General features: G+C 64.1%; 45 protein-coding genes (1 of these 45 cut by a window edge). 13 read left to right on the plus strand and 32 right to left on the minus strand.

Going from position 1 to position 57,158, the window contains the following annotated elements:
- A protein-coding gene (locus tag AC3WVQ_RS21500; RefSeq protein WP_034790211.1) for an NrsF family protein crosses the window boundary here: on the plus strand, positions 1–482 show its 3' portion. It extends 157 nt beyond the left edge of the window; only the last 482 of its 639 coding nucleotides appear in the window; its start codon lies off the left edge, out of view; the stop codon is at positions 480–482.
- A 238-nt stretch (positions 483–720) separates the two neighbouring features.
- On the opposite strand, the gene AC3WVQ_RS21505 is transcribed toward AC3WVQ_RS21500, so the two are convergent.
- The gene (locus AC3WVQ_RS21505; RefSeq protein ID WP_414436881.1) at positions 721–1,503 is read right to left on the minus strand and encodes a DeoR/GlpR family DNA-binding transcription regulator; all 783 of its coding nucleotides are present in this window, start codon (positions 1,501–1,503) and stop codon (positions 721–723) included.
- A gap of 248 nt (positions 1,504–1,751) precedes the next feature.
- Between AC3WVQ_RS21505 and AC3WVQ_RS21510 the strand changes: the two genes are divergently transcribed.
- The gene (locus AC3WVQ_RS21510; RefSeq protein WP_435383564.1) at positions 1,752–5,051 is read left to right on the plus strand and encodes an autotransporter domain-containing protein; all 3,300 of its coding nucleotides are present in this window, start codon (positions 1,752–1,754) and stop codon (positions 5,049–5,051) included.
- 88 nt (positions 5,052–5,139) lie between these two features.
- Here AC3WVQ_RS21510 and AC3WVQ_RS21515 read toward each other — a convergent pair whose 3' ends face one another.
- The 7 genes from AC3WVQ_RS21515 to AC3WVQ_RS21545 form a co-directional block, all read right to left on the minus strand.
- On the minus strand, positions 5,140–5,802 hold the full coding sequence (locus AC3WVQ_RS21515) for a histidine phosphatase family protein (RefSeq protein WP_034790208.1): 663 nt from the start codon (positions 5,800–5,802) through the stop codon (positions 5,140–5,142).
- 88 nt (positions 5,803–5,890) lie between these two features.
- Positions 5,891–6,991: an ABC transporter ATP-binding protein gene (locus AC3WVQ_RS21520; RefSeq protein WP_435383562.1), complete on the minus strand. Its 1,101-nt coding sequence runs from the start codon at positions 6,989–6,991 to the stop codon at positions 5,891–5,893.
- A gap of 14 nt (positions 6,992–7,005) precedes the next feature.
- Complete coding sequence (locus AC3WVQ_RS21525; protein WP_435383561.1) at positions 7,006–8,715, minus strand: ABC transporter permease; 1,710 nt, start codon at positions 8,713–8,715, stop codon at positions 7,006–7,008.
- A gap of 124 nt (positions 8,716–8,839) precedes the next feature.
- Entirely contained in the window at positions 8,840–10,159 is a 1,320-nt protein-coding gene (locus tag AC3WVQ_RS21530; protein ID WP_435383560.1) for an ABC transporter substrate-binding protein, read from the minus strand.
- A 159-nt stretch (positions 10,160–10,318) separates the two neighbouring features.
- Positions 10,319–11,659 carry a sigma-54-dependent transcriptional regulator gene (locus AC3WVQ_RS21535; RefSeq protein ID WP_435383559.1) on the minus strand — a complete coding sequence of 447 codons (1,341 nt, stop codon included), beginning with the start codon at positions 11,657–11,659 and terminating at the stop codon, positions 10,319–10,321.
- Positions 11,656–13,557, minus strand: coding sequence for an ATP-binding protein (locus AC3WVQ_RS21540; RefSeq protein ID WP_060529141.1), 1,902 nt, complete (start codon positions 13,555–13,557; stop codon positions 11,656–11,658). The genes AC3WVQ_RS21535 and AC3WVQ_RS21540 overlap by 4 nt, the downstream gene beginning before the upstream one ends.
- Before the next feature lie 2 nt (positions 13,558–13,559).
- On the minus strand, positions 13,560–14,915 hold the full coding sequence (locus AC3WVQ_RS21545) for an ABC transporter substrate-binding protein (RefSeq protein WP_192371944.1): 1,356 nt from the start codon (positions 14,913–14,915) through the stop codon (positions 13,560–13,562).
- Between the two features lie 512 nt (positions 14,916–15,427).
- Here AC3WVQ_RS21545 and AC3WVQ_RS21550 point away from each other — a divergent pair.
- Positions 15,428–17,242, plus strand: coding sequence for an ABC transporter ATP-binding protein (locus AC3WVQ_RS21550; RefSeq protein WP_034790171.1), 1,815 nt, complete (start codon positions 15,428–15,430; stop codon positions 17,240–17,242).
- A 54-nt stretch (positions 17,243–17,296) separates the two neighbouring features.
- On the opposite strand, the gene AC3WVQ_RS21555 is transcribed toward AC3WVQ_RS21550, so the two are convergent.
- The 4 genes from AC3WVQ_RS21555 to AC3WVQ_RS21570 all read right to left on the minus strand — a co-directional run bounded on the left by AC3WVQ_RS21555 (position 17,297) and on the right by AC3WVQ_RS21570 (position 21,916).
- A complete protein-coding gene (locus AC3WVQ_RS21555) occupies positions 17,297–18,511 on the minus strand; it encodes a TIGR03862 family flavoprotein (RefSeq protein WP_034790169.1) in 1,215 nt (404 codons plus the stop codon).
- Positions 18,512–18,591: 80 nt separating this feature from the next.
- Positions 18,592–19,665, minus strand: a complete 1,074-nt coding sequence (locus AC3WVQ_RS21560; protein ID WP_034790167.1) for an amino acid ABC transporter permease — start codon at positions 19,663–19,665, stop codon at positions 18,592–18,594.
- Positions 19,662–20,798 (minus strand): amino acid ABC transporter permease, encoded by a 1,137-nt coding sequence (locus tag AC3WVQ_RS21565; RefSeq protein WP_457578583.1) that lies wholly within the window; start codon positions 20,796–20,798, stop codon positions 19,662–19,664. Before AC3WVQ_RS21565 ends, AC3WVQ_RS21560 begins: the two co-directional genes overlap by 4 nt.
- A gap of 74 nt (positions 20,799–20,872) precedes the next feature.
- Positions 20,873–21,916: an amino acid ABC transporter substrate-binding protein gene (locus AC3WVQ_RS21570; RefSeq protein ID WP_034790164.1), complete on the minus strand. Its 1,044-nt coding sequence runs from the start codon at positions 21,914–21,916 to the stop codon at positions 20,873–20,875.
- A gap of 374 nt (positions 21,917–22,290) precedes the next feature.
- Here AC3WVQ_RS21570 and AC3WVQ_RS21575 point away from each other — a divergent pair, with 374 nt between their 5' ends.
- The gene (locus tag AC3WVQ_RS21575) at positions 22,291–23,373 is read left to right on the plus strand and encodes a DUF930 domain-containing protein (protein WP_492382961.1); all 1,083 of its coding nucleotides are present in this window, start codon (positions 22,291–22,293) and stop codon (positions 23,371–23,373) included.
- A 193-nt stretch (positions 23,374–23,566) separates the two neighbouring features.
- Here AC3WVQ_RS21575 and AC3WVQ_RS21580 read toward each other — a convergent pair whose 3' ends face one another.
- A complete protein-coding gene (locus AC3WVQ_RS21580) occupies positions 23,567–24,769 on the minus strand; it encodes an MFS transporter (protein WP_252160818.1) in 1,203 nt (400 codons plus the stop codon).
- A gap of 108 nt (positions 24,770–24,877) precedes the next feature.
- On the opposite strand from AC3WVQ_RS21580, the gene AC3WVQ_RS21585 reads away from it, so the two are divergent.
- Positions 24,878–25,816: an AraC family transcriptional regulator gene (locus tag AC3WVQ_RS21585; RefSeq protein ID WP_112975361.1), complete on the plus strand. Its 939-nt coding sequence runs from the start codon at positions 24,878–24,880 to the stop codon at positions 25,814–25,816.
- 123 nt (positions 25,817–25,939) lie between these two features.
- On the opposite strand, the gene AC3WVQ_RS21590 is transcribed toward AC3WVQ_RS21585, so the two are convergent.
- The 5 genes from AC3WVQ_RS21590 to AC3WVQ_RS21610 form a co-directional block, all read right to left on the minus strand.
- The gene (locus AC3WVQ_RS21590) at positions 25,940–28,738 is read right to left on the minus strand and encodes an autotransporter domain-containing protein (RefSeq protein WP_492382962.1); all 2,799 of its coding nucleotides are present in this window, start codon (positions 28,736–28,738) and stop codon (positions 25,940–25,942) included.
- 336 nt (positions 28,739–29,074) lie between these two features.
- The gene (gene adiC / locus AC3WVQ_RS21595; protein ID WP_435383557.1) at positions 29,075–30,640 is read right to left on the minus strand and encodes an arginine/agmatine antiporter; all 1,566 of its coding nucleotides are present in this window, start codon (positions 30,638–30,640) and stop codon (positions 29,075–29,077) included.
- Positions 30,641–30,662: 22 nt separating this feature from the next.
- Entirely contained in the window at positions 30,663–32,957 is a 2,295-nt protein-coding gene (locus tag AC3WVQ_RS21600; RefSeq protein ID WP_246713228.1) for an Orn/Lys/Arg family decarboxylase, read from the minus strand.
- A 62-nt stretch (positions 32,958–33,019) separates the two neighbouring features.
- Positions 33,020–33,313: a hypothetical protein gene (locus AC3WVQ_RS21605; protein ID WP_435383556.1), complete on the minus strand. Its 294-nt coding sequence runs from the start codon at positions 33,311–33,313 to the stop codon at positions 33,020–33,022.
- Positions 33,313–34,398: an amino acid permease gene (locus tag AC3WVQ_RS21610; RefSeq protein ID WP_435383555.1), complete on the minus strand. Its 1,086-nt coding sequence runs from the start codon at positions 34,396–34,398 to the stop codon at positions 33,313–33,315. The genes AC3WVQ_RS21605 and AC3WVQ_RS21610 overlap by 1 nt, the downstream gene beginning before the upstream one ends.
- Before the next feature lie 288 nt (positions 34,399–34,686).
- On the opposite strand from AC3WVQ_RS21610, the gene AC3WVQ_RS21615 reads away from it, so the two are divergent.
- The 3 genes from AC3WVQ_RS21615 (at position 34,687) to AC3WVQ_RS21625 (ending at position 37,058) form a co-directional block, all read left to right on the plus strand.
- On the plus strand, positions 34,687–35,745 hold the full coding sequence (locus tag AC3WVQ_RS21615) for a P1 family peptidase (protein ID WP_060585760.1): 1,059 nt from the start codon (positions 34,687–34,689) through the stop codon (positions 35,743–35,745).
- Positions 35,746–35,816: 71 nt separating this feature from the next.
- Complete coding sequence (locus AC3WVQ_RS21620; protein ID WP_435383554.1) at positions 35,817–36,677, plus strand: D-amino-acid transaminase; 861 nt, start codon at positions 35,817–35,819, stop codon at positions 36,675–36,677.
- A 36-nt stretch (positions 36,678–36,713) separates the two neighbouring features.
- Positions 36,714–37,058, plus strand: a complete 345-nt coding sequence (locus AC3WVQ_RS21625) for an immunity protein Imm33 domain-containing protein (protein ID WP_435383553.1) — start codon at positions 36,714–36,716, stop codon at positions 37,056–37,058.
- On the opposite strand, the gene AC3WVQ_RS21630 is transcribed toward AC3WVQ_RS21625, so the two are convergent.
- Together AC3WVQ_RS21630 and AC3WVQ_RS21635 are read right to left on the minus strand one after the other, a co-directional pair.
- Complete coding sequence (locus AC3WVQ_RS21630) at positions 37,055–37,954, minus strand: LysR substrate-binding domain-containing protein (RefSeq protein WP_201453950.1); 900 nt, start codon at positions 37,952–37,954, stop codon at positions 37,055–37,057. The two genes, AC3WVQ_RS21625 and AC3WVQ_RS21630, sit on opposite strands and share 4 nt — an antisense overlap.
- 84 nt (positions 37,955–38,038) lie before the next feature.
- Positions 38,039–39,553: a serine hydrolase domain-containing protein gene (locus AC3WVQ_RS21635; RefSeq protein ID WP_435383676.1), complete on the minus strand. Its 1,515-nt coding sequence runs from the start codon at positions 39,551–39,553 to the stop codon at positions 38,039–38,041.
- Between the two features lie 251 nt (positions 39,554–39,804).
- On the opposite strand from AC3WVQ_RS21635, the gene AC3WVQ_RS21640 reads away from it, so the two are divergent.
- Positions 39,805–40,845, plus strand: a complete 1,041-nt coding sequence (locus AC3WVQ_RS21640; protein WP_435383552.1) for a dipeptidase — start codon at positions 39,805–39,807, stop codon at positions 40,843–40,845.
- 25 nt (positions 40,846–40,870) lie between these two features.
- Here the strand turns inward: AC3WVQ_RS21640 and AC3WVQ_RS21645 are convergent, their stop codons facing one another.
- Positions 40,871–41,740, minus strand: coding sequence for a LysR family transcriptional regulator (locus AC3WVQ_RS21645; protein WP_192439433.1), 870 nt, complete (start codon positions 41,738–41,740; stop codon positions 40,871–40,873).
- A gap of 166 nt (positions 41,741–41,906) precedes the next feature.
- On the opposite strand from AC3WVQ_RS21645, the gene AC3WVQ_RS21650 reads away from it, so the two are divergent.
- Entirely contained in the window at positions 41,907–42,878 is a 972-nt protein-coding gene (locus AC3WVQ_RS21650) for a quinone oxidoreductase family protein (RefSeq protein ID WP_435383551.1), read from the plus strand.
- A gap of 58 nt (positions 42,879–42,936) precedes the next feature.
- Here the strand turns inward: AC3WVQ_RS21650 and AC3WVQ_RS21655 are convergent, their stop codons facing one another.
- From AC3WVQ_RS21655 to AC3WVQ_RS21665, 3 genes are all read right to left on the minus strand, one after another.
- A complete protein-coding gene (locus AC3WVQ_RS21655) occupies positions 42,937–43,617 on the minus strand; it encodes a helix-turn-helix domain-containing protein (protein WP_063891316.1) in 681 nt (226 codons plus the stop codon).
- Positions 43,618–43,744: 127 nt separating this feature from the next.
- Complete coding sequence (locus AC3WVQ_RS21660; RefSeq protein ID WP_034790124.1) at positions 43,745–43,990, minus strand: DUF2798 domain-containing protein; 246 nt, start codon at positions 43,988–43,990, stop codon at positions 43,745–43,747.
- 46 nt (positions 43,991–44,036) lie between these two features.
- The gene (locus AC3WVQ_RS21665; RefSeq protein ID WP_268087858.1) at positions 44,037–44,906 is read right to left on the minus strand and encodes an NmrA family NAD(P)-binding protein; all 870 of its coding nucleotides are present in this window, start codon (positions 44,904–44,906) and stop codon (positions 44,037–44,039) included.
- A 112-nt stretch (positions 44,907–45,018) separates the two neighbouring features.
- Between AC3WVQ_RS21665 and AC3WVQ_RS21670 the strand changes: the two genes are divergently transcribed.
- Complete coding sequence (locus tag AC3WVQ_RS21670; protein ID WP_492382963.1) at positions 45,019–45,912, plus strand: LysR family transcriptional regulator; 894 nt, start codon at positions 45,019–45,021, stop codon at positions 45,910–45,912.
- A 34-nt stretch (positions 45,913–45,946) separates the two neighbouring features.
- On the opposite strand, the gene AC3WVQ_RS21675 is transcribed toward AC3WVQ_RS21670, so the two are convergent.
- Positions 45,947–46,810: a DMT family transporter gene (locus AC3WVQ_RS21675; protein WP_034790119.1), complete on the minus strand. Its 864-nt coding sequence runs from the start codon at positions 46,808–46,810 to the stop codon at positions 45,947–45,949.
- Between the two features lie 101 nt (positions 46,811–46,911).
- On the opposite strand from AC3WVQ_RS21675, the gene AC3WVQ_RS21680 reads away from it, so the two are divergent.
- Together AC3WVQ_RS21680 and AC3WVQ_RS21685 are read left to right on the plus strand one after the other, a co-directional pair.
- Entirely contained in the window at positions 46,912–48,327 is a 1,416-nt protein-coding gene (locus tag AC3WVQ_RS21680) for an aminotransferase-like domain-containing protein (RefSeq protein ID WP_034790116.1), read from the plus strand.
- A 338-nt stretch (positions 48,328–48,665) separates the two neighbouring features.
- Positions 48,666–49,706 (plus strand): glutamine synthetase beta-grasp domain-containing protein, encoded by a 1,041-nt coding sequence (locus tag AC3WVQ_RS21685; protein ID WP_034790086.1) that lies wholly within the window; start codon positions 48,666–48,668, stop codon positions 49,704–49,706.
- Between the two features lie 121 nt (positions 49,707–49,827).
- Here AC3WVQ_RS21685 and AC3WVQ_RS21690 read toward each other — a convergent pair whose 3' ends face one another.
- From AC3WVQ_RS21690 to AC3WVQ_RS21720, 7 genes are all read right to left on the minus strand, one after another.
- Positions 49,828–50,727 (minus strand): ABC transporter ATP-binding protein, encoded by a 900-nt coding sequence (locus AC3WVQ_RS21690; protein WP_060585826.1) that lies wholly within the window; start codon positions 50,725–50,727, stop codon positions 49,828–49,830.
- 5 nt (positions 50,728–50,732) lie between these two features.
- A complete protein-coding gene (locus AC3WVQ_RS21695) occupies positions 50,733–51,536 on the minus strand; it encodes an ABC transporter ATP-binding protein (RefSeq protein ID WP_034790084.1) in 804 nt (267 codons plus the stop codon).
- The gene (locus AC3WVQ_RS21700) at positions 51,533–52,423 is read right to left on the minus strand and encodes an ABC transporter permease (RefSeq protein WP_034790082.1); all 891 of its coding nucleotides are present in this window, start codon (positions 52,421–52,423) and stop codon (positions 51,533–51,535) included. Before AC3WVQ_RS21700 ends, AC3WVQ_RS21695 begins: the two co-directional genes overlap by 4 nt.
- A 1-nt stretch (position 52,424) precedes the next feature.
- Positions 52,425–53,402: an ABC transporter permease gene (locus AC3WVQ_RS21705; RefSeq protein ID WP_268087849.1), complete on the minus strand. Its 978-nt coding sequence runs from the start codon at positions 53,400–53,402 to the stop codon at positions 52,425–52,427.
- 193 nt (positions 53,403–53,595) lie between these two features.
- Entirely contained in the window at positions 53,596–55,245 is a 1,650-nt protein-coding gene (locus tag AC3WVQ_RS21710; protein WP_440657404.1) for an ABC transporter substrate-binding protein, read from the minus strand.
- A gap of 40 nt (positions 55,246–55,285) precedes the next feature.
- The gene (locus AC3WVQ_RS21715; protein WP_457578589.1) at positions 55,286–56,308 is read right to left on the minus strand and encodes a glycoside hydrolase family 3 N-terminal domain-containing protein; all 1,023 of its coding nucleotides are present in this window, start codon (positions 56,306–56,308) and stop codon (positions 55,286–55,288) included.
- A gap of 21 nt (positions 56,309–56,329) precedes the next feature.
- Positions 56,330–56,809, minus strand: coding sequence for a GNAT family N-acetyltransferase (locus tag AC3WVQ_RS21720; RefSeq protein ID WP_034790046.1), 480 nt, complete (start codon positions 56,807–56,809; stop codon positions 56,330–56,332).
- Positions 56,810–57,158: the final 349 nt, after the last annotated feature.

Below are 57,158 nucleotides of genomic sequence, written 5' to 3' on the forward strand. Positions count from 1 at the left end.
CCGCCGAGACGGTGCGGTTCCTGTTCAAATTCGTGGTGACTATCGCGCTCGCCACGGCCGCTTTTGCGGCCATGCGCGTTGCCGCATGGCCCGACGCGGATCCGCGCAAGCTGGTGCCCTACCTTGCCGTCGCGCCGGCGCTCGTTGTCGGCGGTGTGTTGCTCGAGCTTCTTGCAGTGCCATCCGGTAGCTGGGTGACGAAACTCGTTGGAACCAACTATTTGGTCTGCATGACCTTCATTCCGCTGATCGGCCTTGCGCCCTTGGCGCTGTTCCTTCTCGCACTGCGCCATGGCGCCCCGTCGCGTCCCGGGCTTGCAGGCGCCCTGGCAGGGCTCGCGGCCGGCGGCATCGCCGCGACCTTCTACGCGGCCCACTGCCCGGACGATTCACCGCTTTTCGTCGCGACCTGGTACACGATCGCGGTCCTCATGCTGACGGTGCTTGGGGCGTTGGGCGGCCGTTGGGCGCTTCGCTGGTAGGGCCGGCCATATGAGCCTTCGCCGGCGTTTAAAACAAAAAAGGCCGGCAATGCCGACCTTTTCCCGCTCGCTGCGTCACACTGCCAGTACATCCGTGGTCAGCGTTTGCGCGCGAACTACGCCCGGAGCCTTCGGTTGATCATGTCCGTCGGGCTCCACGGGCAATTCGTTGATACCTATGTGTGGTGCCGTGCCAGAGGTTTCAAGCCCGAGGCAAGTGTTCGCCTCGGCCCCTGCACTAGCAATGAATGCTCACGCCGTGTTCGCGTAGCAGGGAAACGAGACGCTCATCCGGCAATTCATTGGTTACGAGCGCATCGATATCGGCAAGCGAAGCCAGACGCACCAGCGCACGCCGGCCAAACTTGCTGCTGTCGACGGCGAGGATCACCTGCTCGGCCTGGCGCATCGCGGCCGAGACGGCGGCGACTTCGGCATGGTCGTCGTCGCCGATATCGCCGTCCTGATCGATGCCGCTGACCGAGATGATGGCGACGTCGAATTTGAACTTGCGGATATAGTCGGCGGTCTCCTCGCGAAACACGCCGGCATCCACTTGCCGCACGAAGCCGCCGGGCACCGCGACGGCAAAGCTGCTGCTTTCGCTGAGCGTGGTTGCGACGCGCAGACTGTAGGTGACGACACGAAGATCGCGGCGCTTGAGCAGGCCGCGCGCCACCGCTTCGCAGGTCGTGCCGGTGTCGAGGAAGACGGCAGCGCCGTCGGCAACAAGCTCGGCGGTCAGTTGCCCGATGCGTTCCTTCACCTCCGCGTTGTCGATGCGCCGCTGGCGGTAGGTGTTGGGATCAATCGGGGTCGCAATGGTCGCGCCGCCGTGCAGGCGCCGTACCTTGCCCTCCTGTTCGAGCGCCATGATATCGCGCCGTGCCGTCTGGGTGGTGACGCCGAACAGGCCGGTGATCTCCTCGATCGAGATATAGTGGTTCTTCTCGAGGTGGCTGAGAAGCTGCGCCTGCCGGCGCGTCTTCTTGTCCCCATCCGCAATATCCCGATCGTCCATCACCCTCATCCTGATTGCCCCTCAGCACGCTTTGCTACCATAGGGCCGACGCCGATCTCCAAGGAAATCAGCGCAGCACCTATGGGCCGCGCGAAATTTTATGGCGCCCCATGAAATGTTGTAAAACTGACATTTGACTCGCTTAATGTCCGCAATCGTACATTTCAGTGAACTCTTCCGCTCATCAACATCATCGCCATGAAGGTCTTGTGACGGAGCGTGTTCGCATCGCGACATTGGAGCAAGATATGAGACAACGTGGACACCACCTCCGCGGGGTGCGGGCTTTTGCGCGCCTCACGCAACCGTTGCGCCTGGCGACGGCGATCCTTCTGTGCGGAACGAGCCTGACGCTCTCGGCGGCCGAGGCGCGCGCCGCCGACGACAGCATGAAGATCCTGACGCTCAACACCTGGCTGGACCGCTTCAAGGCCAACCCGAGCGTGATGTCGGACTTCTTCATCAAGGGGAACTACGACATCCTGACCTTCCAGGAGTTCCGCGCCAACAGCACCTACGCACGCGACATTCCCGGCATCCTGAAGAATGCGGGCCTTGGCACCTACGCGACGCGTCAGGACAGCGATACCGGCGTGTTCTCGCGTCTCCCCGGCACCTTCGGCGCCAGCACACTCGGCGACATTGTGACCTACACGGTGGTCGACCCTACCGTCAGCAAGCCGCAGGTGGTCGTCGGCACCACTCACCTCAACTATTACGACCCGCCGACGACCCGCATCAGCGAGGCCAAGGGCATCAATCAATGGGCGAAGTCCGAGACGCGGCCGATCATCCTCACCGGTGATTTCAATGCCGGCGATGTCTCGGAACGTGGCCTGCATTCGATCAGCCAGCAGGAATTGCTGCTGAAGACCTACGTCAAGAGCCCGAGCAACAGCTTCTATCTGAGCCTCTTGCGCGACTATGCCAAGGATCAGCAGAAGCTCGACGCCTATATCGTTGCGTGGAAGGGCAAGAGTGCTTCGGCGATCAACGGCTCGACTGTTCCCTCTGGCCTCTTTGCCGACGAGATGTACCCGGTTGCCGGCAACCTGCCGCAGACGATGAACATCCTGAAGAAGCAGTTCCAGATCTTGCAGCTTCCAAACGAGCGCGAGCAGTTCTCGCCGCATGGCTTGAACGACGGCAGTGTCACCTGGCCGTCGCACGGCGAAGACGCCACCAACACCTGGGCAAGCTGGCACCGGGTCAAGATCGATCACTTCCTGGCGTCGCGTCCCTTCGGCAAGTGGTGGACGCTGGCCGACGATCCGAAGGATCCCTATTCGGGCGTCATCACCGACGTCAGCTACGTGACCAATCCGGATGGATCGAAGACGCCGCTTTCGGACCACGAGCCGGTTGCGCACACGGTGCGCTGGGTCGGTCCGGTGCTGCAGAACTACACGGATCCGGCGACAGCGACGGCCAGGACCCGGATCGTCTGGGGCGATGAGGCATCGACCTTCGCCGAGAAGGGCAAGGTCTTCAACCTTAGCCGCAACAACATGCGCAACGACGTCTATCTCGGCCAGATCGCCGACGAGAACGGCCTGCCAATTCTGGCCGGTCTGACCGACCAGGAGAAGAAGACGCTGCTTGATTGCAAGAGCAGCGATCCGCGCTTCCAGCAGGCGATCCGCGACTATTGCATCGACGATCATTCGTTCATCGGCGAAACGCTGGTGACCGACGGAGGTACCGTTGTGGTCGAAGAGGACGCTGCGCTTGGCAGCGCTGCGGCCAAGCTGAGGCTCGATGGCGGGGCCCTCAGGATCGCCGGTCGCGACATGCATCAGATCAACCGCGATATCGTTCTCGAAGGTGCCGGTGGCGCGCTCGACGTGGCGGACGCCGCCAACGTGGTTGCCATCAACAAGGCGATCAGCGGCAGCGGCGGTCTCACTAAGCTCGGCGCCGGCGCGCTCGTGCTTAACGGCCAGAACACCTATACCGGCGCGACCGTGGTCAAGTCCGGCCTGCTTTCGGTGCAAGGGTCGATCGCCTCGTCTTCAGGGCTCACCATCGAAAAGGACGGCGCCATCGGCGGCATCGGGACGTTCGGCAGCATCACGATTGCCGACGGAGGCGTGATTGCCCCCGGCAATTCGATCGGCACGCTCAACGTTGCCGGAGATATCAATTTTGCAGCGGGCTCGACCTATGAGGTCGAGGCCAACGACAAGGGCGAGAGCGACAAGATCGTCGCGTCAGGCAAGGCGACGCTCAACGGCGGCTCTGTCCTGGCGCTCGCAGCCAATGGCAGCTATGCGCCGCAGACCAACTACACGATCCTGACGGCGGCCGGCGGCGTGACCGGTACCTTTGCCGACGTCGCATCGAGCCTCGTCTTCCTCGATCCGACGCTCGGCTACGACGCCAACAACGTGACGCTGACACTCAGCCGCAACGACATCCGCTTCGCGGATGTCACGGAAACCGCCAACCAGCGGGCAACGGCGATCGCCGCTGAAAGCCTCGGCTTCTCCAATGCAGCCTATTCGGCGCTCACCAACCTCGACCGCGCGCAGGCGCGTTTTGCCTTCGACCAGCTCTCGGGTGAAATCCATGCCTCGACCAAGGGTATGCTGCTGCAGGACGGCCTGCTCCTGAACGCTGCAGCCACCAACCGCATCCGCGCGGCTTTCGGCGATGACAGCACCAAGGCGACGCCAGTGCTCGCCTATGGCGAAGGCGGCATCGAAAGCGTTGCGACCGATACGGACCGCTTCGCCTTCTGGAGCCAGGCCTTCGGCACCTGGGGCGATACGGATGGCAACGGCAATGCGGCGGGCTTCCAGCGTAACGTCGGCGGCTTTCTCATGGGCGCCGATGGCCTCGTCGGCGACAACTGGCGCGCCGGTCTCTTCGGCGGCTACAGCCGCTCGTCCTTCGATGTGGTCGACCGTCATTCCTCCGGGGACAGCGACAACTACCACATCGGTGCCTATGCCGGGACCGGGCTTGGCGCGCTGTCGCTGACGGCGGGTGCGACCTATAGCTGGCATCGCATCGAAACGACGCGCAGCGTGTCCTTCGGCGGTTTCGACGACAGCCTGTCGGCGGCCTATGACGCCCGCACCGCCCAGATCTTCGGCGAGGCGAGCTATGCCGCGAGTGCCGGTCGCTTCGATTTCGAAGGCTTCGCCAATCTCGCCTATCTCAACCTCGATACGGACGGTTTCCGTGAAAAGGGCGGGGCAGCGGCGCTCTCCGGCCGCTCGAACACCAACGACACGACCTTCACGACGATTGGCGTGCGCACCTCGACCGACGTTTCTTTCGGCGAAACGGCGGCGGTTCTGAGCGGCACCGTCGGCTGGCGCCATGCCTTCGGCGATGCCGTGCCGACCTCCACGCTTGCCTTTGCCGGCGGCCAGGGCTTTACCGTCGGCGGTGCGCCGATTGCCCGGGATGCGGCACTCGTCGAAGCGGGCATCGACTTCAAGATCGCTCCGGCCGCGACCTTCGGCGTCAACTACACCGGCCAGATCGCCTCAGGCGTTTCCGACCACGGCGTCAACGCCAAGCTGAAGGTGAGTTTCTGAGGCGGCAACACATCGCTCTGAACATCGAACGCCGCGCATGGTTTTCATGCGCGGCGTTTCTTCGGGTTGGTTGCGGCGGCCTTGTCGATCAGATCCAGACGGTCCTTCCTGCGCCATCGCAGCCAAGGGCGCGCAGGATGTTGAGGGGCACGTCGAGCATGGTCTCGCGACCTGCGGTCAGAAGGAACGAGGCGGTCTGCGGCTCGCGATAGGCAAGAATCTCGTCGCGCGAGGCGGCGGTGTAGATGCCGCGCAGGGCCCTGAGGCAACCGCTATGGGTGACGACGACATGGCGGCGGCCGCGGTCGAGCGTGTCGAGCCAGGCCTGAAGGCGCGCTGAAAGCGCAGTCCGGCTTTCGCCGCCCGGCATCGAATAGTCGAACGGGTCGGCGCTGTGCGCATCGTACTGATCGGCAAGATCGCGCTCGATCTCGTCATGGGCCAGCCCCTCCCAGGCGCCATAGGAGCGTTCGGCAAGGGCAGCCGCCTCGGCAAAACGATCGAAGGGGATCGACCAGGTGTCGGCGAGGATCGATGCGGTCTGGCGGGCGCGGCCGAGCGGGCTCACCCAGAAGGTCAGGTTCTTTTCTTCCTCGGCGATCCGTTCGGCAAGGCGCAGGCCGACGGCGAGTGCCTGGCGCACGCCATTGGCGGTCAGCGGCGTGTCCTTGCGGCCCTGCAGGCGGCCGGCGACGTTCCATTGGGTTTCGCCGTGGCGGATGAGGATGAGGCTTGGAAGATCTCTTTTCATGCGGAACTCGGGTGTCAGCGATCTGGCGCTGCTTGAAATGGGGAAGCTGGCGCCCGCCGGCGAGACCGGCGGACGCGCGTCGTATGCTCTAGTGGGCGAGCCATTGCGCCGACGACGGCTTGAGGCCGAGCGTCGTCGTCGCGCCGGGTTCGAGAAGCGCGTCGCCGGAATGGAACGGCGCGTCGATCAGCACCGTCGCCGCCCCAATCCTGACACCATAGCGCACGGTCGCGCCCAGGAACTCGCGATGCGCGATGATGCCCTCGAGCGCGACGGCGCCGGGCTCGAGGCTGCCGATCGTCGCATATTGCGGCCGGAAGACGAGCTTGGCGCCTGCGGGGACCTCGGTCCCCGAAGGGATCGGGATGGAGCCGCCGCCCACGACCTCGAAGCTTCTGGCAGCGCCGCTGCCGGCCACCTTGCCGTCGAGGATGTTGGCCGTGCCGAGGAAGTTGGCGACGAAGAGGTTGGCCGGCTTCTCATAGAGCCCCATCGGCGTTCCCACCTGCTGGATGCTGCCCTCGTTGAAGACGGCGATCCGGTCGCAGACGGTGTTGGCCTCTTCCTGGTCGTGGGTGACGAAGATCGTCGTCAGCTGCAGCCGCTGCTGCAACTCGCGCAGTTCGCGCCTGACTTCGACACGCATCTTGGCGTCGAGGTTGGACAGCGGCTCGTCGAGCAACAGCACCTTCGGTTCGATCGCGATGGTGCGGGCGAGCGCCACGCGCTGCTGCTGGCCGCCGGAAAGTTGCGACGGGCGGCGATCAGCGAGGTGCTTGAGGCCGACGAGGTCCAGCGCCGCCTTGACCCGACGGTCGACCTCGGCGCGTGGCAGGCGCCGTTCTTCAAGGCCGAAGGCGACATTGGCGGCGACCGTCATGTGCGGCCAGAGCGCGTAGGACTGGAAGACCATGCCGATGTCGCGCTTCCATGCGGGCATGTCGAGCACGTCCTGTCCGCCGATCACGACCTTGCCCTGACGGGCGTTGTTGAAGCCGGCGATCAACCGCAAAAGCGTGGTCTTGCCGCAGCCGGACGGGCCGAGAAAGGCGAAGAATTCCCCCGGCTGTATTTCGAGATTGATGTTCTTCAGGACGTGCAGCGCGCCGTAGTAGAGATTGACGTCACTGATGCTGATCGCCTTGGCGGGGCCGGCGGCGAGTGCGGCGCTGTTGATGTTCACTGTCATTGTTTCCTCCCGAATTATTTTGCCGTCCCGAGCGCCTTCTGGCGGCGCTCGATGACGTAGTGGGACAGGAGCGTGCAGAGCGCGACCATGATCACGGCGATGACGCCGAGGGCCGCACCCGGACCGCGACCGGCCGGCGATTGCATGAAGACGTAGAGCCCGTAGGCGATCGGCGCGTCCGAGTTGCTCTGGATCAGCATCAGCGTCGCCGAGAGCTCGACGGCGGCCGTCGAGAAGCTGGTGACGAAGCCGGCAAGCAGGCCGCCGGTCATCAGCGGCAAGACGATGCGGCGGATGGTCCGCTGCTTGGTGGCGCCGAGGTTTTCAGCCGCTTCTTCAAGCGATTCCGACACCTGCTGCAGGGCGGCGTAGCAGGCGCGCAGCGCATAGGGCAGGCGGCGGACGGCAAGCGCCAAAACCACCATGACCCAGAGTGTTGCGAGTGGCGTACCGTCGGGCAGCGTGATGCCGTAGAAGGTTCTGAGATAGCCGATGCCGAGCACGACGCCGGGGATCGCGAGCGCTGCGGTGGCCGCCCAGTCGAGCCAGCGACGGCCGACGACCTTGGTGCGCAGCACCAGATAGGCGATGGCGCCGCCGATCACCACGTCGATCAGGCCGGCAAGGCTGGCGTAGATCAGCGTGTTCTTGATGTAGAGCGAGCTTTCGCCGAAGACGCGGCCGTAATGCGCAACGGTATAGGCGTCCGGCAGCGGGCTGAACGACCAGACCGTTGCGAAGGAGAGCAGCAGCAGGCCGATGTGTGGCGAGAGCACCAGGAGAAGGATCAGAGCGACGACGCCATAGGCGATGACGCTTTCGCCGCAGCTGAGCTTGCGCCTGGAAAGGCCGCCGCCGCCACGCTGCACGGTCGAATAGTCCTTGCCGCGCATGGCGACCGCCGAAAGCCACATGGCGAAGATCGATACCGCGATGAGGATCACCGAGATGACGTAGCCCATCGGGTCGGTGAGGCCGACGGAGGTGACGCGGAGATAGGCCTGCGGCGCCAGCATGTCCTTGACGTTGAGGAGCAGCGGTGTCGCCAGATCGTCGAAGACCTTGACGAAGACGAGCGACGCGCCGGCGAGATAGCCGGGCATGGCAAGCGGAAAGACGATGCGACGGAAGAGCCGGAAGCCGGAGGAGCCGAGGTTCTGGGCAGCTTCCTCCATCGACCGGTCGATATTGCGCAGGCTGGTCGACAGGTTGATCAGGATGAAGGGGAAATAGTGCAGCGACTGCACGAAGATAACGCCGTTCAGCCCCTCCATGAAGGGGATGCGGATGCCGAACCAGTCGTTGAGAAGCAGGTTCACCGTGCCGTTGCGGCCGAAGAGAAGCTGCATCGCCACCGCGCCGACGAAGGGCGGCATGATCAGGGGCACGAAGCCGAGCGTCTGGATGATGAGCGAGCCGCGGAAGTCGAAGCGGGTCGTGAGCACCGCGAGCGGCAGCGCAATGGCGCTCGCCCAGACGACCGACATGCCGGACACATAGACCGAATTGAAGAAGGACCGGCGGAAGAGGTCGGTGTTGAAGAAGTCGATGAAGTTGACGATGGTCAGCGCACCGGTGCCCTTCTCGGTGAAGGCGGTGTAGATGACCGTGCCGGCGGGGATGACCAGGAAAATCGCCAGGAACAGGGCGATCACCGAGACCGCCAGGATCTGGCCTGGTTTGGCCGCGGCGGGCCTGATGGGAGCGGAAGCGACGAGTGCCATGGGGCAGACTCCGGAGTGAGTTCGGCCAGCCCGGCGCGCGCAAGGCGCGCCAGGGTCGGCGAAGCTATGATGTTTTTGGGAGCATGACCGCCCGCCGGGATGGGCAGGCAGTCGCTGTCCTCGCTTAATCGACGAGGTTCAGGGCTTCTTCAGCCTTGGCCTTGGCGGCGGCATATTTCTCCGTCGCGAAGGCGGCCCACTTCTGCTCCAGTTCCGCCTGGCGTGCGGTCTTCTCCTCGCCGCCGGTAAAGGCGTCGCGCGTTTCCTTGCTGGCTGCCTCCTCCGCCGTGATCGGCATGGCGGCAGCCAGGGCCTTGGCTTCGTCAAGAAGCGCGCGGGCCGCCGGCTGTTCGTTGGCAGCAAGCGCCTTTTCGGCCGCATGGATCGCCTGGGTGGCGCCCTTCAGGTTTTCGAGCTGGAAGGAGATGAGCTGGTCGAACAGCGTGTCGACGACATCCGTGCGCTTCTTCGAAACGTCGCTGTCAAAGGTGATCATCGACTGGAAGCGCGGATCCTTGAAGGGGTTCGGGAAGCCTTCGGGCGCCTTGGCGTAGAGCGCCAGGTTGATCGGCAGGCGACGGATCGCCGGCTCGAGCAGGACTTCCTGGCCCTTCTCCGACAGGATGTAGTTGACGAAGGCCTCGGCGCCGGCCTGGTTCGGGGCATTGGCGACAATGCCGATATTGGCCGGCACGACCGTCGTGACCGACGGATAGGCGAAGCTCACCGGGAAGCCGCTCGCCTGGGCCGAGAAGGCGAAGAAGTCGATGACGATGCCGATGCCGGTCTGGCCGGAGTTGACGGCGTCCGGAACGCCGAAGGAGCGCTCGGTCACCTGCTGCAGGTTGCCGCCGATGCCCTTGAGCGTGCCCCAGCCCTTGTCCCAGCCTTCGCCCTGCAGGATCGTCTCGATCGTCAGGTGCGTGGTGCCGGAGCGCGACGGGGCGGCGATGGCGACGTGGTCAAAGTATTCCGGCTTGGCGAGGTCGCCCCATTCGGCCGGCTTCGGCAGGTTGTTGGCTTCCAGGTAGCGGTCGTTCGACATGATGCCGTACCCCGACGCGGCAAAGCCGAAATAGAAGCCGTCCGGATCGTTGACCGGATAGGAGCCGACTTTTTCGGGCAGGCCCGTCACCGACGGGGTGAACTTCGCCAGGAGTTCCTTGCTCTTCAGGCTGTCGAAGGCGTCAGGCGCCGACGCCCAGAACAGGTCGACCTGGTTGTTGACCTTGGTCTCGTCGATGTATTTCACGCCCGAGCTGGTGCTCTTGTTCTGGACGTCGAGGGTAAAGCCGGGATTGGCGGCCTCGAAGCCCGCCTTGAACGGATCGGTCACGTCCTTGGAGAACGAAGTGACGATCGTCACCTTGCCACCGTCCTGGGCGTGGGCCGTCACGATAAAGGCAGCCGACATCAGCATCGCTGCTGCGATGGTTTTCAACATAGGTATCTCCTCCCAATAGACCGCCAGTGCTTGGCGGCTGTCCTATTGAGAGCAAGGCCCGTGCCAGATCGAAAAACCCCGCACAACCAGCCAGTTTCACGTCGGGATGGGTAAGAAGGGTAACATCGGGGCGGGCAAGGCGGGGTCAAAAGGGTAACATTACCCCTCGTCGCCATCGCCCCGGGCGTCGATGTCGAACTTGCGCATCTTCAGATAGAGCGTCTTGCGGGAAATGCCGAGCGCATCGGCGGTCGCACCCACGCGGCCCTCATGTCTGGCGAGACTGTTGATGATGATGGTCCGCTCCATCCGGTCCATCTGCGCTTCCAGCGTCTCGCCGCCTGCGGTCGTGGCTTCGGTGTCCGGGCGCTCTTCGAGCCCGAGCACGAAGCGTTCCGCGACATTGCGCAGTTCACGCACGTTGCCGGGCCAGGGCCGGGCGTTGAGATCGGCCAGCAGATCGACGCCGACCGGCGGCGCAGTGCGCCCCTGGCGCTTTGCGGCAAGGCTGAGGAAGTGCTGGAACAGGAGGCCGACATCGCCCTTGCGGCGCGCGAGCGGCGGCAGTTCGACCCGGGCGATGTCGAGGCGGTAGGCGAGGTCTTCGCGGAATTCTCCCCGCCGCGCGGCATCGTGCAGGTCGGCTTTCGTTGCCGCCACCACACAGATGTTGACCGGCAGTTCGACGTTCGATCCGAGCCGTTCGATGACGCGCTCCTGCAGGACGCGTAGCAGCCGCACCTGGGCTGCGATCGGCATCGATTCGATCTCGTCGAGAAACAGCGTGCCGCCATCGGCATATTCGATCTTGCCGATGCGCTTTTCGCGCGCGCCGGTAAAGGCGCCGGCCTCATGGCCGAAAAGCTCGGATTCGAGCATGGTCTCGGGGATGGCGCCGCAGTTGACGGCGACGAAACGGCCCTTGCGGCCGCTGAAATCGTGCAGCGCCCTTGCGGTCACTTCCTTGCCGGTGCCGGTATCGCCGATGATCAGCACGTCGGCGGAGGCGGCAGCGATGCGCTGCAGCTTTTCGCGCAGCGCCACCATCGGCGCCGAATGGCCGATCAGCCGCGTCTCCCAGCCGTCCTTGTCGACGGAGAGGCGCAGCCGCCGATTTTCCAGCAGCAGGCGACGGTGATCGCGGGCCCGGCGCACGGTTTCGATCAGGTGCACCGGATCGGCTGGCTTCTCCAGGAAATCCCAGGCGCCTTCGCGCATCGCACGCAGCGCCATCGGGATATCGCCATGTCCGGACATCAGCACGATCGGGATATCGGGATCGACCTTGCGCACGGCGGCGACCAGGTCGAAGCCGTCATGATCGGGCATGCGCACATCCGAGACGATGACGGTGTCGCTGTCGGCGCGAAGGCCGGCGAGCGCCGCGACGACGGAACCGTGCGGGGAGACTGTGAAGTCCTCCAGTTCCAACACCTGGCAGCAGGCCTCAAGCACGCTGGCGTCGTCGTCTATCAGGATGATGTCCGCTTCCGGTCTCATTCCGGGCCTTTCAGGGATACGAGGAATCGTGTGCCGGCCGGGCCGGTGTCGAGGATCGTGATGTCGCCGCCAAAATCCTTGACGATGTTGTAGGAGATCGACAGGCCGAGACCGAGCCCCGAGCCTACCGGCTTGGTGGTGAAGAAGGGATCGAACACGGCTGGCAGGTTTTCCGCGGCGATGCCGTGCCCGGTATCGCCGACGATCAGCCGGGCGACGCCGCCGGTGACTTCAACGCTGACGCTCACGCGCCGAAGTGGCTGGCCAGCGACGGCGTCGAGCGCGTTGCCGACGAGATTGACGGCGACTTGCTCGAGCCGGACCGGTTCGGCCATGACCATTGCCGAACTGTCCTGCGGCAACGAAAGATCGAGGGCGACGTTCTCCTCCTCGAAACGGTGTTCGAGCAGGCTGAGGGCGTCCCGCACCGCCGCGGTGAGATCGACCGGCCGCAGCTGCGCGTCCGGCCGCCGGGCAAAGCGGCGGATATGGCTGATCTGGTCTGCCATGCGTCCCGTCAGCCCCTTCATCTTGTCGAGGTTGTTGACGGCCTGCTCGCCCTTGCCGCGGCCGATTAGAGTGGCGGCGCTGTGAATATGGGCGCGAAGGGCGGCTAGAGGCTGATTGAGTTCGTGGCCGATGCCGGCCGCCATCTGGCCGAGGGCCGCAAGCTTTGCCGACTGGATCAGCTCGTCGCGGGTCTGGCGAAAGAGGGTGAGCGCACGCGAGAGGTCGCCGAGTTCGTCGGCCTCGGGCGGCGGGATCGCCGTGGAGTGCCGGCCCCCGCTGATCGCGCCGGCGGCCGTCGCCAGCAGGCGGATACGGGCAATGAGGTTGCGGTGGACGTAGAAATAGCCGATCGCGCTTGCGACGAGCACCGAGAGAATGGCGATCGCGACCAGCAGGCTTCGCCCGGTCTCGATTGCCGCAGCCGCGCGCCGGGCGGCGTCCCCGGCGCTTGCCTCGATCGCGATCACTTCCGTTTCGATCTTGCGGCCAAGCTCCTCGACGAGCCGGCCGTTTTCGCCGGCAAGTTCGGCAAGTGTGCTGGCCTGCAGCATTTCCGAGCGCTTGCGATTGGGTATGCCCGTCGAGGCGTTGGACTGGTCGAGAATGCGCCCGGCAAGCTGCCGAACGGTGATGCTGTCGGGCCAGCTGTCGAGCGAGCGGATGCGGCTTGCCAGTTCGTCGGCGCTGTCGCCGAGAAAGGCGTTGGTCTCCTGCATTTCCTCTTCGGTCGTGGCGTTGACCAGCCGACCGATCAGGCCTGTCGCAAGGTTCGCCTGGGAGACGACGGTCAGCAGCGCTTCGCTCTTGTGCTGTTCGGCGAGTGCGGCCGCACCCTGACCCTTGCGGGTCTCCGCTTCGATGTTGAAGCGGATGTCGTCGACCAACGGATCGGCTTCTTCCAGAAGATCGGCCTGGACCCAGCGCAACTCGTCGATGTCCGACCGCATCGCCTCGCGCAGCGTGAAGCGCTTGCCCGCGGCAAGGTCGATCTTTTTCAGATTGGTGCCGATGGCCTCGGCGAGCGGCAGCAGCGCCGCCGTGCTCGACTGCGCCGTGTTTTCTTCGAGCAGGGCGCGAAGGGTCTGGAGGCGCGTCGCGTAGACGGCGCGGATCTCGTTGTACTCGGCGCGGCTTTCGGCGCCGGCAAGTACCGACGTCACGGAGCCGATGTCGGCCCCGGCCTTGGAGAGTCGCGACGCGAAGGCGAGCTGCGGCATCTGCTCATCCGCCATGCGCGACAGTTCGCCCGACAGCCGCTCGTAGGAAAGCCAACCGACCAGGCAGGCGCCGACAGCGAGCCCGACGATCGCGACAAAGGCGAGCACGAGGCGGGCGCCGATGCCGAAGCGCCAGCGCGGCTGCTGTGCGGTCGTTTCGAGAACCGCCATCGTCACTGCCGCCACGGATGGAGATTGACGGGACCGCCAGATCGCGCCGCCGAGGACAGCAGCTGCTCCGCCTCGTTGAGGTTCTGTTCGATCAGTGCGCGCAGGCGGCTCGCGAGTTCTGCGTGGGCAGGGGAGCGGGCGACGCCGCGGGGCCATTCGCCTTGCAGGGCCTCAGCAACATTGGCGACTTCGCTTGCCGAAAGCGGAGGCTGACCCAACAGCCGCCGCGCCCGAGCCAGCATGCTCAGCCGTTGCGCATCTTCGATGTTCATCGCCTCCAGATCCGCAGCCCTCTTCCACAGGCGGGCAAGGGTTGCCCGGCGGCGCACGATATAGTCGTCGAAAATCAGATTGACGAGGCCATATCTGCGCGCCGATAGAGCGGCGTCGAAGCCGCCGGATTTCAGCAGGCGCTCGCCGTCTTCCTGCGGCAGTAGGCCGCTGTTGAGCGCCGGATTGACGGGAATACGGGCGATTGCCGGCGACAGCAGGAGTTTCTGGCCAGCCTCCGAAAGCACGAAGTCGACGAAGCGTTCGGCTCCCGGCACGTTGCGCGCACGGGACAGAATGCCGATGCTTGCCGGCACGAACACGGTGTCGGGCGGCAGGACGAAGACATTGCCGGCGCCGGCGAAATCCGGCGAGGTGGCGAGGAAATCGATGGTGATGCCGATGCTGAAGCGCCGCTGCGCCACGCCGGAAGCAACCCCGAAGCTACGGGCGGTAACCGTTGAGAGATTGCCGCCGAGCTGCGACAGCATCGCCCAACCTTTCTCCCAGCCGTAGGTTTGCAGCAAGGCTTCGACGATCAGGTGCGTCGTGCCCGAGCGGGAAGGCGTGGTGATGCCGATCTGGCCGGAATAGACGGGGTTCAGCAGATCCTGCCAGTCCTCCGGCACGGGCAGTTTGCTCCGGGCGAGATGGGCGGGATTGTAGACGAAGCCGTAGCCCGACAGCGCGAAGCCCAGATAGTAGCCCTGTGGGTCGTTCACGGGATAACCGAAGACATGATCCGGTGCGCCGGTGTTGCGTGGCGCGATCGGGCGCAGGCTTCCGTTGCGTTTCAAGAGCTCGAAGGCATCGGCCGCCGAGGCCCAGAAGATGTCGGCCGGCACGTCCGCCTTCTCAATGACGAAGCGGCTGGCGCTCGCCGTGTTGCGCTGCACGATCGTCACCCGCATGTCGGCATTGGCGCGTTCGAAAGCGGCGCGAAAGGGCACGAAGAAGGAGGGCGGGTAGGAGGTGACCACCACGAGTTCCTGCTTCTCGACAGCACGCGCGGGCCCTGCAAACGCCATGAAGCCAAGTGTGATCAGCGGCAGCAATGCCGCGACGATATCGAACCGGAACCTTGTCAATTCACTCCCACCGCGCATCGCCGTCCGGTCATTGCCGGTGCCGGTGGTCGCGGACCCTCCCCAAGATGCCGCCGTTTCGTGCATGCACGATCGGCGATCGCGGCGTACTCTGCTACGAAGAGCCCACCGCCGTAAACCCCGGGAGGCATGTCGGAGACTGTTGCAAACAGGTCGCAGCCGCGACGATTGGCGCCATGGCAAGATTTCTGCACTTGGCGGTTGCGCGCGATTCGCCTATAGGTCGTCTTCCGGCAACCAATCAGGGAGGTTTCAAAAGATGCCAGCTTTTTCTTTCTCCCTACGGGGCGGCGTGCAGTCTTGAACTGGGCCGGGAAGGGCATTTTCGCCTTTTCGTCTTTTCCAGGTCGGATTTCGTTTCGCTGACCTTGGCCCTTCCTCTCCGGAGGATTTGGTCACTCCAATGATGCCGCATCGGAAGCTGGGTTCCTTTTAACGGCATATTCCATTCTGATCTTGTTTGAGGCCGATGCGTCGCGCATCGGGCGATTGTTATGGCTTTTACTCGTATTGACCTGCGCGGCGGTGCGTTCCGCAGCGTTCTTGGATTCACCTGGTCTCACTGGAAAGCGCAGCCGCTGCGCATCAGCGTCATTCTCGGCATGGTTCTCTTGTCGACCCTCGCTGACGTCCTGACGCCGCTCTATTCGGGCCGGCTCGTCGATGCCGTCGTTTCCGGTGTGGCGACCGATCAGCTTGCCTGGGATGCGGCGCTTGCCGCCTTCTGGATGCTGATGGCGCTGTCGCTCGGCGCGATCATTCTCAGGCACCTCACCTTCCTGGGGGTCACCGATCTGACCCTCAAGATGATGACCGACATCGCGTCGGCTGCCTTCTACCGCATCCAGCGCTTCTCGACCGACTGGCATGCCAACAGCTTTGCCGGATCGACGGTTCGCAAGGTGACGCGCGGCATGTGGGCGCTCGATCTCTTGAACGACACCTTGCTCGTCGCCCTGTTTCCGTCCGTCGTGATGCTGGTCGGATCGACAATCCTGATGTCGTTCTACTGGCCGATGATGGGCGTCATCATCGGTATCGGGTCGATCGTCTTCATTCTGATGACGATCGTGCTGTCGCTCGGTTACGTCGCGCCGATGGCAAGCCTTGCCAACCGGTGGGACACCAAGCTCGGCGGGGCGCTCGCCGACGCCGTGAGCTGCAACATCGTCGTCAAGGGTTTTGGCGGCGAAAGCCGCGAGGACGCACGCCTTGCCAAGGTGCTCGCCAAATGGCGTGACCGCACGCGCCGCACCTGGATCCGCGGCACGACCAACGGCACGTCGCAGGGCGCCATGCTGCTCATCCTGCGCGCGGCGGTGATCGGCTTTGCGCTGTTCCTCTGGTCGAATGGCCAGGCGACGGCCGGCGACATCACCTTCGTGCTTACCTCGTTCTTCATCCTGCAGGGTTACCTGCGTGAAGTCGGGCAGCACATCCGCAACCTGCAGCGCTCGATCAACGACATGGAAGAGCTTGTCGACATCCATGGCCAGTCGCTCGGCATCGACGACAAGGCGGATGCCAAGCCGATCCGCATCACCGACGGCCGCATCGAGTTCAAGGATGTGACGTTCCACTACGGTGCGCACCGCAAGCCGCTCTACGACCGCTTCTCGGTGACGATCCGGGAGGGCGAACGCGTCGGTCTTGTCGGGCACTCAGGTTCGGGCAAGACGACCTTCGTCAAGCTGATCCAGCGTCTGCATGACCTGAAGGCCGGCGAGATCCGGATCGATGGTCAGGACATCGCATCGGTGACGCAGACGTCGCTGCGCCAGCAGATCGCGATCGTCCAGCAGGAGCCGATCCTGTTCCATCGCTCTCTGTCGGAGAACATCGCCTATGCGCGGCCGGACGCCACGCAGAGCGAGATCGAGAAGGCGGCAAGGCTTGCGAGCGCCCACGACTTCATCACGGCTCTGCCGAAAGGCTACGGCACGCTGGTGGGCGAACGCGGGGTCAAGCTCTCGGGCGGCGAGCGCCAGCGCATCGCCATTGCCCGCGCGTTCCTCGCGGACGCGCCGATCCTGATCCTCGACGAGGCGACATCGAGCCTCGATTCGGAATCGGAAGTGCTGATCCAGCAGGCGATGGAGCGGCTGATGCTTGGGCGCACGACGCTCGTCATCGCGCACCGGCTCTCGACGGTGCGGGCGCTCGACCGGCTGCTGGTCTTCGACCACGGCCGGATTGCCGAGGAGGGCACGCACGACGCGCTGATCCGCCTCGACGGTGGCATCTACCGCGGTCTCTTCGAGCGCCAGGCGCTGGAGCTGACCAAGGGGTTGGTGCTGAACGACCAGTAAGGCTTTGACGCCACCTGAAACCATCGCCGCGCCTGCCAAAGGCGCGGCGATTTTTTATGCTGGCCGGTTAAGCCAACGATCGAGCCCGCGAGCCGCCGCACGCCCTGTGGCAAAGCAGGCGGTCAGCAGATAGCCCCCGGTCGGCGCTTCCCAATCGATCATTTCGCCGGCGACGAAGGTGCCGGGCAGCGCTCTTAACATGTATTCGTCATCGATCGCGGACCAGGCGATGCCGCCGGCGGAGGAGATGGCCTCGGCGATTGGGCGTGGGCGGATGAGCGGGATTGGCAACGCCTTGATCAAGGCCGCAAGTTCTGGAGGCGGCAAGCGCGCGGCATCAGGCGAAACCTCACGCAGCAGCGCCGCTTTCACTCCTTCGAGCCCGGCCCCCTTGCGCAGGCGGTTGGAAAAGCTGGTCTTGGTGTCGAGGCGGCCAAGGTCTTTTGCCAATTTCCCGACGGCACGTCCCGGGGTGAGGTCGACCACCAGGTCGGCCAGTTCGCCGCGCGACAGCCGGTCCCTGAGCGCGCTCGTATGGGCGTAGACGAGGCTGCCTTCGATGCCGGTCCTGCTGATGACGAATTCGCCCGGGACGGTGCCGGCTTCCGACGTTGCGGTGACGCCCTTCAGCGCGGCGCCAGCAAAGCGATCGCGGAAGGTCTCGCTCCAGTCGACGTCGAAGCCGCAATTGGCGGGCTGGAATTTGGCGACAGACACGTCCCTCTGTTCCAGCCAGGAAACCCAGGCGGCATCCGACCCGAGACGCGGATAGCTGGCGCCGCCGAGGGCGAGCAGAGTCGCATCTGCGCTGACAAGCGTCTTGCCGTCCGGGGTATCGAACGCGGGTGCTTTGCCTTCAAAGCCAGTCCAGTGGTGCCGCGTCAGGATACGAACGCCTCGGCTTTCCAGCGACTTGAGCCAGGCGCGCAGGAGCGGCGACGCCTTCATCACCTCCGGGAAGACACGGCCCGAGGAGCCGACGAAGGTCCTGGTTCCGAGGTCTGCCGCCCATTGCCTGATGTCATCGGGCGTGAAGGCGTCCAGCGCCGCACGCAATCGCGGCGAGGCATTGCCGAAGCGCTCCGCAAAGGCCGTATAGGGCTCCGAATGGGTGATGTTCAGGCCCGACTTGCCGGCCAGCAGAAATTTGCGCGCGACCGTCGGCATGCTGTCATAGACGGTGACCGCGTGGCCGCGCTCGGACAGCACCTCGGCGGCCATCAAGCCGCTCGGTCCGCCGCCAATGACGGCGATGTTCTTTTGTCCCATGCGCTTTGCCCGGTCACAGATTTCGCTTCGGCGCACTCTTGGCCCGGCGGCGCGTGGCACGCAACCCCCGTCAGATGCCGCTATCGGCGATGGGCGCCGTTGAGCTTCTTCTCCAGCCACAGGCTGTAGCGCGAACCGGAAAAGCAGATGGCGAAATAGACCAATGCCGCGAAGATATAGGCCTCGCTGTAAAAGCCGAGCCAGGCGGGATCGGTGGCCGAGGTCTTGGCGGCATTGAGCAGATCGTAGATGCCGATGACCGCAAGCAGCGAGGTGTTGAGCACGATGCCGATCGACAGGTTGACGATGGCCGGGATGACAGCTCGCAGCGCCTGCGGCAGCACCACCAGCCGGAGCATCTGGATCCGGCTGAGGCCAAGCGACAGCGCCGCCTCCTTCTGACCCGCCGGGATCACCTGCAATCCGGCGCGGATGATCTCGGCGAGGTAGGCCGAGAAGAACAGGGTGACGCCGATCTGCGCCCGAAGCAGCTTGTCGATGGCCGCGCCGCTCGGTAGCGCCATCGGCACGATCAGCATGGCGACATAGAGCACGGCGATCATCGGCACACCGCGCAGCACTTCGATGAAGGCAATGGCCAGGGAGCGCACGAGCCCCATGTCCGACTGGCGGGCAAGCGCCAGCAGCAGCGCGATCGGAAAGGCGAAGGCAAGGCCAGCGATCGAGACTGTGAGCGTGATCGGCAGCCCGCCCCAATGATTGGTCGAGACCGGTTCCAAGCCCGACGTCCCCGCCATCAGCAGCCAGATGCCGACGAGCGCCAGCAACCAGACCGGCACCAGGCGGAAGCTCCAGAAACGGGGAATGGCGGAGACGGTCAGGAGCGCAGCAATGAGGGCGATCACCAGCGCCGGGCGCCATTGCAGCGGCGGCGGGAAAAAGGCGAAGAGCATGAAACGAAACTTGGCGCCGACAAACGCCCAGCAGGCGCCCGCCGTTTCCGTGGCGCAATCGGCCGCGGTGCCGGTCCAGACGGCATCGATGACGGCCCAGCGGACAAAGGGAAGTGCAATCCAGAGGATTGCGGCGAGCGTCGCCAGCGTGACGAGGCCATTGGCCCAACCGTTGAAGAGGCCTTCACGCCAGCGGTGCCAGTCGGGCGCGACCGGCGGCGCAAGTTCGATCTGGCTCATCGTTTTCCTTCTCCGCGCAGAACGACGCGCCGGTTGTAGAGGTTCATGAGGGCCGAAACCGCAAGACTGATCGTCAGGTAGACGACGCCGATGATGATGATCGCTTCTAGAGCCTGACCGGTGGTGTTGGCCGTCGTGTTGGCGACGCTGACGAGATCGGGGTAACCAATTGCGACCGCGAGGCTCGAATTCTTGGTCAGATCGAGAAAGCTCGAAATCATCAGCGGCGTGATCACCCGAAGCGCCTGCGGCAGTACGACGAGGCGCATGATCTGCGCGGGCTTCAGCCCGAGTGCGCGAGCGGCTTCCCATTGACCCGATGCCACCGACTGGATGCCGCTGCGCACGATCTCGGAAATCGAAGCGGAGGCATTGACGACGAGGCCGATCAGCAGCGCGGCGAATTCCGGGGTCAGCGATAGGCCGCCGCGAATGTTGAAGCCGCCCTTGGCAGGCACTTCGACCGATGCGCTGAAGCCGAGGGATACGAGAGCGAAATAGAAGATTGCCAACGCGCCGAGTACGGTGCCGGCGGTTTTCGGCAGATAGAACGTCGCGCCCGCCAGCAGGCGCCTGGAAATGACGAGTGCCGCGAAGACGGTCAGGAGCACCGCGGGCAGCCATACGGAGGCCGGCAGGCCGTCGACCGAAAGCGAGGGCAGAAAGACGCCGCGATTGCTGAGGTAGACGCTGCCCAGAAACGTATAGGCGCCGCGCGGCGGCGGAAGCGCGCGGATGGTCGCACTCCAGAGAAACAGTTGCAGCAACAAAGGCGTGTTGCGCAGAAGCTCGACATAGCCATGGGCGAAGGTCGCTAGCAGCAGATTGCCGGACAGCCTGAAGATGCCGAGTGCGACACCGAGCACGGTTGCAAGCAGACATCCGACGAGCGCGACCTTGACGGTATTGGCGATGCCGGCGGCAAGCGCCCGGGCGTAGCTGTCGCCGGCCGCGTAAGGAAGAACGCTTTCGCCGATCTCGAAATTGGCCTGATGGGAGAGGAAGGCAAAGCCCGGCGTCAGTCCCATGCGGTGCATGCTCTCGGCGGTGTTCTGGCCGAGAAAGGCAAAGAGCAGCAGCACGCCGACAAAGAGCAGGCCTTGTTGCAAAGGCAGCGGCCCGATCCAGGACATGAGGCGCGAGACGGGTCCGGGCCCCGAAGGGCCCGGTTGGAGTTGGCGTGTCATGGGAAGGACCATGAACCGGCTCAACGGAACGGCGGCGAATAGAGCAGGCCGCCGGCCGTCCAGGGCTGGTTGTAGCCGCGCTCGAAGTTGAGCGGCGTGCCCTTGCCGACGTTGCGCTCGAAGATCTCGCCGTAGTTGCCGACGGTCTTGACGATGTTGTAGGCGAATTTCGGATCGAGGCCGATCGCTTCGCCGAGCGACGGATCGACGCCGAGGAAGCGCTTGATCGCCGGATCCTCGCTCGCAAGGAACGTGTCGACGTTCTCCTTGGTGATGCCAAACTCTTCGGCCTGGATCGTCGCGTAAACGGTCCAGTTGACGATTTCGAGCCACTGGTCGTCACCGGCGCGGATCGCCGGCGCCAAGGGCTCCTTCGACAGGCGCTCGGGCAGAAGCACGTAATCGTCGGGCTTGGAAAGCTGCGTGCGCTTGGCCGCAAGGTCGGTCGCGTCCTGGGTCAGGGCGTCGACGCGGCCCGAGTCGAGTGCCTTCAGGAACTCGCCGGTTTCCTCGATCGTGACCGGCGTGAAAGCCTTGCCGGTCTTGCGGAAGAAGTCGGCGATGTTGAGTTCGCCGGTCGTGCCGCTCTGGACGCCGATCGTCGCGCCGTCGAGTTCCTCGCCCTTGGCTACGCCAAGGTCCTTGCGCACCAGCAGTCCCTGGCCGTCGTAGAAGACGACGGGGCCGAAATGGAAGCCGAGCTTGAAGGCGCGGCTCACCGTCTGGGTGACGCCGGACAACAGGATGTCGAACTCGCCCGATTGCAGCGCCGGCAGACGCTGCTGCGGCGACGAGTTGGTGAACTCGACCTTCTCGGCATCGTTGAAGACGGTGATGGCGATGGCGCGGCCGAAATCGACGAAGAAGCCCTGCCAGCGGCCGTTGCTGTCGGGTGAGAAGAAGCCCGGCGTGGTGCCGACGCCGACCTTGATGACGCCGCGCGCCTTGATCTTGTCGAGCGTTTCGCCGGCAAGCGCCGAGGTGGCGATGAGGCCCGCCGCCAGCGCTGCCGTCGCGGCAAAGGCTTTTGTGAAAAGTTTTCGGTGAGTGGAAGTTCGCTGCATGAGGGTCCCCAAAGCCAAAAGAATGTCATTGCGCCACCGGGCGAAGCCGTTCGGACGTGAGTAAAAATTAAATCTATAGAAATTATATAATAGGTATTTTTGTGCGAAATTGGCGCGTGGCCCGAAACAGATTTCGCCGCCTCGTTTTTGCCGGGAACGTTTTTGACAAGAAGCCAGCGGTTGATGGCGGCGACCCCCGAAGGCGTCAATTTCATTCGCCCACGATCGATGGCCCGCAAGCTGCAGCGCGAACCTCCGGCTGCATATGCAGGCCTATGCCTCTTGTTGAGATCGGCGGAAGCTCCTAGGTTCCGCCCGTCGATTGGTTTATCTCCTTGGCGATGCAGCTTTTTGCGGGAAATTGGCGGGAACGGATGGGATGGGGCGCGCCGGTGTCGGTCGCCCTGCACCTCGTCGTAGCCCTTTTTCTTTTGTACGACCTGCCCTTCGAGCTGCCGACGCCGCCGAAGGAGCAGACCGTCAACATCGAGCTCGTTCCGCCGCCAGCAGAGGCGAAGGAGCCGAAGAAGGCCGAGCAGAAACAGGCAGAGCAGAAGAAGGCGGCGCCGAAAAAGGGCGAAGAGAAGAAGGCTGAACAGCCAAAGCCGCAGCCCAAACCCAAGCCCCAGCCGAAGGCAGACCCGAAGCCGCAACCCAAGCCGGCGCAGCAACTGCCGCAATCCTTCGCCTCGGCTATGGCCAAGACCAAGCAGGACAACAAGGAGGCAGAGCTTCCGCCGGCTGCGCGCGAGACGGAGAAAAAGACGGAGGCGTCCGACCCGGCAAAGGCGGTGGATGACAAGGCAAAGCCGGCGGATAAGCCGGCAACCGTGTCCTCGACCGAGAAAAAAGAACCGGTCAAGGAACCGAAACCCCCGTCAACGCTTGCCGTGCCTGCGAGAGCCACTGACAGCGCCACACAGAAGGCGGATGAAAAGGCAGCGGCGACGGTGGCAGAAGCCAAGCCTGAAGCAAAAGAAACGCCTGACGCCAAGCCGCAGACGGTCAAATCGGAAGACGGGACGGCAAAGGCAAAGCCGGCCGATGCTGCGGCAAAGGTCGAACTCAAGCCCGTTCCAAGCAAATTGACGAAAGCAAAAGAACTTTATTCTGCAAAGTCGATTGCCGATCCGCGGGTGAAACAGGCCCTGATCAACCTGCCGGTCAAGAGGCGGATCCTGCAACTGTGCAATCTCGAGGCGCTGGAGCAGATCCGCAGCCAGCGGCCGGATACCCCGCCCGAAGGACTGGTGCCCTTCGGGCCGCGGGGTGGCTTTATCGCCAAAAACCGTATGGACGCCAGCGGTGGGGCCTACCAGAACAAATCGAACTGGTACGACGTCGACTTCAATTGCGTCGTCAATGAAGATGCGACCGAAGTGACCTCCTTCAGCATTGCCATCGGTGGCGAAGTGCCGAAAGCTGCCTGGAAGGAGCGGCGGCTTCCGGGGAATTGATCCTTCCGACACGGATGGGGGCATGTCGTTGTCCTGACCAAACCCCATCCCGCAACAGCGCCCCACTGCGCCTGTTGCCGGACGTCACGGATCGCCGCGCTGCACCTAGAACATTCTTGCCTGCCGGACTCTTCCGAGCCCGGCAGGCGCGAGTGCGAGTTGCCACTCTCGCACCAAGCTGGCGCGGATGTTGTTACTCCGCCGGTTGAAGAGCCCGCTCGCGATAGACCGAAACCAGTGAGGTGCCGAGCATCGCGGCAACCGCCGCAAAGAGGAAGACGCCGGCCGGGCCCTGCAGTTCGACAAGGAGGCCGCCGAGGATCGCCCCGGTGGAAATGGCGATCTGGAAAGTGGTGAGCGTCGCCGCTCCAGCACCTTCGGCCTCATCACCGGCCGCACGGCTCAAGAACGACTGGACGCTGACCGGCAGGGCGCCGAAGGCGAAGCCCCAGGCGGCGGTCGCGACGATGGCGACGGTCGGCAGCGCGCCCGCCAGGGCCAGGACCAGCGTGGTGGCAGCGACGCCGGCGGCCGCCGACATCATCGAGAGCCGCGTGCTGCGTTCGGCGAGGAAGCCGCCGGCAATGTTACCGAAGAAGCCACCGATGCCGAAGGCGAGCAGGATCGCGGTTATCGCCTCGACGCCGAACTGCGGCACCTGTTCAAGGAACGGGCGGACATAGGTGAAGCCGGCAAAGTGACCGGTGACGACCAAGAGGATGGTCGCAAGGCCGAGCCGGATGGCCGGGCGTTTCAGGACGTTGAGGATCGTGTCGAGGCCGGTCGTCCCGACCGGCGGAAGCCGCGGAACCGTCAAAGCCTGGACGATGAAGGTGACGATCCCGACGGCGGCAGCAAGCAGGAAGGCGTAGCGCCACCCGAGCGTCGCGCCGATCCAGGCGCCGACAGGCGCGGCGCAGACGGTGGCGATCGACACGCCCGACATGATGATCGCCATCGCCCGCGGCATCAGCCGGCCAGGAACCAGCCGCATGGCAAGCGCCAGCGACAGCGCCCAGAAACCGCCAAGGCCGATGCCGAGGAGGAAACGGGCGGCAAGCAGCATCGGCAGGCTGGTTGCAAAGCCGGCGATCAGGCTTGAAACGATGAGAAGGGCGGTCAAGGTGAGAAGAACGTTCCGCCGGTCAAAGCGGCCGGTGTAAACGACGATCGCCGGGCCGGCGATGGCCGCGACCACGGCCGTCGTGGTGACCGACTGGCCGGCGGCGCCGACGGTGACGCCGAGATCGGCGGACATCGGCGTCAGCAGGCTTGCCGGCAGAAACTCTGCCGTGACCAGGCCGAAGACCCCGAGCGACAGGGAAACGACCGCCGCCCAAAGCGGCTTTTCCCGTTCATCCGCCTGTCCCGTGGGCTTGGCGACAATACCATCCATAATTTTCATCTCCATTGCATGTGGTGATGAAAATATGCATGGCCAATTGGAGTTTCTATGCTAGATAATCCAAAACACTGTGCCGTTTGTCCAAAGGTGAGATGTAAGATGAGCGATGCGCTGACCGAGATCCTGCGCGGCCTCAGGCTCGACGGTGTCGAATATGGGCGCTGCCAGCCCTGTGCGCCATGGGCGACCGCCTATCCCGAGCAGGAACCGGCACGATTTCATTTTCTCGCCTCCGGTTCCGCCCATCTGCAATCGCCTGACGGGTCGTGGATGGAGTTGACGCCTGGAGATGCCGTGCTGTTGCCGCGGGGCGACGCACATGTGCTTGCGAGCAAGCCCGGCCTGCCGACGATCTCGATCCGCGACCTGCCGAAACGGCAGCTTTGCGACGGGATCGTCGACGTGCAATGCCCAAACTCGGACAGCCAGAACCTTCTGTTTTTCGCGGTGATGCAATTCAACGTCGACCGCCTGCATCCGCTCTTGCAGCTGATGCCGTCGGTCATGCGTACCAGCGACCTTGCCAAGAGCGAGCCGTCGATCCCGTCGCTTCTCGATACCATGACGCGGGAGGCTGCGATGCAGCGCGTCGGTGCGGGTGGCATCCTGGCACGGCTTGCCGACGTGTTGACGGCCACGATCATCCGCGCCTGGGTGGAGCATGGCTGCGGCACGTCGACCGGCTGGCTGGCGGCCGTACGTCACCCGGAGGTCGGCCGCGTGCTTGCCGCCATTCACCTCGATCCGACCAAGGACTGGACCGTACCGGAACTGGCCAAGCTCATGGGTGCGTCGCGCTCCGGTTTCGCCCAGCGGTTCGCCGATACGGTCGGCGAGACACCGGCCCGCTACGTGGCACGCATGCGCATGCACCAGGCGCATCAGTGGCTGCGCGAGGGCAAACGGGTCGCCCATGTCGCCAACCGGCTCGGTTATGATTCCGAGGCGTCCTTCAGCCGCGCCTTCCGCAAGATCATGGGCGCGCCGCCGAGCCATTCACGAAACCTGATGCCCCCGTCCGAGCAGATCGCTTCGTGAACGACGCGGCTGGAGGACACTAAAGCGCGCCGCGATCTTTCAGATCCACTCCGTGCGCTTTAGGTGATTGATCTGTCGCATGTCGTAGTCGCAAAGCCGCTGCGCACTTTTGCGCGACATGCTCTAGAACCTGATGGCGAGATCGGCCCGGACGCCGTGATCGCGAGCCGTCGAGGCGATTTGCCCCTGATAGGCGATGCCAAGCGTTGCCGCCGGAGTGATGGCAAAATCGACGCCAGCCTCGATGAGGGCGCTGTCGCGCGCGATCGGTGCGCCGGCGACGGAAAAGGCGTCGCTGCCGGAAAACGCCTGAACGACGGCTGGTGTAACGTCGCCATAGGCGTGTCGCCAACCAATGAGGCTGCGGGCCGTCGCTTTTGCTGTTCCAAGATCGAAATCGGTGGCGAGCCGCAGGCCGAGCGTGGTGAAGGTCATGTCGTCGGAGCCGCCGCGCACAGACAGGGCCGCTGCGCCACCCTTCTCCGTGAAGCCGTCCGTATGCACGTTGACATAGGCGAGATTGGCAAAGGGCTCGAAGGAAAGACTGCCCGCCTGCAGGCCATAGCCGACTTCGCCGAACACTTGGGTGGTGCCACCGCGGTAATCGGCGGTCAGGCTGTCGACGACCGCCGGCGACAACACATTGCGGCTACTGTCGATTTCGCTCCACGTATAGGCAAGGCCGGAGCGGAACGACAGGGCGCCCCACTGCGTGCCGCCATAGACGCCGAGGTGATAGTTGTCGCTGGAGGCCGACGAACGGCGGTCGTCGACCTTGAAGCTCGACGAACTGTAGCCGGCGAGGAAACCGAGCCTCCAGTCATCGTAAACGAGGCCGTCCAGACCGGCGACGAGGCCGCCGGTGGAACGCGATAACTCGGCGGCGTTGCCGTCGCTATCCGTATGGCCCCAGGCGCCGAAGGCCGAGCCCCAGGCCCCCGACTGCCCCGTGGCCGCGGTCGACCCGGTCGTGAGGTCATCGGTGGCCACGATCAGCCGCGCCTTCGCGCCGACCGTTTCGAAGGTTGAGCGTAGCCGGTCGTTCATCTGGTTGCCGATCACCTGGCTGTTCTCGATCAGGCCGGTCACGGTCGAGCCATAGACTTCGCCGGGCAGCTGACCGAAAAGATCGGCGGCGGTGCCGGCATCAAGGGTCACCGCGAGATCATGCAGCGATCGGCCAAGGCCGAGGCGCTCGATCGCTCGAGCAGCGGCTGCCCCGTTGGGGGTTGCCGTAATATCCGCGAAGGCGACGCCGTTGCGGGCGACATCGAGATAGACGGTGGTCGGGTCGTAGGCGAGCGAGAGATCGAGGAACGCGTAACAGCCGCAATCGTCCTCGAAGCGGCCCGTCACGCCACCGGCTGCGGAGAGGATGGTGTGGCGGCCATCACCCTTGTAGTTTTCCGGGGGCACCTTGACGTCGACCACCCCGGCGACTGCCGCGGTACCGGTGACGTCCAGTCGGCTTGTGCCGTCAGGCGCATCGAGATGGACGAGCAAGCCCGCTCCCGCTCTCTGGCGATAGTCACCTTCGACGGTGAGAGTCCCACCGTCCCGACCCCAACCTGCTATCACGGCACCCGCATTGTCTAAGTTGCCGTGGATCACGCCATTGCCGGAGAGGGTGCCTTTTTCGCCGACGAAGCTGTCTGAGGCGACGCTACCGCTGATCGCCAGCACACCACCGTCTACGCGCGTGTCGCCTTGATATGTATTGTACCCGTGCAGCATTAGCACGCCATCGCCTGATTTGATCAGGCCACCTTGGCCCGTGATGTCGTTCGACCAGCTGCTCTGGCCGTCGGGGACGCCCGCGTGAAAATCGCCCCAGTCGAACTTGCCCGGGCCACGCACCGCCCTGCCGGCGCTGACGAGGCCATAGCCGAAGATTGCGTCAACGCCCGGATCACCGGAATCGGTCGCCGTCCCCAGCAAGACCTGCCGCACCTGGTGCATCGTCATGTAAGGAAAAGCCTGTGCAACCAAGGCTGCCGTGCCCGCAACGAAAGGGGCCGCAAGCGACGTGCCGGTTTTCCTGGAGTAGCCGCCGCCGGGCGTTGCGACCATGATGTTGCCCTCCGGGTTGGCCCATACCCATTCGCCTTTCTCTTCGTCCCATCGCTCGACATCGTCGCCCCCAGGTGCTGCGAGGCACCAATTCATGCTGAGACCGCATCGGTTTGACCAATTGGCTATGCGCGAGGGGCCGGTCGCAACGACGGCCAGAAAGCCTGGCTCCAGTTCCGGAAACAGGTATGGCGCGCCTGCCAACAACGAGGACTCTGTTCCGCCCGCATTACCGCTTGCGAAGATCAGGAGCGCCCCCTGGGATGCCGCATAGCGATAGGCGGAGAGATTGCCCGGCATTTCTGCTTCAAACTGTTCGGCAGACAATTCGCCTGCGAACCCACCGCCGTAGCTGTTGTTGATGATCCGCACGCCCTGATCTACCAGCGTCCGAATGCCATAATTGGTCGCATCGAAATCGACATAGCCCGGCTTGTCCGACGCCCCCACGGCGACGATCGTTGCGCCGGGGGCGATACCATGCATGCCGACCCCGTCGCGATTGGCGGCAATGACAGAGGAAACCATGGTGCCGTGGCCCTCGGCGACCGAATTCCACGGCTTGTCCGGGTTGAATGTAATGCCTTCCGCATAGCGCCCGGCAAATTCCGGATGCGTGATGTCGAGGCCGCTGTCGACCACGCCGACCTTGATGCCGCTGCCGTCGTAACCCAGCATGTAGGCATACTCTGCATGGATCGCCGCCAGTCCCCATTGTGTATTGAATTCCGGCGTGCGCCAGGTCACCGGATCGCCGGGGTCGCCACCTTCTGCGGCAGGTGCGGCAGATGACAAGGCGGTCGATAGCATCAGCGTGGTAAGGTGGATGGCGGTGCGGAAATTCTTGTTCAAGGCAGTCCCCAATGGCCGGCGACGTGGCGCGGGGCGCGCAAGACGTTGAAAGGACATGGAGTTCACGACGCGGGCCGCGCGAAACTATCCTTGGCAACCGTCCGACGAAATACGGCAGTTGCCGTATTTCGTCGGACTGCTGGTCGCATGGCGGGAGGTGTGGTTCGTCGCGCTTGCTGATCGTGACTGCATGCCGTGTCTGCGATCGAACGGCGTTCTGACGCGCGGCCCGTTGGCACATAAAGGCTATTTGCGTCACCGCGCTCAGTGATCCCACGAGATTGGTGGATAGTCAGAAAGGGCGGTGAATCCCATCCACCGCCCCTCCTCTTTGTTTCACTGTGCCGGCTGGCTCTCGGCCGGAAGCACGGCCGCAGGCGAACCGGGCGCGGGCTGCACGGTGCTTTCCACCGGTGGCACCGGCGAGCGCGTGCGCAGCGTCTCGGCGCGATGGCGGCCGACCGAAACCCAGAACAGCGCGACGAGGGCGGCAATCGTCACGGTCACGGTGACATAGCGGATCCAGGTCGGGGCGTGGCCGCCGGGGTCGATGTGCTTCTCGTCGATCTCGCGCTTGCGGGTGATCGCGGCCGAATAGAAGACGATCGTCGAGATCACGAAGATCAGCGACCAGCGCGTCTGCTCGCCATCGGAACCGATCAGCGCAACGAGGCTGTAAATCGCGGCCGCCAGGCCGATGATGACGTACCAGTTGTAGGTGCTTGCCGGCATCTTCTTATAGCCGAGCACCTTGATGGAGATCGCCGAGTAGATATAGGGCAGCAGCGTCATGATCACTGCGATCGAGGCGATCTTGCCGAACTGCTCGCTGGCGGTCGGCGACATCGTGGCGAAGACCTGCACGGTCATGATCACGGCAACGATCGCAAGGCCGGCCGAGGGCACGCCCTTGGAATTGACCTTGGCGAAGATCGAGCCGAAGAGGCCGTCATCGGCGGCGGCCTTTGCCGTCTGACCGACGAGCAGCGTCCAGCCTGCAAGCGAGCCCAGGCAGCCGAGTGCGGCGCAGATCGCAACGACGGCACCTGCGGTATCGCCGAGCGCCAACCGCGCGGCGTCTGCGAAAGGTGCCGAAGACGCGATCAGCTCCTTGTTCGGGATCATGCCCATGATCACCGTCGACGACAGGATATAGGCAACGGCCGCGAGAACGACGCCGCCGACGGTTGCGATCGGCACGTTGCGCTGCGGGTCGCGCACGACGCCCGCCGAGACCGACGCGCTTTCGACACCGATGAAGGCCCAGAGCGTGAAGTTGAGCGTCGCCATGATCGCCGCCCAGCTGTCCTTGCCCGATACGTTCCAGCCCTCGGAGAAGGTCGCCGGCGAGAACCAGAACCAGCCGAAAATTGCCATGCCGAGGATCGGCACCAGGGCGAAGGAGGTGGTGAAGGATTGCAGCCGCCCGACCACGTTCGGCCCGAGAATGTTGGCGTAGGTGAAGAACCAGATGAGCGCCACCTGCGCCAGCGCCGAGACGAGCGGATCGCGCAGCATCGGGAAGAAGGCGGTGAGGTAACCGAGACCGGCGACCGCCAGACCGACGTTACCCACGACGTTGGCGAGCCAGTAGATGAGGTTCGTCTGGTAGCCCATGTAGTCGCCGAAGGCCTTGCGCGTATAGGCGTAGGGTCCGCCGGCGGCGGGGTCGATCGCTGCCAGCTTGGCGAAGGTCAAAGCCAGCGCGATCGCGCCGGCAATCGTGATCAGCCATCCGAAGACGGCGATGGAGCCGACTGCGGCAAGGTTTGCCGGCAGCATGAAGACGCCGGAGCCCATCATGTTGCCCGCGACCATCAGGGTCGCGGGCACGAGGCCGATCTTGGCGGATTCCGCGACGCCCGCGGATGTGGTTTTGGAAGCCGTATCGACAGCAGCCATTGTTCTCGCTCCTGAAGCCGGGTCAGCGGGTCAACACATAGACGCGATAGAGGCCGTCCTCGACCTCGACCCCGTGCGTGTCATGGGTGAAGCCCGGGAACCGGAGATCATAGGCCTCCAGCGCCTTGAGGTAGCCGAGGGCTGGACCATCGGCGGGCCCAGCGTTTTCGCCCGGCATGAGAAGCGGGATGCCGGGCGGATAGGGCACGACGCCCGTTGCGACCGTGCGGCCGGCCAGATGGTCGAGCGTCACCTGTTCCACCTCGCCGCGCACCAGCCGCTCGTAGGCGCGCACCGGGCTCAGGTCCGGATGTGGCAGGACAGAGAAGCCGGCGGCCATGGAGGCGGTGGTCTTCAGCTGGTCCATTGCCTGGAACATTGTGTCGGCGAGATCCTTGAGACCCATGCCGGCGTAACGTTCCGGGTGGTCCTCGATCAGCGACGGGATGGCCACTTCGAGCGTGAGGTTGGCGTCGTAGTCGCGCTTGAAGTCGCAAAGCGCGCTGACAAGCGAGCCCCATTTGCCCTTGGTGATGCCGAGCGAGAAGAGGAAGAGGATGGTGAAGTCGGTCGTCTTCTCGACAACGATGCCGCGGGCATCGAGATAGGCGGTGACGAGGCTTGCGGGGATGCCCACCGGCATCAGCCCGCCGCCGGGCGCAACACCCGGTGTGACGATCGAGACCTTGATCGGATCGAGCATGCAATAGCCGTCCTCGATCTCGCCGAAGCCGTGCCACGCTGCCCCGGGCTTCAGCACCCAGCAGGACGGATCGGTCGCGAGGGATTCCGGCGAGGCTTCATGGAAGGAGCTTGTGCGGCCGGTTTTCGGGTCGCGCACCGTATCCGGCTGCCAGCAATCGAAGAACCAGTCGCCGCGCTCTGCCGCGTCGTTGGCCAGCCGCGACATCATCAGGCGGAACGCCACGGCTTCCTCGATCGACTCGTTGGTGAGCGCCGCGCCGCCGGGCCCGTCCATCATCGCCGCCGAGACGTCGTTCGAGGCAATGATCGCGTAGTTCGGCGAGGTCGAGGCGTGCATCATGAACGTCTCGTTGAAAATGCCATGCGGGATCGGCTTGCGGCCGTCGCGTACGTGAATGAAGGACGCCTGAGAAAGGGCCGCCAGCAGCTTGTGCGTCGACTGGGTGGCAAATACCGTCGGCTTGTCGGCCGTATGCGCCTTCGGATCACCGTGCATTGCGTGGCGGTCGCGATAGATCGGGTTGAAGCGGGCGTAGCCGTACCAGGCCTCGTCGAAATGCAGGCGGTCGACGCTGGCTCCGAGCAGTTCCTCGACGCGGGTCACGTTGTAGCAAAGACCGTCATAGGTCGAGTTGGTGATGATGGCGTGCTTTGGCTCCTTGTCCGAAAGGTCCGCGGCAAGCGGGTTCTGGTCGATCGCCTTGCGGATCGCGACCGCGGTCAGCCGTTCCGGCGGGATCGGCCCGATGATGCCGTAGTGGTTCCGGGTCGGCACCAGATAGGTCGGCACGGCGCCCGACATGGTCATCGCGTGTTCGGCCGACTTGTGGCAATTGCGGTCGCACAGCGCGATCTGGTCGCGGCTGACGCTCGCCATCAGGATGACGCGGTTGGAGGTCGAGGAGCCGTTGGTGACGTGATAGCTGCGGTGCGAGCCGAAGACGCGGGCAGCGTATTTTTCACTGGCGCCGATCGGGCCGGAATGGTCGAGCAGAGATCCGAGTTCACCGACCGAGATCGAGAGATCCGAGCGCAGCAGCGGTTCGCCGAAGAACTCGAAGAAGGCGCGGCCGGGCGGCGACTTCAGGAAACCCGTGCCGCCGGTGTGTCCGGGCGTGTGCCAGGAATATTCGTGCACTTGGGAGAACTGGGCGAGCGCCTTGAACATCGGCGGCAGCACGGTCGAACGATAGCGCTCGATTGCCGCCTGGATGCGGCCGCCGACGAAATCCATCGTGTCTTCGAGCATCCAGACGAAATCGTCGACCTTCGCCATGATATCGGCCGGAACCGACGAGGCGACGCTGCGGTCGGCGAGCAGCAGCAGCGGAACGGTGCCGTTGCGCTTGCGCAGCGCTTCGACGACGCCGATCGATTGTTCGTGGCCGTCCGACCCGAGATCCCAGTCGACCAATACGCATTGGAGAGCGGGGTCCGACCGGATCACCGCGATGCCATCATCGGCGCTTTCCGCGGTGACTACTTCGATCTGGCGGCGTTCGAGTTCTGCGATCAGCGACCGGACGGCGCGGCCTGCAGCACTTTCCTCGCTGATCTCGTCGTCAAGAACGAGTGCTTTCATGCCGAGACGGCGGTGACCCCTGTTTAACATGCTCATATCCAATCCTCTCTCTAGTTCGGTGCTAGGTGCAGGTGGGGGTATCCTTTTTGACGTCAGCCAGTGGACGGCTCCTTCCTTTCGACTGACAGGTAGACGGGCAGTGCCACGAGCAGCAGCAGCAGGCACCAGAGGCCCGCCTGAGGTCCGCTGCCGTAGACCGTCCAAAGCGAAAAGATGAAAGCGACCAGGGCATAAGGCTTGTAGGGGCCAAGGCGGAAGCCGCCCCATTCCCCGTCGCGCGGACGTGTGAGTGCCAGGAACAGCGCGCCCTCGACGAGGCTGCAGAAGACGTAAGGCACCATGGCTGCGGTGGTCGAAAGGTCGACGGCGAACCTATAGACGACCATCAGTCCCGACACGCCCGAGGTCTGCAGAACGAGGCCGAAGCAAGTAGCATCGACAGGACGATACCCCACTGCGGCACGCCACGGCTGGAAAGGCGCCCGAAAACTGGAGGGAACAGCCCATCGCGGGCCGCTGCCATCGGGACCTGAGCCATCAGCAGCGTCCAGCCGTTGAGCGCGCCAATCGACGAAAGAACGACGGCGGCCGCAACCAGCGTGCTCCCCCACCAGCCCCACATCACGAAGGCCGCATCGGAGAAGGGAGCGGCGGAACGCGCAAGCGTTTCGCGCGGGACCGTGCCCATGACCACGAGCGTGCCGAGAATGAAGATCAGGCCGCAGCAGAGCGTGCCGAGCACGGTCGCCCGCGGGATCGTGCGTTTCGGATCGTCGACATCGCCGGCCGGAACGGTGGCAGACTCGATGCCGAGAAAGGCGAACATCGTCAACGGTGCGGTCGCGGAGATCAGGCCGAGCATGGACAGCCCGCTCGGGTTGATGGGTATCAGGTTCTGCGGCTCGATCCAGAAGAGGCCGAGAAGCGCGATCGCGATGAAGGGAAGGAGTTTCAATCCGACGGTCACGATCTGGAAACGCCCGGCGCTCCTGACGCCGAACATGTTGATGGCGGCAACCAGCCACATGGCGGCGAGCGAAACCGCCGTGAAGCCGCCCGGCATATGCTGAAGGTTCGGGAAGAACACGCCGAGATAACCGGTGAAGGCCATGGCGATCGCCGGCAGCGACGCCCAGATCGAGATCCAGTAGGCCCAGGCGACCAGAAAGCCGGCAAACGCACCGAAAGCCATGCGACTGTAGGCGTAGGGGCCGCCGGTCGCGGGCCTGACGCCTGCGAGCCGCGCAAACACAAGGCCGAGGCACATGGCGGCAACCGCCATGCCGACCCAGCCGACGAGGGCTGCGGCGCCGTAGGGCGCGAGTGCGGCGGGAGAGAGATAGAAGCCGGAGCCGATGATGTTGCCGACGACGAGCGCGGAGCAAGCCCAGATGCCGAGGCTCGGCCGTGTCGCCATTTCGGGCGTCGTCTGCTGAGACCTGCCTGAGGTTGCATCAAGCGGCTTCGTCATGGATGGGAGGCTCCCTTGCCAAAGACGAGGCGAACTTATGAACTGTTTCTTATGGTTGCAACTGCTTTATTTCACTCGACTATCAGTCGCCGCGCTGACCCATGGGCCCATGCGGAAAAGTCGCATTCGGCTCATAGCTCCACGACCGACCGCGAAGGGCGGCGTTGCAGGCTTCTCATGAAACTATTCCATTTTTGCGATGCCGTTTTGCCGCCGATACAGGTAGGGTCGCCTGCGACGAAATGACTGCTTCGCGACCGCGGTGATGGGTGAGGAAAACGGCGAAAAATGACAAATATCAAGCGCTTACGGCTTCGCGACATCGGTTTCCGCCCGGGTGCTTACGAACCCGGACCGCTCAATGCGATCACCGATGTGATGGGTGTCGCGGTGGGCCATGCCACCGTTGTCGAGGCCGACTGCATCCGCACCGGCGCCACCGCCATACTGCCTCATGACGGCAACCTGTTTCAGGACAAGGTGCCGGCCGGCTTCGCTGTGCTCAACGGCTTCGGCAAGTTTGCGGGCTCCACCCAGGTAGAGGAGCTCGGCGAGCTGGAAACGCCCGTCGTTCTCACCAACACGCTGGCGACGGGACGCGCCATCGAGGTCGTCAATCGCTGGACGCTGGCGCAGCCGGGCAACGAGAAGGTCGTGTCGCTGAACGCGGTCGTCGGCGAGACTAACGACTCCCGCCTCAACGATATCCGCGCCGGTCGCCCGACGATCGACGAGATCGGCGCTGCCCTTGCCGCCGCGAAGACCGGTGCCGTCGAGGAGGGGGCTGTCGGTGCCGGAACCGGCACGGTGGCCTTCGGGCTGAAGGGCGGCATCGGTACGAGCTCGCGACTTGTGAAGGCGGCAGGCGAGGTCTTTACGCTCGGCGTGCTCGTCCAATCCAATTATGGCGGCCGGCTCACCGTCTGCGGTCGTGCCTATGAGGCGCCGGCGGCACACGACCGCGACGGTTCGATCGTCATCGTGATCGCGACCGATGCGCCGCTCTCTTCCCGCAACCTCAAGCGTCTGGCCGAACGCGCCTTCGGCGGCCTGGCCCGCACCGGCGCCGCGCTCAGCAATGGTTCCGGCGATTATGCGCTCGCCTTCTCGACGGCTGCCGCCGTTCGTCGCACCAAGGCGCGCCGGGCCGCGATTGCCGACTATCCCGATCTTCCAAACGATCTGATATCGCCGCTCTTCGAAGCGGCCATCGAGGCGACGGAGGAGGCCATCCTCAATTCGCTGACCATGGCCCGCACGACGCATGGTTTCAATGCCGCGAACGGCAAGCCGAGCACGGTCGAGGCGATCTCGCTCGAACGGCTTCGCGCGCTCAGCGAACACTGATTTGTGCCCCTGGATCGCGTTCGGTGTTGCGGTCCATGCGCCTCTGCCAAACCAATTTTTACGGAGCCTACATGTCCCAGCCGTCCATCCGCACCGTCTATCTCAACGGCGAGTTTTTGCCCGAGAACGAGGCGCGTCTCTCGATCTTCGATCGCGGCTTCCTCTTCGGTGATGGCATTTACGAGGTCACCGCCGTGCTTGAGGGCAAGCTGATCGACAGCGCATCGCATATGGCGCGCCTGGAGCGCTGCGCGCGTGAAATCGATGTGCCTTTGCCTGTATCGACCGACGAGATCGTCGCGATCGAAAAGCGGCTGATCGAAGAGAACGGCCTTGTCGAAGGCATGGTCTATCTGCAGCTCACCCGGGGCGCCGAGGACCGGAACTTTCTGTTCTCCGAGGATATCAAGCCGACGCTGGTGCTCTTCACCCAGGCAAAGACGCTGGTGACTGCCCCCATCAAGGGGCTGTCGGTCAAGACCGTGCCCGACCAGCGCTGGGCGCGCCGCGACATCAAGAGTGTGTGCCTGCTGCCGCAGGTGATCGCCAAGCGCATCGCCAAGGCTGAAGGCTGCGATGAGGCGTGGATGATCGAGGACGGGTTCGTGACTGAAGGTGCTTCCTCCACCGCCTACATCGTCACCGCGGACAACCGCATCGTCACGCGCGGCAACAGCCACAAGACGCTGCCCGGCTGCACCCGGCTCGCCGCTCTCGCGCTCGCCGCCGAACAGGGAATGACGCTGGAAGAACGCCCCTTCACGCTCGAAGAGGCGCTCAACGCCCGCGAAGCGTGCCTCACCAGCGCTTCGAACTTCGTTGCGCCGATCACCCGCATCGACGGCAAGGCCGTCGGTGGCGGTGAGCCTGGCCCGGTGGTCAAGCGCCTGCGCGAGCTCTATCTGGAGCGCGCACGACAGACGGCGATCTAGCCGACGGCCGGATCTCCTACCTTGGAAGAGCGAGAAATGAAGCAGGCTCAACGCGACGTCTGCCGGCGCTACGGGGCCGGGTTCGACGCGCTCGACCTATCTTGCAAGCTTGGTATTTCTGCCGGCGCATTGCGAGGGGAACAGCCGCTCAATGGGCTGCGGCATCCGCCCGAGAATGGAACGAATGGCTGGTATATCTGGGGAGGGGAAGAGCTAACTGCCGATCCTGATTTCTTCATGCCTCTCCATGCCCATCATCTGCAGAAACTTTGTGTTTCAGTGCTGCCGTATCTCGCGCTGCCTCCGGGCTGGCGCTTTCTGATTGCGCCTGACTACGAGGATGTCTGGTACGACAGCACACTTCTCGCGCCGCCTGACTAGGACCCGGCTTCCAGGCCCTGCCAGACGCGGCCGACGATCGGCCGGCGGTTTTCCTTGGCGCGATAGAGCCGGATCTCGACACTGACGTCCCAGCGCGGGTCGGCGGCCCTGACCAGCGAGCCGTTCGCCAGCTCATCCGTCATCAGGCTTTCGGGCACCCAGGCGATGCCCCAGCCGGATTCGGCCATGGCTTTCAGCCCCACCGACATGCTGCCTTCGTGCACCCTTTGCGCCGGCGGTAGCTCGCGCCCGATCAGATCATCCAGAAGCTGGCCGAAGAACGACGATTTTTCGTAGCTCAGATGCGGGAACGGCTTCGTGCCGCCTTCCAGCCGGTGCAGGGGCTCCCCCGCTTCATTCGCCGCCGAAACGGGGATGATGCGTTCGTGGCCGAGCACGCGATGTTCGAAGGCCTGCGGGTCGAGCAGGTGCGGGACCTGGGTATGGGCGTAGGTCAGCAGGAAGTCGCATTCGCCGTCGACAAGCGAGTTGAGGTTTTCCTCCATGCTGCCGGAATCGGGGCGAAGTCGGGAGAAGAGCGGCCCGCTCCGGGCGTTGACCCGTGTCATCCATGCGGGAAAGAAGGTGAAGGAGAGCGTGTGCAGCGCTGTCAGCTTGATGGTGCGGGCGTCGGAGCCTTCCTCCTGCTGCAGATTGCGCCTTGCCTGGTAGAGCTGTTTCAGAGTCTCCTGCGCCACCGGCACGAATTTCGACCCCGCCTCCGTCAGGCGCGAAGGATAGGTCGCGCGGTCGACGAGCGTGGCGCCGAGCCAGGCCTCCAACTGCCGGATGCGGCGGCTGAAGGCGGATTGGGTGACATGGCGCTCGTCCGCCGCCTTTGAGAAGTTCAGCGTACTGGCGAGCGCCAGAAAGTCCTCAAGCCATTTGATTTCCACGGGCATGCACTCCTGAAGTCCGGTCCGTCATTCGCCGGCGACCGGACTTCTTTTGTGGCAGCGCCCGCGCGTCATCAAGAAAAATCAGGCGCGGCGGCGATATTCGATCATCCGGGCTCGGCTCGTCACCAGTTCGAGGTGATCGGGCCCGAGGAGATGCAGGCAGATGCGCTTGACCCAGGGCCCATCGCTCAGCGTGAACAGGAAGCGACCATTGCCGAGCGGAGTGAGCGCCATCGTCTGACGAACGGGGCCGACGCCCATCAGGACCGCGCCGTTCTCGACCGTGAATTCCGCCCCTTCGTCGGAGCGCCAGACCCCGGAGAGCGACGCCGGCAGCGGCTCATGCGTCGCCGCTGGAAGGAAGCGTCGCGCGGCATGGCCGACCTCGCCGACAAGGGCGGAGCCGTCGCGGCGCAGCCTGAGAGGGGATGAGGCCGAGCGCGACGAGGCCCAGCCGTCGCCGTCGTCATAGAGCGTCTCATCCGCATCGAGATAGGTGCAGGTGCTGCCCTTGACCTCGACCCACCACGGACCGGCCTCCGTCACGTAGAGACCGTCGCCGAGATCGGCTGCCGGGGTCGGCAGAGGAATGCCGGTGAGCGCTGCCATGCTTTCGAGCGCGATCTTGTAACCGTTGGTGTCCTCGCGGTTGGAGACCACGACGAAGCCGGCGCGCGTATCGGGATCGAGGAGGAAATAGGTCTTGTAGCCGGGATGTGAACCGCCATGGCCAACGAATTCGCGGCCGCCGAGCGACGAGTTGCGCAGGCCGAGCCCGTATCCTGTTGGTCGCCCGTCGGCGAGATATCGGGGCGCCTGCAACTTCTGCAGAAGACCGGCGAAGCGGCCTTCGCCACCGAGCAGCGCCTGCAGCCAGGTGGCAAGCGCCCCGGCGCTGCCGGTGAGGCTGCCCGATGCGGAAATGTGCAGGCCAGCGGCAGAAAGCTGCCAGGTTTCGCCCGAGTGCCAGTAGCCGGGAACGAGGTCCCTCACCGGATCGTTCCAGACATCCGGCGCCTTCAGCGCGATGCCAAGCGGGGCCGCGATTTCCCGTTGGACGAAATCGTCGAAGCGGAAGCCCTTGCGCTCCAAAGCCGCTTCGATGAGGCGATAGCCGGTGTTGGAGTATGAGACCTCGGTGCCGGCGTCAAAGTTCAGCCGCTCCAGGCGTGAGAGGTACTCCAGCAGCGGTCCGGCCCTGGTCTCCGTGTAGACGGAGAGGCCGAGCAACGACAGGCATTCGCGGGTATCCGGCAGGCCGCCACTCATGTCGAGCGCCTGCCCGACCGTCACGTCCGCAAGTGGCGCCCGCAGTTCCGGAAGATGCTGGCCGAGCGGATTGTCGAGACCGATAAGGTCGGCATGCGCGAGCACCATCACTGAGAAGACGTGCTTGGTGAGGGACGCATAGCGCACGACGCTGTCGAGCGTGAACGGCGCGGATGTCGCGAGGCTCTCGACGCCGGCCGCATGCGAGAAGCGCGGTCCGGATTCATCGAAGCCGATGACCGCGCCGCCCGGTTCGTCTGCCACCCATTGTGCGGTCAGGCGTCTCGCAGCCGCTTCGGCGGCTTGCCAATCCAGCGGTGCCGGCATCGTCATGTCCATTCTCCAATTCTGGTCGCAGTGGTTTCCCACGCGTATCTCCGACTAAGCACGACAGAACCTCGTGCCGCCAATTCCGATTCCGGCAGGGCCTATGCACGGTTTGCATTTGCCCGGTCCGCCTGCATTGCGTTAGGCCGGCGGGGAAAAAGGGTGCGGTTCCCGCACCCAATGTCTATGGTCCGTCGGCGACTATCCATGAGTCGCACTTGAGGACAACAGGTTGAGAAGGCGATCCAGAATTGGCGACGCAAGCGAAAATCCCGGTCTTTGACGGACATAACGACGTGCTGTCGCGGCTCTGGCGTTCGCCGGGCGGCGCTGCCGAGCGCCGCTTCCTCGAAGGCGTCGATACCGGGCATATCGATCTCGACAAGGCCGCGGCGGGTGGCCTTGCCGGCGGCCTCTGCGCCGTCTACGTCGCCTCGCCCGGCCTTGCCAAGGATGGCAGCGGCGAGTTTGCAACGCCCGATCAACAAAGCGCACTCGAAGCCACGCTCGGCATGACGAGCCTGCTGATGCGGATCGAACGCCAGTCGGAGGGCCGGCTGAAGATTTGCCGCAGTGCTGCCGATATCCGCGCCGCCATGGACAAGGATGCCTTTGCCTCGGTGCTGCACATCGAGGGTATCGAGGCGGTCGGCGCCGATCTCGACGCGCTCTATGTGCTTCACGCCGCGGGTCTGCGCACGCTCGGCCCCGTCTGGAGCCGGCCGAACCTCTTTGCCTATGGCGTTCCCTTCCGCTTTCCCTCTTCACCCGATATCGGTCCAGGCCTCAGCGAGGCCGGCAAGGATCTCGTGCGCGCCTGCAACGAGCTGAAGATCATGCTTGATCTCTCGCACATGAACGAGCAGGGCTTCTGGGACATCGCCGCGCTGTCGCAGGCGCCGCTCGTCGCCTCCCATTCCAACGTGCACGCGCTCTGCCCGCATAGCCGCAACCTGACGGACCGTCAGCTCGACGCGATCAGGGACACCGGCGGTTTGGCCGGCATCAACTTCGGCGTCCTTTTCCTGCGCGCGGACGGGACCAGGAACACGGATACGCCGCTCTCGCTCCTTGTCGACCACATCGACTATATCGTCGAGCGTATCGGTATCGATCATGTGGCGCTCGGCTCTGACTTCGACGGTACGGCCATCCCTGCTGCGATGCGCAGCGCGGCCGATCTGCCGCTGCTCGTCGACCTGCTGCGCACCCGCGGCTATGACGATGCGGCACTCGCAAAGATCTGCCACGGCAACTGGATCTGCGTGCTGGAGACAACCTGGGGCGGGTGAGCGCCGCGCTCAGCCGCGAAGGACGTTAGGTCCTTGAAGCGATCGGCAAGCCTTCGAGCAGCACGCTGATCGCGCAATCGACGACGGCCGATCGCCGATCCCTGGCAAAAAGCCCATACTGGACGGCAAACGGCTTCGGTACGGCTGACGAGGCGGGCAGCGCCCGCATCGTGCCCGCGCGTATCGCGTCCGGCGGAAGCAAACCAATGCCGAGCCCGTTCTCGATCGCGGCCTGCAGCGCCGTGATGCTCTGGCTGGTAAAAGTGATCCGGTGTTCCCGGCCCTGGTCGGCCAAGGTCTCGATCATGCGGCGGCGCCAGAGGCAGGGTGCGGCGAAGGCAACAAGGTCGATCGGTCGGGTCTCGTCGAAGGCGTAGTCCGTCCCGCAGACCCATTGCAGCTCCACATTCCAGGTGGTGAGGGCGTCGGCGGTGACCACGGAGGTCGGCACGACCATGATATCGAGGTCGCCTTCGGGCCAGGTCTTTCCAAGCGCCACGCATTGCTCGACCACCACGTCGAGCCGGATCTCCTGGTAGCCGCGCCGCAGTCGACCGAGCGCTTCGGGCAGTGCCGTCGTTGCCACTTCCTCGGCCAGGCCGACCCGCACGCCACCGCTCAGGTCGGCCTGCCGCAGCCGCGCCGCCGCTTCGTCGCCGAGCGCCAGCATGCGCGTGGCGTATCCGAGGAACAATTCGCCTTCGGGTGTCGGCACGACGCCGCGACCGGTGCGGGTGAAGAGCTGTCGGCCGAGCAGATCTTCGAGCCGGCGCATCTGCATGCTCAGCGCCGATTGCGTGCGGCCGGTCTGGGTGGCGACGCGGTTCAGGCTGCCCTGCCGGCAGACCGCGACGAAGCTGCGCAGGAGGTCGATGCCGATCTGGTCAGATATCATGAAGTTTGAACTCTGTTGTCATTGATATCAGTCTACACGGGTAACTCACGCATGGCTATCTGTCAGATGTGATCAGCGAGGAAGGCGAGGCAGCATCAGGCAGATCGGCATCGGCCGCCGCCTGGAGGCTGCCAGGACCAGCCAACTCAACCAGAGGACCAGATCCATGAAAGCTATCCGCGTGCATCAGCACGGCGGGCCCGATGTGCTCGCCTACGAAAATTTCGAACTCGGCGAACCCGGCCCGGGGGAAGTGCGCGTGCGCAACCGGGCGATCGGCGTCAACTTCGTCGACATCTATTTACGCAGCGGCGCCTACCCGCCGCCGCAGCTTCCATTCATCCCAGGTAAGGAGGGAGCCGGAGAGGTGGTCTCTGTCGGGCCCGATGTCGAGGGCTTCAAGCCGGGTGACCGCGTTGCCTATGCCGAGGCGCTCGGAGCCTATGCCGAGGAACACAATGTGCCGGCCCGTGTCCTCGTGCATCTGCCTGAGGATATCGACTTCGAGACGGGTGCGGCGATGATGCTGAAAGGGCTGACGGCGCAATATCTGTTGCGTCGCACCTTCCGGGTCGGGGCCGGCCACACCCTCCTCGTTCATGCGGCCGCGGGCGGTGTCGGCCTTATCCTGACGCAATGGGCGAAACATCTTGGAGCAAAGGTCATTGGCACCGTCGGTTCGCCGGAGAAGGCCGAATTGGCGCGGGCCAATGGTGCGGACTACGTGATCGACTACGGCAAGGAGAACTTTGCAACGCGCGTACGCGAAATCACCGAAGGCGAGGGGGTCGACGTCGTCTACGACAGCATCGGCAAGGCGACGTTCGAAGGTTCGCTCGACAGCCTGCGCCCCTTCGGTCACTTCGTCAGTTTCGGCGCCGCTTCCGGCCCGATCCCGCCCTTCGACATCACGACGCTGGCGCAGAAGGGATCGCTTTATGCCACCTGGCCGCTGTTACCGGCGCATCTATCGCGGCGCGAGGACGTGCTGGCGATGAGCAAGGATCTCTTCGACGTTGTCGCGCGCGGCGCGGTCAATATCCGCGTGCACGCGCGTCTGCCATTGGCCGAGGCAGCCGAGGCGCATCGCCGGCTCGAAGGACGCCAGACGACAGGCGCCTTGGTGCTCCTGCCGTAAGGCTAGCGATGGGGCGATATGTTCTAAGAACTCGTGGCGGCGCTGGCTGTGGCGCCCGTCACTTGCCTTCGGCGATCCCCTCGAGCCGGTTCTCGGCCCGGGTCACGGCGAGGCTGTCGGTGGGGCTTCCTGAGGGCGCTCCGTCGCCGAAGACGTCCATGGTGCAGGTGTGCAGGATCGTGGTCGGCTCACTGGTGTGGTTCCACATCGTATGGGTGCGCAGCGACGGGAAATGAGCGGAATCGCCCGCTTCGAGAACCATCGCTTCGCCGTCCACCTCCAGCGTCAACGCTCCCTTCAGGATGAAGAAGATTTCCTCTCCCTCATGCGACATTGGCTCGCTGCGATGGCCGGGCGGCTCGTGGATAATAGTGCTTCTGAGCACGTTGCCGGGAAAGGAGGCGGAGAGCCGCTCATAGGAGACGGCCTTGCCGCTTTCTCCGCCGAGCCCGTAGACCGGACGGTGTTCGCGCCGGGTAAATGGCGTCGCCACCTTCGGCGGATTGAGGAAGCTGCCGGCCTCGACTTTCAAGGTCCGGCAGACGGCGATCAGCGAGGTCAGCGACGGGACGGTGATGCCGCGCTCGATCTGCGAGATGAAGCCGACGGAAAAACCGGCCTCGTCGGCGACCTCTTGAAGCGTCATCTTCAGGGCCTTTCGCCGTTGGCGCAGGCGATCGCCGAGCGGCGGCGTTTCTGCCTCGCCGGTCGAAGCGCCGCTGGCATGGTCCGTCGTCACTGTCTGTCCCCTTCTCGTCTCTCCTCAAGCTAGGGCGCGGCCCGATTTCCTGTCAATCGTTTTTAGATATCCTAAAAATATCGGTTGCGCCCGAAAGGTCGGCTCGGGGTGAATAGCGCGAGATCGGTCAGTTGCTGCGCGGCTGTTCGACGGTCGCCGCCACGATGCGGCGCACGAGCGGAAGAACCACGAGCAGGCTCGGAAAGGCGACCAGCCAGGAGAAAGCCCAGGCCTTGATCCATAGTGCGAGAATATCGGGATGGATGCCGTTGCCGATGGCCGTCGAGACGAAGGAGACGATGCCCGACATCAGGACGGAAAGAACAAGCGGCATGACGATGGCCTGGTATCGATGCGGAAGCTTTTTTGACATGAGGTGAACTCCGGGGGGTGAAGGGAATAGGTGTGGCCGCCGACCGTTAGGCCTGCGCCAGCTCGCGAATGAAACTCTCGAGATTGCGCGGTTCGCGCTGAAGAGCGGCGCGCAGCGTCAGGCTGTTTCCGCCAAGTCCGACTTCGGCATAGTAGGCGTGAACCTTGGACAGCAGCTCCAGCTGGTGGTCGGTGTATTTCGCGGCGATCGGTTTTGCCCATTCGTGAAAGCCGATGGTTGCCGCAACGATCGGCCGACCGAGCGCGGCGCTCATCATTCGGGCGATTTCCTCGCGGTTGTGCCGGCCCTCGGCACTAAGTTCCAGCGTCGCATGGGCGAGCCGGTCCTCCGTGAGGGCAATGGCCGCGACTTCGGCGACATCACGGTAGTCGACACGGGCGATGCGCGTCGCTGTCGGAAACGGCTCGGCGAAGCTGCCGGTGGCAAGCACGCTCGCCCAGGCCGACCGCAGGTTCTGCATGAAGTTTGCCGGATGCAAAATGGTGTATTCGAGCGGCGAGGAATAGAGCGCGTCCTCCACCGGGATCTTTGCTGCATGGTTCTTCAGCCGCACATGGGTTGGCTGGATGACCGAGGAGAAAACGAACTTCCGGACGCCGGCGCGAACGGCGGCTTCGACCATCGATACGCCCATCGCCGTCTCGTCCGGCGCAAAGGCCGGGCCGATGTGGAAGACGCCGTCAGCGCCCTCAAGTGCCCGGTCAAGGCTGGTGCGCTCGCGCAGATCGCCGATCGCGATCTCCGATGCACCGAGCGATTTCGCAATCGCGCCCTGCGCTTCGTCGCGGATGAGGGCGCGGACCCTGGCGCCGCGCCGCGCCAGTTCGGGAAGGACAAGGCCGGCGAAGCGGCCGGTGGCACCGACGACAAGGATCGTGTTGGAGCGCTGGTTCATGGGGTCCGCCTTTCGAGCCGTCGTGATGTGACGATCTCAAGCTAGTGCTGCACAACAATGCGGACAATCGACGCAAAATGTGATTTATTCTCCAGCAAAACGGGATTATCGAATGAGCCGCATCGAAGATCTGGAGGCCTTTCTGGCCATCGTCGAGCAGGGGAGCCTGACGGCCGCAGCGAAACGCCTGGGCAGACCGTTACAGACGGTCAGTCGGTCGCTCGCCATGCTCGAAGCCGATGTCGGTGTCGAGCTGGTGCATCGCACGACTCGCCGCTCGATGCCAAGCGAGGCGGGCGAGAGCTTCTATCTGCGCATCAAGCCTGCGGTGGAGGAGATACACGACGCGCGCGAGGAGGCCGCACAGCGGCGCTCCGAGCCGTCAGGCGTGCTGCGCCTTGGGGCGCCGAATCTGTTTGCGCCGCGGTTCCTGATACCTGTGATCGCCGAGTACATGGCGAAATATCCGGAAGTCGAGGTCGATCTCGACCTCTCCGATGCCTTCGTCGATCTGGCAGCGAGCGGACTCGATCTGGTCTTGCGGATCGGCGATCTGCAGGATTCTGGCCTGACCGGCAAGCGCCTGGGCGCGCTTCGCCGCGTCGTCTTCGGCTCGCCCGCCTATTTTGCGAGCTTCGGCCGGCCGTCTCATCCGCAGGAACTCGCTGCGCATCGTTGCGTCACGCGCACGGGCGACGAGCGACCCGGCGTCTGGATGTTCAGCATCGACGGGCGGGCTCGCGCCGTCAAGGTGAGCGGCGGGTTTCGCACCAACTCGATGAATGCGATCTATGCGGCGGTGGAGCAGGGCCTCGGCCTTGGCTTTTCGCCGCTCTGGCAGATCAAACATCTGATCGATGCCGACAAGGTCGAAACCGTGCTTGAAGACTTCGAGCCGGCCCCGGTGCCGATCCATGCGCTGTGGTTGGAAGGGCGGACCCCATCTGCAAAGATCCGCCGCTTTCTCGATCTGCTCGGCGCGCGGTTGAAGCTCGACCGCCTCTGAAGGGCTTGGGCTGCGCCGCCCCGTGAAAAGCCGCCTATTTCGCGAATTTCTTGGCGCCGGCAACGCAGAGCACGATCGCGCCGGTCGCGGCCAGCATGCTCCAGCTGACCGGCTCGCCGAGAAGTGTTGCAGCGAGTGCCAGGCCGAAGAAGGGCTGCAGCAACTGCAACTGTCCGACGCCGGCGACGCCGCCGAGCGCAAGGCCGCGATACCAGAAGACAAAGCCGACGAGCATGCTGAAGAGCGAGACATAGGCAAGGCCCGCCCAGGCGCCGTTGGTGACGGCTGCGAAGGAGGCCGGCAGCGTGAAGAGCGTCAGCGCCAGCATGATCGGCAAGGACAGGACCAGCGCCCAGCAGATCACCTGCCAGCCGCCAAGCTTGCGCGAAAGGCTGGCGCCTTCGGCATAGCCGAGGCCGCAGACAATGATGGCGCCGAGCATCAGGAGGTCGCCGACGGGCGATGCGGCAAAGCCCTGCACCAGCGCGAAACCGACGACCGCGGCGCTGCCGAGCGAGGAAAAGAACCAGAAGGCTGGGCGCGGCCGCTCGCCGGCACGAAGCACGCCGAAGATCGCGGTTGCCAATGGCAGAAGTCCGACGAAGACGATCAGATGCGCCGAGGTGACGTGCTGCAAGGCCAGCGCGGTTAGCAGCGGAAAGCCGAGCACGACGCCGAAGGCGACGATTGCCAGCGAAACGAGATCGGCCTTCGCCGGTCGCGGCTGGCGGAAGATGAGAAGCAGCAAGAGGCCGAGCAGGCCGGCGATCGCCGCGCGCGCGACCGTCAGAAACACCGGATCAAAGTCCATCACTGCGACGCGGGTCGCTGGCAATGATCCGCTGAAGATCAGCACCCCGAGAAAACCGCTCATCCAACCGTCTGCCGTCTTGTCCATAGCATTCTCCTTTTTCGTCTGTATCCGTCGAACGGACTGGCTCTGCCAGAGACAATGCGGTACAGTTTTACAAAACTGTATTGGATGTATGAGCAGTACGGATGACGGTTCAGGAGTTGGAGCTCGGCAGCGAAACGCTGCTCGAAGGCGTGATGGCGACGATCCGGCAGCGGATCGCCGGGCGTGTCCTAACGCCGGGGGCGAAGCTTCCGTCGATCCGCGCCTTCGCCAACACCATGCGCGTTTCGAAATCCACCGTCGTCGAAGCCTATGAACGGCTGGTGGCCGAAGGTGTCATTCGCTCGAAGCCCGGCGCCGGCTTCTTCGTGGCGGCGCCGCTGGCGCCTCTGTCTTTGGCCGAGATCGGTCCGCGGCTCGACCGGGCCGTCGATCCGCTGTGGGTGTCGCGCCAGGCGCTGGAAACGGGCGATAGCGTGCTGAAGCCCGGCTGCGGCTGGCTGCCGCCGAGCTGGATGCCGGAAACTGCAATCCGCCGTGCTCTTAAATCGGCATCCAAGCTGGAGGCGAGCGGGCTGACGGACTACGGAACGCCGCTTGGCCATCGGCCCTTACGCCAGCTTCTGGCGCGGCGTCTCGGCGAGCACGGCGTCGAGGCATCGCCCGACCAGATCATCCTGACGGAATCCGGGACGCAGGCGATCGATCTGCTCTGCCGCTTCCTGATTGAGCCAGGCGATACGGTCGTGGTCGACGACCCCTGCTATTTCAATTTCCATGCTCTGCTGCGCGCCCATCGGGCAGAGGTCGTGAGCGTGCCCTATACGCCTTCGGGGCCCGATCTCGAGAAATTCGCTGAGGTTCTCGCAACCCACCGGCCGCGGCTCTACATCACCAATTCCGGGCTTCACAATCCGACAAGCGCCACGCTCTCGCCGGTCGTCGCCCATCGTCTGCTGAAGCTTGCCGAACAGGCCGGGCTGACGATCGTCGAGGACGATATCTTCGCCGATTTCGAGCATACGCCGGCGCCGCGGCTTGCCGCATTCGACGGGCTCGAGCGTGTCGTGCAGATCGGCAGCTTCTCCAAGACTCTCTCGGCCTCCATCCGCTGCGGCTTCATCGCCGCGCCGCGGGGGTGGATCGAGGGGCTGGTCGACCTGAAGATCGCCACCACGTTCGGTGGGCCGAGCCTTGCGGCGGAGCTGGTTTTTGCGATGCTCAAGGACGGCAGCTACCGCAAGCACATGGAGGCGCTGCGCGAGCGCCTGGCACGGTCGATGAACGAGACGGCGGCGCGGCTCGGGGAGATCGGCATCACGCCATGGATCGAGCCGCAGGCCGGCATGTTTCTCTGGTGCCGTTTGCCCGATGGCATCGACGCGGCCGAGGTGGCGCAGAAATCACTGCAGCAGGAAATCGTGCTGGCGCCCGGCAACGTCTTTTCTCACGCCGGAACCGCCAACGGCTTCATGCGCTTCAATGTTTCCCAGTGCGAGGACGCGCGGCTGTTCAAGGTCCTGCCCGCGATCATGCGCCAATGCGTCGTCGGGCGCTGAAGTTGACCTGTCCGGTTCATTGCGCCACTGCACGTTTTGCAGGCAATCGCCGGCATCTACTGACGCTGGATCTTTGATCGCAGACTTGCCGCCCTGCTTTGCCGCGGAGTCGGGCAGGTTTGCCTATTTTTTGTGCGAATCGCTGCTTCCTTGCGCTGTGCCATCGGTTCGGCAGCCATCGCACCTGCTTCTAGCGACCCCTTTTTCTGGATTCTCGACGCTTAATCCGAGTTGGCACGATTAATGCTTCTTAACGCTCATCGGTCGTCGGGCAGCCAGTCTGGATTGCCCAACCGCTTCGGAACCAAGCCATTCCTGGCGTCATGTGAGAGAACGAAATGACAAAGTTTAAGCTCGAATACATCTGGCTCGACGGTTACAAGCCCACCCCGAACCTGCGCGGCAAGACCCTGATCAAGGAATTCGATGCTTTCCCGACGCTGGAACAGCTGCCCTTCTGGGGCTTCGACGGTTCGTCGACGATGCAGGCCGAAGGCAGCAGCTCGGACTGCGTGCTGAAGCCGGTCGCCGTCTATCCGGATCCGGAGCGCAAGAACGGCGTTCTCGTCCTTTGCGAAGTCATGATGCCGGATGCCAAGACGCCGCATCCGTCCAACACCCGCGCTACGGTTCTGGATGACGACGGCGCCTGGTTCGGTTTCGAGCAGGAATACTTCTTCTATCAGAACGGCCGCCCGCTCGGCTTCCCGGATGCCGGTTACCCCGCGCCGCAGGGCCCCTACTACTGCGGCGTCGGCTTCAGCAACGTTGGCGACGTGGCCCGCAAGATCGTCGAAGAGCATCTCGACATCTGCCTGGCTGCCGGTATCAACCATGAAGGCATCAACGCGGAAGTCGCCAAGGGCCAGTGGGAATTCCAGGTGTTCGGCAAGGGCTCGCGCAAGGCTGCCGACGAAATCTGGCTTGCCCGCTACCTGCTGCAGCGCCTGACCGAAAAGTACGGCATCGACGTCGAATACCACTGCAAGCCGCTCGGCGACACCGACTGGAACGGCTCGGGCATGCACGCCAACTTCTCGACCGCCTACATGCGCGAAGTCGGTGGCAAGGAATACTTCGAAGAGCTGATGGCTGCTTTCGCCGAAGCTCGTGCCGACCACATCGCCGTCTACGGCCCGGACAACCACATGCGCCTGACCGGCAAGCACGAAACCGCTTCGATCCACCAGTTCAGCTACGGTGTTGCTGACCGTGGTGCGTCGATCCGCGTTCCGCACAGCTTCGTCAACAACGACTACAAGGGCTATCTCGAAGATCGCCGCCCGAACTCCAAGGGCGACCCCTACCAGATCGCTTCGCAGATCCTGAAGACGATCTCCACCGTTCCGACCGACGTCGAAAAGCGCGAAGCCGCCTGATTTTATGGCCCGGCGCACGAGGGCGCCGGGCCAAAAATCGACGGGGTTGCGCTTTTCGCGACCAAACAAAAACGCCCCGGGGTAAGCGGGGCGTTTTTGTTTTAGCCAGTCGGTGGGCGGCTCAGGCCGCGCGCACGAAATGATCGGGCTCGACTTCGCGGATTGTCTCCTGGGTCGCTGCCGAACGCCGGCGCGTTTCATCGGCTTCGGCTGAGCTCACCTGCGCGTTCGGATCGTCGAAGCGGATGTCCGGATCCGGCACTGCCGAGAGCAGCAGCTTGGTATAGGGATGGGCCGGGTTGTCGATGACCTTGCCGGTGTTGCCCCATTCGACGATCTGGCCTGCATACATCACCGCGATATCCTCGGCGACGTAGCGGGCCGTCGCGATGTCGTGGGTGATGTAGAGCAGGCCGAGATTCATCTCGCGCTTCATTTCGCTCAAGAGATTGAGCACGCCGAGCCGCACGGAAACGTCGAGCATCGAGGTCGGCTCGTCGGCGACGATGACTTCAGGCTTGGCCGCGAGCGCCCGGGCGATGTTGACGCGCTGGCGCTGGCCACCGGAAAGTTCGTGCGGGTATTTCGGCGCGACGATCTCAGGATCGAGCTTCACCTGCCGAAGCAGGCCCTTGATCTCTTCGTCGACCGCCGCACCCCTGATGTCAGAACGGTGCAGCATCAGCGGCCGCTTCAGGTGGTAGGCGATGGTGTGGGCCGGATTGAGCGAAGCGAAGGGATCCTGGAAGATCATCTGCACCGAGCGGCGATAGTCGGCGATTTCCTTGGATCCGGCCGCGTCGACGGGCTTGCCCTTATAGAGCAGCCGTCCTTCGCTCGGCTCGTATTCGCGCATGGCGATGCGGGCGCAGGTGGTCTTGCCGCTGCCGGATTCGCCAACGACGGCAAGCGCCCGGCCCGCATGCAATGAGAACGAGATAGCCCTCGCCGCGCGCACGGCGGCGGGGCCATTGCCGAAGGTCTTGCTGACCTTGTCCAGGGTAAGAATGGGTGCGGACATGCCGGTCATCGAAGAACGCCTCCGTGCAGCGAGGGGAAGGAGGCCCAGAGCTTCTTGGTATAGTCGTGCTCCGGTGTCCGGTAGATGGCGTCGGCGGTGCCCTGTTCGACCAGCTTGCCGCCGAGCATGATGCCGATGCGGTCGCAGAACTGCACCATCAGCCCGAGGTCGTGGGTAATGAAGAGTACGGCAAAACCGAGCTTGCGCCGGAGTTCGTTGATCCGCTGCAGGATTTCGCGCTGCACCACCACGTCGAGCGCCGTCGTCGGCTCGTCCATGACGATCAGCCGCGGATCGAGCGCGAGGCAGATGGCGATGACGATGCGCTGGCGCATGCCGCCGGAAAACTGGTGCGGATAATCGCGCATCCGGTCCGGCGAGATATCGACGAGCTTGAGCATCTCGGCGGTGCGATCACGCGCCTGTGCGCGGGTGATGCGCTTGTGCGTCTTCAAGACGTCGTAGAACTGCTGTTCGATGCGCAACACCGGGTTCAGGGAGTTCATTGCGCTCTGGAACACCATCGCCACTTCGCGCCAGCGGAAGTCGGCGAGATCCTTCTGGTCGAGGTCGAGCACGTCGCGGCCGTCGAGCAGGATGGCGCTTTCCTTGCGGATCAGCGCCGGCGGCTTGTGCAGCCGGCTGATGGCAAAGGCGATCGTGCTCTTGCCGCAGCCGGATTCGCCGGCAAGGCCGAAGACCTCACCGGGGGCAACGTCGAAGCTGACATTGTCGACGGCGCGGAAATCGTTGGTCTCGCCAATGTAATCGATGGTCAGGTTCTTGACCGAAAGCAAAGGTGCGGTCACAGGCGGCCCTCCCCGGAGCGGATGAGCGCGGACCAGCGGCCGAGCCGGTTGCCGGTGCGAAGCCGCGGATTGGCGATTTCGTCGACGGCGAAGTTGAGCAGCGACAGGCCGATGCCGAGGAAGGCGAGCGCGAAGCAGGGCGTCAGGATGTCCCACCAGGCGCCGACCGAAAGGGCGGAGGCCTTCTGCGCCGCATAGAGCATCGTGCCCCAGGAAACGACCTTGGGATCGCCGAGGCCCAGGAACTCGAGCGTCGCCTGGGTGATGATCGCGAAGATCACACTGCCGATGAAGTTGATGCCGACGATCGAGATGAGGTTGGGGAAGATTTCGAAGGTCATGATGCGCCAGCGTGGCTCGCCCATCATTTCGGCGGACTTCACATAGTCCTTCTGTTTGACCGACAGCGTCTCTGCGCGGGTGACACGGGCACCCCAGGCCCAGGATGTGCAGCCGAGAATGAGCGCGATGACCCACGGGCTTGCCTGGCCGATGAAGGCGGCAAGCACGAGCAGCAGCGGCAGGTTCGGCACGACCAGCACCATGTTGGTGAAGAAGCTGATGACCTCGTCGATCTTGCCGCCGCGATAGCCGGCGATGATGCCGAGTGCTGTGCCAACAATGGTGATGAGAAGCCCGGCGCCGAAGCCGACGGCGAGCGACGTGCGTGCGCCGTAGATGAGGCGGGCGAAGACGTCCTGGCCGATACGGGTGGTACCGAGCCAGTGCTCGAGCGACGGTGACTGATGCGGCCGTCCGACGCGCGCGCCCGGGTCATAGGAGGTCAGCAAGGGGGCTGCGATCGCGACAGCCAGGATGAAGGCGACGATCAGCGCGCCGACCATGGCCTTGCGGTTGTGAATGAGCGGAAAGGAGGAGGTCTTCATATCACGCCCTCTTCAGTCGCGGGTCGAGCAGCACGTAGCTGACGTCGACGATGAAATTGGCAATGAGCATGGTGGCGGTCATGATCAAGAGCTGTCCCTGGATGACGGGGTAATCGCGGGCGAGGATCGCCTGGTAGAGAATGTTGCCGAGGCCCGGATAGTTGAACACCACCTCGGTCACCAGCGAGCCGCCGAGCACCGTGCCGATGGCGATGGCAAGGCTCGAGACGGTCGGCAGCAGGGCGTTGCGCGCCGCATACCAGATCATCACGCGGGTGTCGGAAAGCCCCTTGGCGCGGGCCATGACGATGTAGTCTTCGCCGAGCAGGTTGATCATGTTGTTGCGCATGGTCACGGCGAAGCCGCCGGTCAGAACGGCGCAGAGCGTCAGCATCGGCAGGATGCCGTGGTAGAGGATGCTGCCGAAATATTCGAACGTGAAGGCGGGATCGAGCGCCGGATCGGCGGCATAGCCGGTCGGGAACCAGCCAAGCGTGAAGCCGAAGGTGAAGACGACGATCAGCGAGGTGACGACGGCGGGAACCGAGGTCGCGAAGATCGCGCCGACGGAAACGATGACGTCAAACAGGCTGCCGCGGCGCCAAGCCGCGAGAATGCCGAGGAAGGTGCCGAGCACGAAGCTGACGATGGTGGCAGTTCCCATCAGGCCGACGGTCCAGACGAGTGCGTTGCCGAGCACGGTGGTCACCGGCAGCGGGAAATACTTGATGGAACGGCCGAGGTCGCCGCTGAAGATGCTGCCGAGATAGGTGAGGTACTGCTGCCAAAGCGGGCCATCGACGAAGCCGAAGGTGAGTTTCAGGGCCTGCAGGCTTTCGGGCGGCAGTTCAGCGCCGGCGCTCGAAAACATGATCTGCACCGGATCACCGGGCATCAGCCGCGGCAGGAAAAAGTTGATCGTCGCCGCTGCGACGAAGGCCGCCAGATAGAAGCAGAGGCGGCGAAGCAAAAAGGCCATCGGGAACTCCATCGACTGCGGCTGCCGCAAGAGCGCGTCAGGCGGCAGGGCTGTCTTCTTATCGAACCGCCCGTGGAGACTGACCCCAAGGACGATTGCGTGGCGGACGAAAAGCGCCCGCCACCGTTGCCGATCGAGATGCGGCGCCCTCCCGGATCGTCGTCCGAAAGGGCGCCGCGCCTTCGATCAGGGATCACTTCACCGGTTCAAGCGCCAGCAGGTGCAGAAGACGCGCCGGGTTGTTGCGGGTGATCGACGGGTTGACGAAGGGGTTTTCCGCCGTCGCCCAGCCCTTGAAGCGCTTGGTGTTGTACTGGTACCAGTTCGGGTTGTTGAACACCGGGATCATCGGCATGTTTTCGGCGACGATGCGCTGTGCCTTGTTCATCGCTTCCTTCTGCTTGGCCGGGTCGGCGGTCTGGGTGAACTCGGTCAGAAGCGCTTCGACATCCGGATTGAACCAGCGTTGCGAGGTAAAGCGGGTCTTGCCCTTGTCCGACGCGCTGAAGGCGCGCTTGTAGGGGTAGTAGGGCGAGGCCGATGCCGGCAGGCTGTTGATCGCCGCATCGAAGGTGCCGTTGATGAGGTTGCCGGTCCAGACCGCTTCCTCGGGCGTCTCGATCTTGCCGTCGAGGCCGACGGCCTGCAGGCCCTCGACGGCGATCGTCACCGTGTCGATCCAGTCGGTCCAGGAGCTCGGAACGATGATCGAGAACGAGATCTTGCTGCCATCCGGGTTGTCGCGGAAGCCGTCGCCGTCCTTGTCGGCGTAGCCGGCCTCGTCGAGCAGCGCCTTGGCGGCATCCGCATCGTACTTGCCGTACTTGCCGAAATCGGCGGCGACCGACGGATCGGCCCAGCTCTTGTAGAGCTCGCCCATTCCTGCCGGGTCTTCGTTGAGCGTCGGGTAGCCGTAGCCGGCGACGTCGACCATGGTGCCGCGGTCAAGCGCCATCGAGGCGGCACGGCGGAACTTCACGTCGTTGAAGGCCTTGCGGTTGTTTTCGTTCGCCGTTTCCTGGTTGAACAGGAAGGCGACCATGCTGCTTGGCGAATACCAGAAGTGGAAGTGTTCCGGATCCTTGGCGACATAGACGTTCTCGATATCCGGGATGAAGGAGACGCCCCAGTCGAGCGTGCCCGACGCGGTCGCCGTCAGGATCTGGTTATTGTCGGCAAGCTGCGGGAAGCGCACGCAGTCGACCTTGAGCGTTGCTGCGTCCCAGTAGTGCGGGTTGCGGCACTGGTCGTAGGTCTGGCCGGTGAAGCGCGGGATTTCGGTCAGCGGACCGCTGCCGACGGGCGCCTCGTTGGCGTAGGTGACCGGCTCGGCAATGTCCTTCCAGACGTGCTCGGGCACGATCGGCAGCTGCGCCAGCTGTTCGGCGGCAAGCGAGCTCGGATTGGCGAGCGTGAAGCGCACGGTCTCAGCGTCCACGGCCTCGACACCGGTGATGAAGGTCCAGATGCTGACGAAGTCGAGCGCCGGGAACTTCTTCAGGTAGTCGTAGGTGAACTTGACGTCGGTCGCCGTCAGCGGCTTGCCGTCGGACCACTTGAGGTTTGGACGAAGCTTGAACTCGATCGACTTCAGGTCGTCCGAGAGCTTGAAGCTTTCGGCCAGCCGGAAGACCGGCTTGTTGCCGTCGAAGCGGTTGAAGACGACCAGCGGCTCGTAGATGAAGTCGAGCGTGCTCTGGCGCGCCGAGGTCTGGTTGAACGGGTTGAAGTTGCGAACCCAGGTGGTCGCCGGCTCGATATTGGCCGTCAGCACGGTCTGTGCCGCCGCCGGGCCGGCGATGAGGGCGAGCGCGGTCGCTGCGCCGAGAAGCGATTTTTTCACGGTAGTTCCCCTTTTAGATCGCTAGGATTTCTTGTTTCGGTCAGGCAACGAGGGCGCTGTTGAACATGTCCTCGACTTCCGCATGCACGGCGCGCACATCGACCTTGAGCGTGCCGAGCCGGGCGTTGGCGGCGTCGATGCGTTTCTGCGCGGCGGCGGTCAGCGGGCTTGCCGCCTTGGCTGCCGCTTCGCTTTCGGCGAGATCACCATGGCTGTGGAGCGCGATGTCGAAGCCGGCATCGAGCACCTGGCGAACACGCTCCGGCAGGGTGCCGCGCAGCGATTCCATGAAGATGCAGTCGGAGATGAGGACGCCGTCATAGCCCATGTTTTTGCGGATGACGTCTTGCATGATCGGCGAGATGGACGCCGGCAGTTCCTTGTCGAAGGCCGAGTAAACGACGTGGGCGACCATGGCCCAGGGCGTGTCGCGCAGGGCGACGAAGGGCTTGAAATCGGTGGACGTCAGCAATTCACGCGAGGCGTCGACGACCGGGCGCTCCTTGTGCGAATCGAGCGTCGCGCGGCCATGGCCGGGAATGTGCTTCATGATCGGCATGTTGCCGGTCTCGAGCAGGCCGTCGACCACTTCGCGGCCGAGTGCGGCGATGAAGTCCGGGTCGGCGCCGAAGGCGCGGGCGCCAATGACGGAGCTCGTCGTCGAGAAGACGAGGTCGAGCACCGGCGAGCAGCCGCTCGTCAGGCCAAGATCGGTCATCATCGTGCCCATGGCCTGGCTTGACAGGCGCAGGGCCTTCTTGCCGAGGGCAAAGTCACGGCGGGCGAGTTCGGCGAATTCGCCGAAGGAGCGGAACAGCGGCCAGGGGCCGGCGTCGAGATGCTGAACGCGTCCGCCTTCCTGGTCGGTGAAGACGGGAGCGTCTTCGCGGCCGACGGCTTCGCGGAAGCGTTCGATCAGAGCCTTTGCCTGCTGCGGATCACGCAGGTTACGGCGGCCAACGAAGAGACCGAGCGGGTTGGTTTCGCGAAACAGGGCGAACTCGTCGTCCGAAAGCGTAGGGTTCGGAAGACCGACAAAAAGGGCGAGGGGTGTCGAGGACATTCAGAGGCTCCGAGATTGGAATTATTTGGAGGGGCGGCGCAGCATGCCCTGGTAGATCCCCTTGTCGGGGGCGGGGATCGGCACGGCGCCCACGGTCTTTGCGTAGAAATCGACCGGGCCGGCGTCCCCGATGAAGGCATAGGCGTGGCCAAGCGTCTTCATGGTGTCGAGGCAGTCGGAAAGCAGGGCGACGCCGATGCCCTTGCCCCGGGCGACGGGATCGACGCCAGTCGGGCCGAAGAAGCCGGGAGCGGTCGTGTCGTAGCAGGCGAAGCCGACGAGCTTGCCGTCGTCAACCGCGATAAGACAGGCGACGGGCCTACGCGTGAAGGCGACAGTCACCTCGCTCGCCCAGTTCTCGCTGAAATTCTCCCGAACCCAGCCGACGACCAGGCCCATTTCCGGCGGCAAGGCGGGACGGATCGTCACCTTGTCGGTTTTTGTTCTGCGCTTGAGTTCACCGAGGATCGGCGAATACAAGCTCACCAGCATGTCAGGCATATGCTCCTCCACATATTCCTTTATTAAGGAATTGCTGCCTTTGTAATGCAATAGATGGAGCCAACCGGACCGGCTTGTCAATCGCCAATCGTCAGTTTTGGGGGTCTATCTGCGTTCAGCAGGTGCCTATGTGAGCTGATGAAACGTTTCCACGGCCGTTCGCGATGCATAAATTCACGCGATCGTGCATTGCGTGGATGCGGAACAACGGTCGAGCAAGAGAGCGAGCCGGTGCGCGGCCGCGGAAATTGCACATTTGTACAACTTTGTTCTTGAGTTGTTCGAAGTATATTTTGATTTACAAAAACACTAAGTATGGATGTATACGCTTATAGCGTGTGCGCCCGGA

This window comes from Ensifer sp. EB106-05-01-XG146 (genome assembly GCF_058791875.1).

Excerpts from the sequence above, each read along its gene's own strand:
- AC3WVQ_RS21505 (WP_414436881.1), bottom strand. The coding sequence starts at position 1,503 with ATGGACGATCGGGATATTGCGGATGGGGACAAGAAGACGCGCCGGCAG.
- AC3WVQ_RS21510 (WP_435383564.1), top strand. The coding sequence starts at position 1,752 with ATGAGACAACGTGGACACCACCTCCGCGGGGTGCGGGCTTTTGCGCGC.
- AC3WVQ_RS21515 (WP_034790208.1), bottom strand. The coding sequence starts at position 5,802 with ATGAAAAGAGATCTTCCAAGCCTCATCCTCATCCGCCACGGCGAAACC.
- AC3WVQ_RS21520 (WP_435383562.1), bottom strand. The coding sequence starts at position 6,991 with ATGACAGTGAACATCAACAGCGCCGCACTCGCCGCCGGCCCCGCCAAG.
- AC3WVQ_RS21525 (WP_435383561.1), bottom strand. The coding sequence starts at position 8,715 with ATGGCACTCGTCGCTTCCGCTCCCATCAGGCCCGCCGCGGCCAAACCA.
- AC3WVQ_RS21530 (WP_435383560.1), bottom strand. The coding sequence starts at position 10,159 with ATGTTGAAAACCATCGCAGCAGCGATGCTGATGTCGGCTGCCTTTATC.
- AC3WVQ_RS21535 (WP_435383559.1), bottom strand. The coding sequence starts at position 11,659 with ATGAGACCGGAAGCGGACATCATCCTGATAGACGACGACGCCAGCGTG.
- AC3WVQ_RS21540 (WP_060529141.1), bottom strand. The coding sequence starts at position 13,557 with ATGGCGGTTCTCGAAACGACCGCACAGCAGCCGCGCTGGCGCTTCGGC.
- AC3WVQ_RS21550 (WP_034790171.1), top strand. The coding sequence starts at position 15,428 with ATGGCTTTTACTCGTATTGACCTGCGCGGCGGTGCGTTCCGCAGCGTT.
- AC3WVQ_RS21555 (WP_034790169.1), bottom strand. The coding sequence starts at position 18,511 with ATGGGACAAAAGAACATCGCCGTCATTGGCGGCGGACCGAGCGGCTTG.
- AC3WVQ_RS21560 (WP_034790167.1), bottom strand. The coding sequence starts at position 19,665 with ATGAGCCAGATCGAACTTGCGCCGCCGGTCGCGCCCGACTGGCACCGC.
- AC3WVQ_RS21565 (WP_457578583.1), bottom strand. The coding sequence starts at position 20,798 with ATGTCCTGGATCGGGCCGCTGCCTTTGCAACAAGGCCTGCTCTTTGTC.
- AC3WVQ_RS21570 (WP_034790164.1), bottom strand. The coding sequence starts at position 21,916 with ATGCAGCGAACTTCCACTCACCGAAAACTTTTCACAAAAGCCTTTGCC.
- AC3WVQ_RS21575 (WP_492382961.1), top strand. The coding sequence starts at position 22,291 with ATGGGATGGGGCGCGCCGGTGTCGGTCGCCCTGCACCTCGTCGTAGCC.
- AC3WVQ_RS21580 (WP_252160818.1), bottom strand. The coding sequence starts at position 24,769 with ATGGATGGTATTGTCGCCAAGCCCACGGGACAGGCGGATGAACGGGAA.
- AC3WVQ_RS21585 (WP_112975361.1), top strand. The coding sequence starts at position 24,878 with ATGAGCGATGCGCTGACCGAGATCCTGCGCGGCCTCAGGCTCGACGGT.
- adiC (WP_435383557.1), bottom strand. The coding sequence starts at position 30,640 with ATGGCTGCTGTCGATACGGCTTCCAAAACCACATCCGCGGGCGTCGCG.
- AC3WVQ_RS21600 (WP_246713228.1), bottom strand. The coding sequence starts at position 32,957 with ATGTTAAACAGGGGTCACCGCCGTCTCGGCATGAAAGCACTCGTTCTT.
- AC3WVQ_RS21605 (WP_435383556.1), bottom strand. The coding sequence starts at position 33,313 with ATGGTCGTCTATAGGTTCGCCGTCGACCTTTCGACCACCGCAGCCATG.
- AC3WVQ_RS21610 (WP_435383555.1), bottom strand. The coding sequence starts at position 34,398 with ATGACGAAGCCGCTTGATGCAACCTCAGGCAGGTCTCAGCAGACGACG.
- AC3WVQ_RS21615 (WP_060585760.1), top strand. The coding sequence starts at position 34,687 with ATGACAAATATCAAGCGCTTACGGCTTCGCGACATCGGTTTCCGCCCG.
- AC3WVQ_RS21620 (WP_435383554.1), top strand. The coding sequence starts at position 35,817 with ATGTCCCAGCCGTCCATCCGCACCGTCTATCTCAACGGCGAGTTTTTG.
- AC3WVQ_RS21625 (WP_435383553.1), top strand. The coding sequence starts at position 36,714 with ATGAAGCAGGCTCAACGCGACGTCTGCCGGCGCTACGGGGCCGGGTTC.
- AC3WVQ_RS21635 (WP_435383676.1), bottom strand. The coding sequence starts at position 39,553 with ATGCCGGCACCGCTGGATTGGCAAGCCGCCGAAGCGGCTGCGAGACGC.
- AC3WVQ_RS21645 (WP_192439433.1), bottom strand. The coding sequence starts at position 41,740 with ATGATATCTGACCAGATCGGCATCGACCTCCTGCGCAGCTTCGTCGCG.
- AC3WVQ_RS21650 (WP_435383551.1), top strand. The coding sequence starts at position 41,907 with ATGAAAGCTATCCGCGTGCATCAGCACGGCGGGCCCGATGTGCTCGCC.
- AC3WVQ_RS21660 (WP_034790124.1), bottom strand. The coding sequence starts at position 43,990 with ATGTCAAAAAAGCTTCCGCATCGATACCAGGCCATCGTCATGCCGCTT.
- AC3WVQ_RS21665 (WP_268087858.1), bottom strand. The coding sequence starts at position 44,906 with ATGAACCAGCGCTCCAACACGATCCTTGTCGTCGGTGCCACCGGCCGC.
- AC3WVQ_RS21670 (WP_492382963.1), top strand. The coding sequence starts at position 45,019 with ATGAGCCGCATCGAAGATCTGGAGGCCTTTCTGGCCATCGTCGAGCAG.
- AC3WVQ_RS21675 (WP_034790119.1), bottom strand. The coding sequence starts at position 46,810 with ATGGACAAGACGGCAGACGGTTGGATGAGCGGTTTTCTCGGGGTGCTG.
- AC3WVQ_RS21680 (WP_034790116.1), top strand. The coding sequence starts at position 46,912 with ATGACGGTTCAGGAGTTGGAGCTCGGCAGCGAAACGCTGCTCGAAGGC.
- AC3WVQ_RS21685 (WP_034790086.1), top strand. The coding sequence starts at position 48,666 with ATGACAAAGTTTAAGCTCGAATACATCTGGCTCGACGGTTACAAGCCC.
- AC3WVQ_RS21690 (WP_060585826.1), bottom strand. The coding sequence starts at position 50,727 with ATGTCCGCACCCATTCTTACCCTGGACAAGGTCAGCAAGACCTTCGGC.
- AC3WVQ_RS21700 (WP_034790082.1), bottom strand. The coding sequence starts at position 52,423 with ATGAAGACCTCCTCCTTTCCGCTCATTCACAACCGCAAGGCCATGGTC.
- AC3WVQ_RS21705 (WP_268087849.1), bottom strand. The coding sequence starts at position 53,402 with ATGGCCTTTTTGCTTCGCCGCCTCTGCTTCTATCTGGCGGCCTTCGTC.
- AC3WVQ_RS21715 (WP_457578589.1), bottom strand. The coding sequence starts at position 56,308 with ATGTCCTCGACACCCCTCGCCCTTTTTGTCGGTCTTCCGAACCCTACG.
- AC3WVQ_RS21720 (WP_034790046.1), bottom strand. The coding sequence starts at position 56,809 with ATGCCTGACATGCTGGTGAGCTTGTATTCGCCGATCCTCGGTGAACTC.